Below are 55,580 nucleotides of genomic sequence, written 5' to 3'. Positions count from 1 at the left end.
TGTCGTCCGTGTGCCGCCAGGCCGCGCGGTACAGCCCGGTGATCCGGTCGCGGGACTCCTCGGCGGTGGCCCACATGTCGTCATTGGGCTCGGCGGCCCGGGTGTACCACCAGACCGGGGGCTCCTGTCCGGCGAAGTACGGCCGGTCGAAGGTGTCGCCGAAGTACGCCAGCTCCACCCCCGACGCGTGCTTGACCAGCCCCAGCAGATTGGTGCCGGTGGGGGTGAGGGGACGGCGGGCGTCGTACTCGGAGAGCCCCTCCAGCTTCCACAGCAGGGCGTCCCTGGCGTCCTGGAGGTAGCGGAGCAGCTCGGCCTTGGCCCGCTCGTCCCCGGCCCGGTGGTCTCTCGCCTGCGGTGCGGTCATATCAGCGAGTCTGGCACCCGGCACTGACAGCGGCACCGGCACCGGCGCTGACGGCCGACCGTGCTCCCGCCCCGATCGGGGCCGGGGCCGGTCACCAGGGCCGGGCGCCGAAGGCGGCGGGGGAGGCGACGGGAGAGGGCTCGGTGGCGGGCTTGTCCTCGCGGTCCACCTCGCACCAGATGCTCTTGCCGCCGCCCTCGCGCTGCCAGCCCCAGCGGTCGGCCAGCCCGTCGACCAGTTCCAGGCCGCGCCCGCCGGTCTCCTCGCCGGTGGCCTGGCGCGGACTGGGCGGACGGGCACTGGTGTCGGCCACCTCCACCCGTACCGTCCCCGCCTTGCCGGCCACCGGGCCCGCACCGGACAGCATCCGCAGCACGGCCGGACACCCGGTGTGCACCACGGCGTTGGTGACGAGCTCCGAGACGATGAGCACCAGCGTGTCCGCCAGCGTCTCGTCGTCCCCTATCCCCGAGCCGGTCAGCAGCGACCGCGCCCACGAGCGGGCGCGTCCCACCTCCGCGGGATCGGGACCGATCTCCAACTGAACCTGAAGCACCTGCACCGCTCACACCACCCGAATCGGCGGACACTTCGCCTCATGTCTCACAGCGACCACAGCCTCAACAGTCGTCGTCACCGAACGTGATTCTCCGTGCCGCACAGCATGGTTGACGTACAGTCACCGCAACAAGCGCTACGGGCATATTCCAGCGCGAAGGAGTACGCGTACCGCATACTGTGCGACCCCCCGGCCGGGCAGTCGAACGGTGGGGTCTACGCCGCTGCCGGTGAACCGTCCACATCCCCCGCAGCGTACCGGAGTGCAATCGCGACTCCGGCGTGTGACCGGCGCCCCCCTGCGCCGAACCGATGCGCCCCTGTCGGCGTCCACGCTCCGTGAGCGCCGGTCGTGCGCCGGGCATGATCGAGCCACGGCAGGCGGTCAGTGGTCGGCCGCACCCGGGTCCTCGGTGACGAAGTAGCGGGCGAAGGCCGCGACCGCCTCCTCCTCGTCCACCAGACCGCTGCGATCCACATCCAGGCTCTCCGCCGCCAGCGCCGCCGCGTGCGCGTCGACGCCGAGCGCCCGCAGCGCGCGCTCCACCTCCCCGGTGGTGGCCCGGCGGTCGTCGTCCTGGTCGGCGACGAGCAGCAGCCCGCGCACGAACGGGCGGGCGATCTCGGCGAAGCGCTCGGGGTTGTCGCGCAGCCGCTTCACCGCGCCGTGCACGAACTCCTGCCGGCTGACCCGCTGGTCGCCGTCCACGTCGGCGATCCCGGCCACGCCCTGCCAGAAGGCCTCGGCGCCGTTCGCCAGTGACTGCCCGGCGTCGGACCGGTAGCGCTTGCCGAACTCCTCAAGGACCCGGCTCGCCGCGGTCGAGAAGTCCTCGCGGGAGATATAGCCGTTGCCGTCCTGGTCGAAGGCGTCGAAGCGGGAGGCGATCCGGCGCTGGTAGAGCTGCTCTGCGTCCATGCCGGGAGGGTACCCGCGAGGCGCGCCGCGTCACCCGGCCGGCCGGTCACCTGCCAACTGCCGCCCGCCGCCGGGACGCACGGCCTTCAGGCGGAGAGCTGCTCGTCGTTGTCGTCGCGGGTGGCGGCGGGCACGTCCGGGTAGACGGCGAACAGCCGCCGCACCCCGAGGGCGCTCATCACCCGGTTGACGTGGGAGCCCTCCACCGCGCCCCGGGCGGGCAGTATCAGCCGCAGCCGCCCCCGGCAGGAGTGCAGCAGGCGGCGGGAGGCGATCAGCACCCCGACCCCGCTGGAGTCGCAGAACAGCACCTCGGACAGGTCCAGGACGACATCGTGGCGACCGTCGGCCACCGCCTCGTGCACCCGCCTGCGTACCACCGGCGAGGAGACCAGGTCGAGTTCTCCCTGGATGCTGAGCACCGTCCAGGAACCGTGCTCGGCCTCGTCCACCGTGAGCGTCACACCCCTCACCCTTCGCCGATCCGCCAGGACACCCCGCAGGGACCCCCGCGAGAGAACCGGAAGCACCAGTTCCTTATCGGCGGCTGCTGCCCGGTCGTCCTCCCATGAAACACGATGGTGCCGCAGTGACGTTTCCCTCTACCACTCCCGGGCCGCCCGGGGGCGCACTTGCGGCAAAGAAAGGCGCGTTGCCGGGGGTGCGCACTACATTCGAGAGGAACGGCCGAGAGGAACGGCGGCAACGGCGGCATTCGATGAGGGCCGGCAGCGCGTCCGGGCTCGGGAGGGCTCCCCATGGCGAAGGACACACCACCGCGCTGGGACCGCAGGATGCAGCAGCGGCTGTCGCGCGGCGAGGCGGCCGCGCTGGGCGAGTTGTACGACCGCTTCGCCTCCCTGGTGCACAGCACGGCCTACCGGGTGCTGGACGACGAGGAGGCCGCGGACCGGGTCACCCGGGAGGTCTTCGGCTACGTCTGGGAGAACCCGGACGCCTATGAGCCGCGCCGCGACGGCTCCATGCGCTCCTGGATCGCCAAGCTCAGCCGGCGGCAGGCCGTGCACCGCCTGCGCCAGGCGGAGACCCGGGCGCAGTTGGAGCGGGGCGGGGGCGGCGCCGAGGACGCCGAGGAGGTGGAGCGGAAGGTGCGGCGGGCGGCGGTGTCGGCCCGGGCGGACTTCATCGTGCGGTCCATGCCCACCCCGCTGCGGCTCGCGCTGGAGTCGGCGTACCTCCAGCGCCGGGACTACCGGCAGACCGCGGCCGAGCTGGGCGTGACGGAGGACGAGGCCCGGCGCCGGCTGCGGCTCGGGCTCCAGCTGCTCGCCACCGCCAACACCGGCCCGCTGGACGGGCGGGCGCTGTGAGCGGCGGTTTCGAGGACGAGCGGGGCGGGGCCGGCGGCGCCCCGCGCATCCCGGGGCCGCGCTGGGCGGCCGACGACCACGGCGTACTGCCGCCGGAGGGCGAGCCCGCACCGGAGACCGAGGCGGTGCCGGCCGCTCCCCTGGTCCTGACGCACAGTGTGCTCCAGTCGCTGCTGGGGGCCTGGGCGCTGTCCGTCTGCTCGGCCGAGGAGACCGACGCGGTCGAGGAGCACCTCACCGCGTGCGCGCCCTGCGCCGAGGAGGCGCTGCGGCTGCGGGACGCGGTCGGGCTGCTCCACCACGAGGTGGCGCTCGACCTGGATCCGCTGCTGCGCTCACGGGTGCTGGAGAACTGCCTCGGCCGCCGCCCGCCGACCATACCGGTGCCCGACTGGGCCGGTCCGTACGACGCGGAGACCGCGCGGCTGGACGCGCTGCTGCGGGACCTCGGCGAGGGCGAGTGGCACGCGCCGGTGGAGCTGCGGTGGTTCGACGGCCTCCGCCCGGCCAGCCGGCCCACCACGGTCGCCGGGGTGATCGGGCATCTGACGGCGGTGGACGGGCTGGTGGCCTCGGCGCTCGGGCTGGACCGCGGCCCCGGGCCGAGACCGGGGCCGGGGCAGGGGCCGGGCGCCGGTACGCCGCTGGAGCGGACCGAGGCGCTCTGGTCGCGCTGGCCGGAGGACGGGCCGCCGCCCACCCGGGCGGTCCGCGGGCCCTGGCGGGAGCAGGTCCACACCCTGCTGCGCACGGTCTCCTTCGCCGGCCGGGGCGCCCCGGAACTGGCCGTCTCCTACGGCGGCTTCACCCTGCCGCTGAAGGACTCGCTGCTGGACCGGGCGTTCGAGTGCTGGGTGCACGCCGAGGACATCGCGTTGGCGGTGGACTACCGCTATGCCCCGCCGAGCGGCGCCCATCTGCACGACATGATCGACCTGGCCGCCCGGATGCTGCCGACGGCGCTGGCCGAGCGGCGCCGGGCCGGTCTCGCGGCACCGGGCGCGCTGGCCGAGGCGGGGGCGCCGGGCCGCACGCTCCATCTGGAGATCGAGGGCGCGGGCGGCGGTGACTGGTACATCGCCCTGGACTCGCCCGCCGCCCTCGGCACCCCGGACCGCAAGATCGCCCAGGTGGCACTGGACGGGGTGGAGTTCTGCCGGCTGGTGGCCGGCCATGTCGAACCGGAGGAGGCCGCCGCGGGCCAGGACGGCGACCGGGCCGCCATCCGGGACACCCTGCTGGCGGCGGCCTCGCTCAGCCGGATGTGACGCCGCCGGTCCCGGATGCCGTACGCGGGAGGTCAGGCGAAGACGACCGTGCGGCGGCCCCGTATCCGTACGAAGGACTACGCGAAGACGACCGTGCGGCGGCCGTTGAGCAGGATGCGGTGCTCGGCGTGCCACTTCACGGCGCGGGCGAGCGCCTGGCACTCCACGTCGCGGCCGATGCCGACCAGCTGGTCGGGGGTGACCTCGTGGCCGACCCGCTCGACCTCCTGCTCGATGATCGGGCCCTCGTCGAGGTCGGCGGTGACGTAGTGCGCGGTGGCGCCGATCAGCTTCACCCCGCGGGCGTGCGCCTGGTGGTAGGGCTTGGCGCCCTTGAAGCTCGGCAGGAAGGAGTGGTGGATGTTGATGATCTTTCCGCTGAGCTGCTTGCACAGGTCGTCGGAGATGACCTGCATATAGCGGGCCAGGACGACCAGCTCCACGTTCTCGGCGCGCACCAGCTCCAGCAGCCGCGCCTCGGCCTCGGCCTTGTTCTCCTTGGTCACCGGGATGTGGTGGAAGGGGATGCCGTAGGAGGCGGCCAGCTTGGCGAAGTCGGTGTGGTTGGAGACCACGGCCACGATGTCGACCGGCAGCGCCCCGATCCGGGTGCGGAACAGCAGGTCGTTGAGGCAGTGGCCGAACTTCGACACCATCAGCACGACCCGCATGCGCTCGTCGGCGCGGTGGATCTCCCAGTCCATGGCGAAGGAGTCGCCGACCGCGGCGAAGCTCGCCCGCAGCTTGTCCACGGTGACCGGGGACTCGGCCGAGAAGTGGACCCGCATGAAGAACAGGCCGGTGTCCCGGTCGCCGAACTGCTGACTGTCCTCGATGTTGCAGCCGGTGATGAAGAGATAGCTGGAGACGGCGTGCACGATGCCCTGTTTGTCCGGGCAGGAGAGCGTGAGGACGTACTGGTCGGTCATCCCGGCAGGATGCCATATCGGGGCCGGTCGGACCGACGGCCGTCCGGTGGCCGGACCCGGCGCGACCTCGTACGGGGACGGCCTGGCCGTTGGGTTCGCGGGCGGCCGGCTCAGGCGGCGCGGGTGAGGGCGCGCAGGGCGTCCAGGGAGCCGGGCGGCTGGTCGGGGTCCTCGCCGTCGCCGGCCGCCAGGCGTATATGGGCCTCGCGGGCGGCCCGTACCGCCTCCGGCCAGCCGGAGTGCTCCAGATACGCGGAGACCGGGGCGTCGGCGCCGACCTGGTGCATGATCCGCAGCACCCGCAGCACCGCGACGTCCACCAGGGCGGCCTCGCCGGAGTCGCGGAAGATCGTGCCGACGTACTTCTCGGCGGACCAGTTGTCCAGCCAGGTGTCCTCGACCAGCCGGTACACGGCGTCGGTGACATCCCCGTAGCCCTCCCGGCCCGCCAGCCAGCAATCGTGGTGGAAGACGGGGTCGGAGAGCATGTGCAGCGCCGAGCGCACGTTCGCGCGCCAGCGCCACCACGGCAGGTCGGTGAGCGGCATGCCGCCCATGGTGGAGGAGCGACGGCCGCCACGGGAAGGGTTCACGGAAGCTGACACGTTTCGATCGTACGTTCCCCTTCCGGGCGGACGGACGGCTCAGGGCGTTCACCTCGCCGTCATCCTCCGTTGCGCGCGTCACACTCCCGCGTTACGGATGAGGCGGAAGTGTGCGTGTCCATGACCGGTTACGGCAGGCGACTCTCCCCCCTCCGCTTTCCCTTCCGACTCTCCTCCGCACCGCTGTGGAAGACGGCCGTGGCGCTCGCCTCGGCCTGTCTGCTGACCCCCCTGACCACCGGCTGCGGGGCGCTGCCCGGAGTCGGGGACGCCGACGGCGCCGTGACGGTGATGACCTGGGCACCCGCGGACACCTCGGCGACCAACATGCCCGGGATGCCGGCCATGGCGCAGGCCTACGCCCGCTGGGTCAACTCCCGCGGCGGCCTGGGCGGCCGCGAGCTGCGGGTGCTCACCTGCAACGAGGGCAACGACCCGGCCCGGGCCGCCGACTGCGCCCGCCGCGCGGTGGACGAGGGCGCGGTGGCCGTGGTCGGCTCGTACAGCCGCAACAGCCGGGCCGCGCTGCCGCCGCTGGAGGCCGCCGGCATCCCGTACATCGGCGGCTACGGCGTCACCGACGACGAGTTCTCCAGCCCGGTGTCGTACCCGGTCAACGGCGGCCAGTCGGCGCTGCTGGCCGGCAACGGCATCCAGCTCGCGGGCGTCTGCGAACGGGTCTCCCTGGTCCGCCCGGACTCGGTCTCCGACAGCGTGCTCTCCGCCCTGCTCAACTCCGGCCTGGCGGAGGGCGACCGGCGCACCGCCGCGGACATCCCGGCCGCGGTGGACGCCGGCGAGTACACCGAGGCCGCCCTCGCCTCGCGCTCCCGGGCCGGGACCTCGGGCGGCTGTGTGACCGCGGCGCTCGGCGAGCGCACCGCGCACTTCTTCGACTCCTTCCGCCGGCTGCCGCCCGACGGCCGCCGGGTGCGGGTGGCCTCGGTGCTCGGCAGCGTCGACCAGCCGCTGATCGACCGCACCGGCGGCGCCCGGGGGCCCTTCGAGGGCGCCTATGTCACCGGCTGGTACCCGGAGTCGGGGGACCCGCGCTGGGGCAGGATGCGGGACGTGATCCGGGCGCACGCCTTCGACGACGACCGCATCGACCCGGCCGACACCGGGGTGCAGACCACCTGGATCGCGTACACCGTGCTGTCCCAGGCCGTCGCCTCGCTGGGCGAGGACGCCCCGGTCACCTCCGAGGCGCTGCTCGCCGCGTTCACCCGAGGGGTACGGGTGGACACCGGCGGGCTCACCCCCGAACTGCGCTGGCGCTACCAGGACATGCTGGGCGAGCCCGACTTCCCCCGGATGGTCAACCGCCAGGTGACCTTCCAGGTGGTGCGCGACGGCCGGCTCGTGGCCCAGCGCAAGGGCTTCGTGGACGTGGCCGGGACCATGCGCAAGGCCAGTCTGTAGCCCTCGGTGGCGGTGGCCGCCGGGGCGGTGCGGATGCGGCAGGGCCCCCGCAGCGACTACAGCTGCTCGGGCTGGTGGGGGGTGAGTCCGTACTTCCCGGCGATGCCGTTCCAGAGCGGGGCGGCCTTCCGCTTGGCGGCGGTGGCCTCGCCGCTGGCCTTGTTGGCCTGGGCGGTCGCCCCGGTCGAGCGAGCCTCGCCGCCCTTGCAGATCTTGCGGCCCTTGGCCTGGTCGGCCCAGGTCGCGTAGTGGTCGTCGGCCCGCGCGGAGGCCTGCCAGGCCTCGGTGAGCGCCGAGGTCAGCTCGGCGTGGCCGGGGAGCTTGTCCACAGAGAGCTGCTGGAGCTTGGTCACCAGCCCCCGGCGCTGCCCGGCGGCGCCCCGCAGATCGGTGGCGGCCTGGTCCAGGCCGTCGCAGCGCTTGATGCTCTCCACCGAGCGGATCACCGCCGCGCGGCTGTCGTTGCTCTCCGCGAGCAGCTTGTCCAGCGCCTCGGCCTGCTTCTTCGCCGGGTCCTCGGGCGCCGGGGAGGAGCCCTTGCCGCCGTCCGGGGTGGGCGAGCCGGCGGCGACCGTCCCGGTGCCGGGCGAGGCGTCGCCCCCGGGCTCCTCGCCGCCGCTGAGCAGCGCCCCCGCGCCCAGCCCGAGCACGGCGCAGCCGACCACCACGGCGGCGATCAGCGGCACCTTGGACGAACGCTGCGGCCGTGAATCCCCGTAGCTGTCCTTGTCCCCGCCTCCGCCGCCGTAGACCGGCGGTACGGGGGCGCCGGGACCCCGGCCGCCGCCCACGCCGGTGGGCGGCTCCTGCTGGTAGCGGGGGATGTGCTGGGTCGCCCCGGCCGCGCCGGCCGCCTGGGCCTCGCTGCGGAACAGGTTGTCGAACTCCGCCGGGGTACGGCGCTCCTCACCCGGGCCCGTCGTCCCGTACGGCTGCCCGGGCACCGGCGGCAGGTACTGGGTGGCGTCGGAGTCCCCGGCGGCCTGGGGCGGCGGCGGGGCGCCGGGCCCCTCTGCCGGGACGGCGCCGAGGAAGCGGGTGGACTCGCCCGCGTGCTCGGCCGGCAGCGCGCCCGGGCCGGAGCCCTGGGGCCCGCCGGAGGCGACCGGCGGCAGGTACTGGGTGGCGTCCGCGTCACCGCCGGCCGGCCGCTGCGGGGCCCCGGACGGCGCGGCCTCCGGCGGCAGCGGCTGCGCGCCGTTGGACGGCGGCTCCGACTGGGCGGGCGGGTAGCCGTAGCCCTGCGGGGGCTGCGGCGGCTGCTGACCGTACGGGGACGGGGGGCTCTGCGGCGGCTGCTGACCGTACGGGGACGGGGCGGCGGCCGGAGGCTGCGGGTAGCCGTAGCCCTGCTGGGCCGCCGGGGGCGGATAGCCGTACCCCTGCGGCTGCTGGGGCGGGTAGCCGTAGCCCTGGGCCGGCTGCGCGGGCGGATAGCCGTAGCCCTGCGCGGGCTGCTGACCGTACGAGGACGGGGGGCCCTGCGGCGGCTGCTGACCGTACGAGGACGAGGGGTGACCGTAGGGCGGCTGCGGGTCGCCGCCGGCCGCCCAGGGCTGCCCGCCCGCCGGGCCGCCCTGCCGACCGCCCTGCGGGCCGTCCTGCCGGTCGCCGGGCACCCAGGGCTCGCTGCCGTCGCCGGGCAGCACGACACCCTCGTGCGCGGGGCGGGCCGCCGGGTGGTGCGGCTCGGGGCCCTGTCCACTGTGCGTCGTCACCGGGACTCCTGTGTTTCGGCCTGTCGTCAACCTACGGAAGCGTCGCCTCACGCTACCGGGTGGTGACGACAGGGCGCACACCTGTCTGGTCACGGTGGCCACGGCCCCGCACGGCGCCCGGCCCACCGGGCACCGTACGGCTCGTCAGGCGGCCTGCGGCTCCAGCAGGGCGCCGAACTCCCGTACCGCGGGCTCGTTCCCGTACGGCTCCAGGCGTTGCCGCAGGTCGTCCAGGTACTCGGCGCCGCGCGAGGAGCGCAGGGTGCCCAGGAGTTCGGCGGCCCGGGTGCCGGTGGCGCAGGCGGCCTCGATCTCGCGCTGCTGCACCTGCGCGGAGGCCAGCAGCACCAGGCCGATCGCCCGGCGCCGCGCCTTGGTCTCGGGCAGGGCGGCCAGCGCCTCGTTCGCCGCCCGCTCGGCCTCCTCCGAGCGGCCCAGATCCCGCCAGCAGTGGGCCAGTTCGTCGGAGAGGTAGGCGTGGTCGAAGTGGGCGATCCACTCCGGATCGTCGCCCGACTCCGGGTCGGCCCGGTCCAGCGCGGCCACCGCCCTGGACGCCGTGTCCCGGCAGGTGCGGGCGTCCCCGAGCAGCGCGTGCCCGCGGGCCTCGGCGGCCAGGAACATCGCCTCCGCGCGCGGGGTGACGCGCCCGCGCGCCCCCTCCTGCGCCGCCCGGGCCAACTGGGCGATCTCCCGCGGGTTCCCGAGCTCGGCGGCGAGGTGGCTCATCGAGGCGGCCAGCACATAGCCGCCGTAGGCGCGGTCGTCGGCGGCCTGCGCCAGCCGCAGCGCCTGGATGTAGTAGCGCTGGGCGAGCCCGGGCTGCCCGGTGTCCACCGCCATGTACCCGGCCAGCTCGGTCAGCCGGGCGACGGCCGCGAAGAGCCGTCTGCCGACCGTGTCCCGGTAGGAGCCGGACAGCAGCCCGGACACCACGCTGTTGAGGTAGTGCGCCACCACCGGGCGGACATGCCCGCTGCCGAACCGGTGGTCCAGCTCGACCAGCGCGTTCGTCATCGCCCGCACCGCCGCCACGTCCGCCTCACCGACCCGGGACCCGGCCTGCCGCGCCACCTGGGCGTCCGCCGCCGTGATCAGCCAGTCCCGACTGGGCTCCACCAGCGCCGAGGCGGCGACCGTCGAGCCGGACAGGAAGTCCCGCCGCCCCACATCGCTCCGCCACAACTCGGTGACCTGCTCGATCGCGCCGAGCACGGTCGGCGAGAACTGGAGCCCCACTCCGGAGGCGAGGTTCTTGCCGCCTGCCATGCCGATCTCGTCGATGGTGACGGTCCGGCCGAGCTTTCGCCCCAGCGCCTCCGCGATCAGCCCCGGCGCCCGGCCGCGCGGCTGCTGGCCGCGCAGCCAGCGCGCCACCGAGGTCTTGTCGTAGCGCAGGTCGATCCCGCGCTCGGCGCCGACCATGTTGACCCGGCGGGCGAGCCCGGCGTTGGAGCACCCCGCCTCCTGGATGAGCGCCTGCAGCCGTTCGTTGGGCTGACGGGCGACTAGCGGTCTCGCTGCCATTGACTACCCCCTGCTGCCCCGGCGGTCGGTCCGTCGGATCTCCGCGGATGTCGTGTGTGCCGATATGCCGGCGATGGATGTCCGTGAATGAATGCCCGGGCGGTCTGCGAAGAATGCGGTTGTTGGTGACGGATGCGCGGGATGTGTACGGGAACATGCGGGCCGTTGACGGGTGACGGGTACACGGACCCCGTCGGCGCCACGGCACTTGCTACCCCGTCGAGCGGCCCGGCGCCCGCGCGCGCCCCCGCCCGTGCACCGATGCGCCGTGGGCGGGGCATCGGTGCGCGGACGCGCTCCCCTCCCTCCCTTCCCGCGCCCGGCCCCCCGCGGGCCGCACACCGCCCGGCCGCCGCCGCCCCACCCCGTAACCCCCTCCCACGAGGGAAGTTGAGACATCCGTGGAAGAGGTGGAGGAGACCGTGGAAGAGACCATCGGAGTCACGGAGGCCGCGCGCATCCCCCAGCAGCGCGGCGAGCAACTGCTGGACTGCGCCGTGCGGTACGCGGAAGAGCGCCACTGGGACGTGCTGCCGGGCACCTGGCTGGAGGTGGCCGACGGCCGGGAGCTCTGCTCGTGCGCGGACGCCGCCTGCCCGCAGCCCGGCGCCCACCCGGCCCGGCCGGACTGGGCGAACCAGGCGACCGGCAGCGCGACGGCGGCGCGGCGGCTGTGGGGCAAGCAGCCCCGCGCGTCGATCCTGCTGCCCACCGGCCGCACCTTCGACGCGCTGGACGTGCCGGAGTCGGCGGGCTTCCTGGCCCTGGCGCGGATGGAGCGGATGGACCTCACCCTCGGACCGGTCACCCGCACCCCGGACCGCCGGATGGTCTTCCTCGTACTGCCCGGCGGCGCGCCCAAGGTCCCCGACCTGGTGCGCAAACTCGGCTGGTCCCCCGCCGGTCTCGACCTGATCGCCCGCGGCGAGAGCTCCTACGTCGCCGCGCCGCCCACCCGCATCGGCGGCCCCGGCGCGGTGCAGTGGGTGCGCCGCCCCACCCAGGCCAACCGCTGGCTGCCCGACGCCGAGGAGCTGATCAGCCCTCTCGCGTACGCCATCTCGCGCGAACGGGCGGACAGGTCGGCATAGCCGACGCCACCGCGGCCGGAACGCTCCACGCCGTAGCCGCTCACGCGTTGCCCCACCTCCGCGTGCGTACGACAGGGGGAGCCCCGCACAGCCCCGACCAGCGACGACCATCCGGAGGGCAGCTCCTGCCCGGTCACTGTGCTTGGGTTGACCGTCGTTCCTGGTCTGGCAAGGAGATGCGCTGTGCCCCTGGTGTCTGTCGTGATGCCCGTGTACAACTCGGCGGCCACCCTTGGCGCGGCCGTCCGGTCGGTGCTCACCCAGACCCACGGCGACCTGGAGCTGCTGGTCACCGACGACCGGTCATCCGACGGCTCCATGGACCTGCTCCGCGCGTTCGCCGAGCAGGACGAACGCGTCCTGCCGGAGTCGGCACCCGAACGGGGCGGTGCGGGCCGGGCCCGCAACCTCGCGATCCAGCGGGCCCGCGGGGACTACATCGCCTTCCTCGACTCCGACGACATGTGGTTGCCGGAGAAGACCGAGAGGCAACTGGCCTTCGCCGCGGACGGCGATGCGCCGTTGACGTTCACCTCGTACTTCAAGATGGACGCCGACCACACCGGCGAGAGCACCGACTGGGCTCCGAACGGGCGGGTGATCCGGGCGCGGGAGCGCGTGGACTACCGCGCGATGCTGGTCCGGGACCACATCGGTGCACTCACCGCCATGTATGACCGCGACATCCTGGGCACGAGGTTGATGCCGGAGATGCGCAAGCGCCAGGACTACGCCCTCTGGCTGTCGATCATGCGGGACGGCGCCGACGCCCGGGGCCTGGCCGAGCCGCTGGCGGTGTACCGAGCCCACCAGGCAGGGTCGCTCTCCTCCGACAAGTTGTCGCTGGTGCAGTACAACTGGGCTCTGTACCGCGAGCACGAGCATCTGTCGGTCGCGCGATCGACGCGGGCGCTGGCCGGCGCCGTGTGGCAGTCGCTGCGCAACTCGCGCATCTGACACCCGCGGGCCCGGGACGCCCGGTCGCCTGCGCGGCGGCCGTGGCCGTCTACTGACGGGTGTCGTCACGCGCCTTGGCTCTCCTGGTGCTCGTCGCCGTGCAGGATCGCCGCCCTGGCTGCCCAAGCCAGGATGCTCTGCCCCCGCAGGGACAGCCCGAGCCGGTTCCAGTGGAAGATCACGTGGTAGCTGAGCACCTGCCGCAGCCCACGGTCGAGTGTCCCGTTCTGGACGCCCTCGGCGAGCACTCGGCCGGTGCTGCGGAAGGCGGCGGCCCACTCGGCGACGGGCTCCAGCGGGCCCCCGGAACGCAGCAGTGCATCACTGTCGGCGAGAAGCAGGGAGCGGATCTCCTGGGCTCGGGCGTTGAGACGTTCCGGCGGAACGCCGCTGACGGCCGAGCGGTGTTCCGTCGTGATGACGCGGTCCCAGACATCGCCCTGCTCGTACCACTCCAGCCGGGCGGCGCGCATCATGATCGTGCAGAGGAGGACGGACAGTTCCCTGGGCCCGATGGTGAGGCCGCCGTGCCGGCGCAACCGCTGGATCTCTCTGCTGTCGGCGACGAACAGGGCGTGCGCGGCCGTCATGCTGGTCGCCCCGCCGAACGCCGGCGTCTCCGGTTCGTAGATGCCGGGCCACCAGCGCTGGAGGTGTCCGTCGGAGACCAGGCGGTCAAGGCCGTCTCCGACTGCCGACCTGGTGCCGACCGTGGGCCGGACCCGGAGGCGCAGACGCCAGCAGGGGTGCTTTCTGGTGTACCACCAGCCGTCGATCGCGCCGGCGGCCTCCGCCTCGCACAGGATGGGCAGGACGTGTGTGGTGAAGGTGGTGTCGGCGTTCGGCCAGTCGGTGAACTGGAGGTACGTCTGGCACCACTCGGTGGTGACTGCGTGACGGGTCAGGGCTTCCCGGCCGGCCTGGTCGTAGACCGCGACCGCATCGGAGAGGACCACGGAGTCCATCCGGTACTGCTGCGCCGCGTCGGCGAGCGGAAGACCGGTGAGGACGGCGAGGACGGCGAGCCGCGTCGGGCACGGCTCGGCTGCCTGAGTCAGTCGATCAGCAGACATGCGTCCCATCCCGTGCTCGGCGCCTGCTGAGAGGCGAAGGTGGTGAGGGCGAGCCCGGTGCCGGCGACGCCGTTGATCAAGCCGGGGGCCGAGGGAAAGCTGGGCTTGCCGACCGCGGTGAGGGCGTTGCCAAGACGTTCCGGAAGGGTGTGCAGCCGTGGGTCGAGCGCGTCTGCGGCGGCGCGGTAAGCGGTCTGGTAGATGCCCGCCCATCCGTGGCAGAGGCCGTTGTCGGTGACCTGGGCGAGCTGCGCGGGATCCGTCAGAGCCCGGTACAGCGCGTCCTCGTAGAACCTCTGGAGCGTGGAGGAGCGCAGGGCGATCCCGGCGAGCTGGCCGGCCCGAGCGATGCCCGTGGTGCCGTAGCACCAGCTCGGCCGGGCGGGTGCATCGTGGTGGAGGTGGCCGTGGTCGAGGTCGCGTCGTGAGATGTGCTCGGGCCACCACGGGCCGGAGTCACCGTGCTGGCACCAGGCGTCAAGGTGGGCGCAGATGGTGATCATCGCGTCCTGGTGGCCGTTGACGGCGATACCGCGCCGCAGGGCCTGGGCCAGGAGGAGAAGCGGGCCGGTGATGCCGTGCGCGGCGCCGAAGTTGCCGTGCCCGCCGGGGAAGTCGGGGGACTCGCCGCGCGCCGGGTCGTGGCGGGCCCACCAGCCGGGAAGACCGCGCCCGTCAGCGGTGAGTGGCTGGGTCAGGGCGACGACGTACCGCAGGACTCTCTCCAGCGCTGGGCCCTTGGGCTCGGTACGCAGGAGGTAGGCGCCGATCCCCGTGAGGCCGTAGAAGAGGTCGTACTCCGCGAAGGTCGGCAGGTCACCTCTGTCGATGCGGGCAAGCGCGGCGTCCACGCGACGGTGGGCGAGGTCGGTGATGTGCTGGTGCAGGGTGGTGCGTGCCGATGCGTACAGATGCCGGCAGGCCGGGGGGACAGTGCTGAGGAGAAAGCCGACGGCCGGGGCGCCGAGGAACAGGCCCGTCTGGTCGGCCGCGCTGATGGGCCCGGAGGCCGCGCTCGTGATCCACCGGTGGGCGGAGCGCCAGGAGCCGCCGTACCGGCTCGCCGTCTCGATGTGCAGCAGGCTGATACCGGCGGCGCCGTCGGCGAGCGACTGTACGGTCCAGGGCTCCTCCGGGGGCGGAGGTGGAGGTTCCGTCAGGTAGGCCGTGTACTGCTCCACGATCGCCGCAGCGGTGGCGGCCGGCGTGCTCATCGGGCCGCCATCCGGTGCTGGAGGGCTGCCGTTCGTACGAGCCGGATCGTGGTCTCCTCCAGGCGCGGGTCGACGCCCAGGGCCCGGACGTGGTGCTGGTGCAGCAGCGACCGGGCGACATCGAGCGGATCACGCTCACCGGCCAGGCTGTTCCGATAGGCGCCCACGGCGGTCGCGCGACCCCGCCATGCTTCCGCGACCAGAGAGCCGCCGGGGAGGGCCGCGAGCGCGAAGGCACCGTTCGGCGAGGCGAGTTCGAGCACCTGGCTGCGCAAGGTCCGATTCAACCGCCCGGTGCCCTGGGGCAGGTTGCGCACCAGCCACTCTTCGGCCGCTGCGGTGTCCGGCGCCAGAGGGGTGACAAGGTGCAAGGCGCCGGCGGCGACGAGGGCCTGGGGGGCGAAGACGTCGGTGCGCTCTGCGAGCTGGATCTGCGCGAGGGCGGCGGCGGAGTCCGCGGCGAACACCTGGTGCGCGGCGTCCATGGCCGCCCCGTCGCCGAAGCGCCCGGTCTGCGGCTGATAGGGAGCCAGGACGAGCCCGGACGCAAGACCCATCCTGTGCAGGCTGTCCGCCCAGCTACGGACATGCTGTGCGCCGACCCCATGCGTATCCGGCGGCAGGTGCAGTATGAGGGCGAGGTGCTGGTCGGCGTCCGGCCGGGCCATCTCCCGGTGCCGGGTGAACCACCAGGTCGGCGGCTCCTCTCCGAACGCGGCGAGCAGGTGGGGAAGGTGGTGGCTCAGGATCTCGTCGTAGCGGCGCGGATGGGCGTGGAGCTGCGCATGGAGGACGCCGCCGCCCGGGAAGTGCCTGCCGGTGGCCGCCGTCGTGGCCGGGCGCGGCCGGGGCACGAAGGGCGCGTCCGGCTCGGAACGGCCCAGGGAGAGCCAGATCTCGTGGGCCCGCCCGATCCAGCCGTGGGCGTCTGCGTCCGGGACTTCGCGCAGCTCCACGCGCCGGGCGTGGTCGAGGTGTGCGCGCAGGACCCGGAGGTGGACCGGGTGGGTGAGGTCGAGGGGAAGGCGCTGGTCGTACTCGATGACGGCGGCCCGCATCGGGACCCGCAGCCGCTCACGCCAAGCGGTGAAGGCGTCCTCCCACTCCTGCCGCGGGGCTTTGCGGCCGGGCAGGTCTTCGGCCGTCAGCAGCCATCGGGCCTGCGTGAGGATGGTGCGGCGGTAGCGGACCCGGGGAAGGAACGGAAGCCGGGAGCCGGCGCCGAAGTCGAACGGCTTGTAGGCGGCGTACCGCCCGTTGGCCACCTCGGCGAGGAACCGGGCCAGCGGCGGGGTCTGGGTCCCGCCTTCCAGGGCGTGCAGGACCCGCACGTCGATGCGCCGGTCGGTGGAGAGCTGCACGAGCTGGAAACTGCGTGAGTCCGCGGTGACGGCGACGTCCGCGAGCCGGATGGTCGTCTCGTCGCTCTCCTGGTGACCGGACAACTCGATGACGTGCGGCAGCAGCCGCGGTGTGCGGGTGACGTTCTCGTTGCGGTGCCGGCGCGGCGGGAACACGAGCTGCGCCGTGAGGCCGTCCGGCGCCCCGCGGTAGCTGGCGGCGAGGGCGTCCTGGTGCTCGGGCGGCAGGACGTGGGCGAACCGGCCCGCCATGCTGCTGCCGGGGCGGGGAGCCGCGGTGAGCAGGAGGTCGAAGGAGCCGTTGGACAGCACCCGGGTGCTGGGGGCGTGGACCTCGAAGGCGGCCTCCATGCGGGGCACGAACAGCCGCTCGTCCGCTCCGGCGGCCTTCTCCAAGGCGTTGACCATGTCGTCCGTCAACCGAAGTTCGTCACGGCCGTCGAGGAGGACCTGCTGCATCAGCGCGAGCAGTAGTTCGTCGCGTTCGGTACGCACCTTCAGGGCAGCGCCGCGTTCGGAGCCGATGTAACCGGCGGGCAGCCCGAGACCACTGTCGGAGACGAGGTCCATCACCGGCACCAGGGCGCCGACGCCGTACCGGGCCCGGAACCGGCGGTGGTAGTCGCGCCAGCGCTGGTAGCCGTACGGCTCCGCGGTGGTCCGGTAAAGGGCCGAGGCAGCTGCCTGCGCTTCCGCGATCACAGCCTGCGGGAGCTGGATCTCGCAGTCGAGGGCGGTGTCAATGAGCAGTGGTGTCGGCGTGACGGGGGTGAGGGCGCGCATGCGCGCGGCGATGGCGCTCACGCTGGTGTCGGAGAGCGCCGGCTGGTGGGCGGACAGCTCGTCGCGCAGGGCGTACAGGTCGTGGACCAGGTCCCGCACCTCGGAGATGCCGTCCGCGCCGTGCCGGTCCAGCTCGTGGCACAGGTGCTGGAAGGCGTCCACCGTGGTCATGGGTGCCCACAGGCTGGTGATGAGGAACTGCTGCTCGACCAGGCCGGTGAGCAGCACGTCGATCTGCTCCGGGGTGGCCTGCGGGAATCTGTCGCGCAGGTGGCCGTGCAGGTCGCCGAAGGGGATCGGGGCGCGGGCCGCGGCCATCGCGGCGGCCACCGGCCGGGTGTTGCGGACGGACACTTCGACCGGGGCCATGAGGACCGCGTGGGCGTCGGAAGGCGGGCCTGGCGCCACGAGCCGATCACCGCGGACGTGGGAGGCGTTGTTGGCAGCGAGCGGAAGCCGCTTCAGTAACGCGGGGGTGCGCTGGAGCCGGAGAACCATATCGGTGATCCATTCGGCGTCCGGCCGGATCAGCGTGCGGTGCTTGTCGCGCCACCGCGCGGTCGCCTCAGGCCCGACCGTCACCGGGGCGGTACCGGCGAACAGGCCCAATGGGGTCGGCCGGTGCTGCCACCGCAGGAGGTAGGAGACCGTCGATACGGCGGTGCGGTGCACGTGGCGGGGCTCGGTCTGCCGGCCCTGGACGACTGCCTTGATGGCGTCGGACAGGACGGGGGTGGCCGGCTCCAGCGCGTTGCGGAACTCCTCGCCCTGCCAGATCCGGGTCAGCCATCCGCGGGTGAGGACCACATCGTCCAGGTCGAGGGTGTGGGGGATGTCTGCCGGCCCGCGGTTGGTGGTGGCGCGCAGCATCGCAACGCCCTGCCACGTGTAGTCGGCGACTGGTCGGGAAGCCATGGTGCCCTCCGTCTGGCGGGGCGGGTGAGGGGCCAATGGGCCGGACGAAGCACTTCGCCCGACCCACCAGCGGGGAACGGCCTGGATCAGGCCGGGTCGTCCGTGAAGGAGTTGCAGGCGGAGGAGCCGGTCGCGCAGGTGCTGCCGCAGCCGTCACCCGTGGTGCACATGAGCTTGCCGTACGGGTGCTCGGCGACGACGACCTTCACGTCCAGGGGCGCGAAGTCGTCGTCCAGGCCCGTCAGCGGGGCGGGTGGAGCCAGATTGGCACTCGTCATGGTGATGCCCTTCCTCTTGTCCGGATGGTGCGGGACGACCTGGCTCCCTGCGTTACGCCGAGGGCCAGGAGAGCGAGATCCGGCTGTGGACCTTGTCGATGATTCGGTCCGCCGGAATCTGGTCATCGGGGGTGTCGGCCGAATGGACCCGGACGACCGGGCTGGGGCCGCCGCGCCGGTGGGTCTCCCAGTCGCGCAGCACGTCGGCGACCTTGTCGGCGAACTGCTGCGCGTTCGGGCCGAGGGCGTGCACCCCGTATTCGACGCGCTTGTTGTCCTCGGTGCGGCGGGTGACGAGGTAGGCGAAGGTGTCGTCCTCGACGGCGGCGAGGGAGAACCGCTTGTTCACGGGGGCGACCAGCCCCGTGTCCAGGTCTTCATCGACCGCCATCGTGCAGAAGCCGGGCAGGCTGATCGCCATCGCCATCTGGAGGGTGTCGAGGAGTTCCCGGAGGCCGATGACGACGCCGGTCCACAGCTCGTGGCGCGGGAACGTGACCGCGTTGTCCAGCCGATGCGGGTCGGCCGGCATACCGTCATCGAACTTCAGCCCGATCTCCGGGGTGCCGTTGACCAGAAGGAGTTCTTCGCGGTGGGCCGTGGAGCCCTGCATCGGTACGAAGCCGCAGAGCCACGCCGACACACTCTCCAGGTAGGGGCCGTGCTCACCCATGACCTGGGTGAAGGCGACCGACCGGGTCAGACCGCGCATCCGCAGCGGCACCACGAGACGGCCGCCCTGCTTGAGCTGCGCGATCCACGCGGGGGCGATGTCCCAGGCCCCGGCGGTCACCAGGACGACATCGACCTCCTCGACGGGAAGGGGTTCGGCCGCGTCGGCGGTGAGAACGCGGACCTTGTCGTAGCCGTGCTCCTCCAGGAGCCGGGCCGCGCGGTCGGTGACGGCGGGGTCGATGTCCACGGTGATGACTTCACCGTCGGGGCCGACGAGTTCGGCGAGGTAGGCCGCGTTCAGACCCCCTGAGCCGATCTCCAGCACCCGCATCCCGGGCTTCACCTGGGCCTGCTCCAGCATCATGGCCTGGATCTGCGGGGCGGAGACGGAGCTGAGCTGCACACCGTGCTCGTCGGTCTTGGTGATCACTGCGGCGTACGTGTCGTACGCCTTGTCGAGCGGGGTGTCGGGGATGAACGCGTGACGGGGCACCTTGCGCATCACGGCTTCGACCTCCGGGATGGTGATGCTGCCGTCCGCGCGCAGCTCGTCCACCACCTTGTTCCGCAGGCGGGTCGCCTCGTCGGGCTCGACGGTCGTGTTGGTCATGAAGCTCCTTCGGTCGTACGTGTTCGGGGGGCGGTGCGCCGGCACAGGGTGCCGGTGGGCCGGGAGGGTATCGGCGGGCGTGGTTCCGCTCTCGCCGGCGCTCGCATGGGTCGGCGGTGTCGGGCTGGACGGCGTGAGGAGGTACGTGCGCCGGTGGAGGGCCCGGTGGTCCAGGACCGCCGAGCGGCCGTCTAGGTGCCTGACAAAAGGTCGTCCAAGTTGACGACCTCGTAGTCCCGCAGCTCGCGTACGAGCTGGGAGGCGAGGAACCAGCCGATCAGGGGGTGGTTGTAGGGGAGGGGAGTGTCCGTTCCGGCGAGAGGCCGGATGCCATCGGAGGTGCACTGGTACGGGGTGCCGATGACGCCGTAGAGCGGGTACCGCGTGGCCAGTAAGGCGACGTGCCCTTTGCTTCTGAGTCGAGGGCAGCGCTGGACCGCCATCCGGGCGTGCGGCAGGCAGACCGGGGGCTGCGCAGTCCTTACCGGCCCGGTGCAGCCGTCACGGTCGTCGGCCGTCTCCACGAAGAGGACGCCGTCGCCGCGCTTCACCGGGGCCGTGCACACCTGGCAGCGCAGGAGCGCCATCGTGGTGCGTTGGCGAAGGGGGTGCACCAGCCGCCACCTCGGGGTGCCGGTGGGCCGTCCGCCGACGTCGAGTGACATGGAGTATCGGGCCCACAGGACGCCGCGCGGGTCTCGGTCGGGCGGCTCCTCGTTCACGTATCCGAGCTGCGGGCGGCGGTCCGGACCGATGCCCACGCGCAGGTTGAGGAGGTAGTCCGCTTCTTCGCCTTCACGGGCGGTGATGTACGGGATGGTCAGGTCGGCCGGGAGGATCGTCATGCGGCGGCCCCCACGGGGATCAACAGGGGGCGCCGGGACCCGGTGCGTCGGGGTGGTCATGCGTACCCCCGCGCGGGTGCGGGGATCTCGAAGCAGCACCAGGTCCTGGTCCCGTCAGGGCTCACGCCGCACACCGTGGACAGCGCGCTGACGATGAACATCCCGCGGCCGTTCTCGTCCAGGTCGTCGGCCTTGCCGATGCGGGCCTGTCGGGTGGAGCCATCGTCCACCTCGATCGCCAGCACGTCGGCGGCGAGCAGGAACCGGAACACGACCCGCTCTCCCGTTCCGTGCCTCAGCGCGTTGGTGACGAGTTCGCTGATCGCGGTCTGCGCGTCATCGACCAGGCATTGCAGACCCCAGTCGCACAGCCTGGCCGCGCCGATCCTTCGGAGGTGGCCGACCCATCGGCCCTCGTGCGGGGCGACGGGTCGTCCTGCGAGTTCCGGATCGCGCCGCAGGTTCAGGGTGAAGTCGTCCCGCACTACCTCAGGGCCGGCGGTCACGTTCTCGACGGTTCCGACGATCATCCGGTCACCACGCTCTCGGTGGGCACCGGCACGCGGAAGCCGTCGTGCATGGCGAACCAGCCGAGCTCGGCCTCGTGGGCGTCCAGGTCCGGGCTGGTGGTGGCCCGGGGCAGCGCCACGACGCCGTCCGCGACCTCCTGTCCGAGCCACAGGCGCGTGTCGGTCGTGTTGTCGGAACCCGTCCCCATGCGGGATCGGCAGGCGGTGTTCTGGGCGGTCATCAGCGGCCCCGGCTTCGTCGGAGTGGGTGGGTGGGGTAGTGGGGATCGCCCCGGAGAGGCGGGAAGGCGATCCCCGCCGAACCGGCGTACCGGTCCGCACGGGGGCAGGCGTCACCATGGGTCACCAATGATCATGACCTGATGTACAGTCACATCCGCTGCGAGCAGCTTGCTCCTTTTTCGCCTTTGCGCGCAACCCATTCATGGGTAATCCAAAAAAGATGGAACAGGTGTGCGCGTGGCCACCGATGACGCGGGCGTGCCAGACTGCGCCCATGACGCAGAAGAGAGCGACACCGTCAATCAAGAGGCGACGCGTGGGCGCCCAACTGCGCCAATGGCGAGAAGCGGCTGGCATGCCGTCACTTGATGTCGCGCGAGCCATGGGTTGGAGCCAGGCCCGGTACTCCCGCGTAGAACGCGGCTACTACCGCATCAGCCATGACGAGGTGCAGAAGCTGACGACGGCGATCGGCGTTGACGACCCCGAAGGAGTCGAAGAGGTCGCCCGTGTCGCCGAGGAGCCGACAGGCACGGGCTGGTGGGCCTCATACGCCAACGGTGGTCGCGTCAGCGAGCAGTACCTTGACTTCGTCGAGTTGGAGGCGGAGGCCAAGACCATCCGCATCATGCACCCCAAGGTCATCGCGGGACTCGTGCAGTCACCCGGCTACGTCAGGGAGATGCATTCGAGCGCTCGATCCAATGATCCGGAGTCGTTGATCGCCATCCGCTTGGCTCGGCAGGAGGTACTCAGTCGGGCCAAGTTCCATGGCATCGTCCCCGAATCCGCCTTCCACGCACGGTTCCAGTCCGGCCCCGGGATCATGAAGGACCAGCTCCGCAAGCTGATCGACGCTTCCACCATGGAGAACGTCACCATCCAGATCCTGCCGCTCACCGCGCACCCGGCGTACGGATCGAACGGAGCGATGACGATCCTGACGTTCCGCCACCCGTGGACGCCTGTCGCGTCCATCGACAACCCGATGGGCGGGACACACACCGTGGACCCGGATCAGGTTGCCTACCTGGAAGCGGAGTTCGAGGACATCGCTTCCGCCTCACTTTCCGTGGACGAATCCCGGGAAATCCTCAACCAGTATCTGGAAGGACTGCACCAGTGACCACCAACAGCGGACGCTCCCTCACGGCACCACAGCTTGAGGAGGCCGTCTGGAAGAAGTCCTCCTACAGCGGAAACTCCAACGGGCAGTGCGTCGAGGTCGCCGCCCTCGCGGCCACGCCGTTCGCCGGCATGCGGGCCATCCGGGACTCGAAGGACCCGGGCGGCCCCGCGCTGCTCTTCTCCGGTCCCGCAGTCGCAGGGTTCCTTGCGGACGTTCGGGACGGCCGGTTCGACATCTGACCCGCTCTGCGCACGCGCCGAGGCCCGGTTCCCCATCCCGTATCCGGGGGAACCGGGCCTTGGCGTACTTCCGTGCCCTCGACGGACAGGGGCAGTACACCCCGGAAGATCGGTCCGCGCCGCCGCCCACGCCCCCGCCCGGCCGGCTGACCAGCCAGAGGCCGGGGGGCCGCTGCGTAGGGTGTCCCCGTACGACACCGCGGGCCTCGGTGGACTCCGAAAGCCCAGGTGACACGGGGACTACGGAAGGGCAGTGACCATGCCGGGCCGGACGACGAACGAGAAGACGATGGCGGGTGGGGCGCCGCCCGCGGTCCGGGTCGAGGGGCTGTTCAAGCGCTTCGGCGAGCAGATAGCCGTCGGCGGGGTCGATCTGACGCTGCCCGCCGGGCGGTTCATCGGGCTCGTCGGGCCCAACGGCGCCGGCAAGACCACCACCCTCTCCATGGTGACCGGACTGCTCCGGCCCGACCAGGGAGTGGTGGAGGTGGCGGGCCACGACGTATGGCGCGATCCGGCCGCCGTGAAGTCGCGGATCGGGGTGCTGCCCGAGGGACTGCGGCTCTTCGAGCGGCTGTCCGGGCGCGAACTGCTCGGCTACACCGGCCGGTTGCGCGGGCTGCCCGGCGCGGAGACGGACAAGCGCGCCACCCAGCTGCTGGACGTACTGGACCTGGCCGGCTCCCAGCACAAGCTGGTCGTGGACTACTCGACCGGTATGCGCAAGAAGATCGGGCTGGCGGCGGCGCTGCTGCACAACCCCGAGGTGCTGTTCCTGGACGAGCCGTTCGAGGGCGTGGACCCGGTCTCCGCGCAGACCATCCGCGGGGTGCTGGAGCGGTACACCTCCTCCGGCGCCACCGTGGTCTTCTCCAGCCATGTGATGGAGCTGGTGGAGTCGCTGTGCGACTGGGTCGCGGTGATGGCCGCCGGCCGGGTACGGGCCCAGGGCCCGCTGGCCGAGGTCCGCGGTGACGCCCCCTCGCTGCAGAGCGCCTTCCTGGAACTGGTCGGCGCCCGCGCCGGCGACACCGCCGACTCCCTGGACTGGCTGGGCGGCGGTACCCGGACGGGCGCCGGGGACGGGGACGGTGCGGGGGCGGGCGCGGGGCCGGAGGCCGGCGGTACGGCACCGGGCGGCGGTACGGGCACGGGCGCGGGCGGCGAGGGCGGTCCGGCGGCCGGCGGCGGGGGTGCGCGGTGACGCGGACCGAGTCGCCCATGGGGTCCTCCGGCAGCCCCCTCACCGTGCGGCACGGGGGGACGTCCGCCGTGTCCGCGCCGCCCGGCACCGGCGCCCTCACCGGGACCTTCGTCCGGCTGAAGCTCTCGCTGCTCCGCAACGGCCTGCGGCAGTCCTCGGGGCGTACCGCGGCCTATGTCACCTCCGCCGTACTGGTGCTGCTCTTCGCCGCGGGCCAGCTGCTCGGGCTGGTGCTGCTGCGCGGCAGTGAGCACGCGGCCGCCGTGGTGGTCCTGCTGACGGCGCTCATCGCCATCGGCTGGGCGGTGCTGCCGCTGTTCTTCCCGGGCGGGGACGAGACGCTGGACCCGACCCGGCTGGTGATGCTGCCGCTGCGCTCCGGGCCGCTGGTGCGGGCGCTGCTGGTGGCCTCGCTGGCCGGCATCGGCCCGCTGTTCACGCTCTGCCTGGTGGTGGGGGCGGCGATCGCCCTGGCGCACGGGGCGGCCGGGGTGGTGGCGGCGGTGCTCGCCGTACCGCTGGCGCTGCTGGTGTGTGTGGCGGCGGCCCGGGCGGTGGCCGCGGGCAACGTTCGGCTGCTCACCTCCCGCCGGGGCCGCGACCTGGCGGTGCTCAGCGGGCTGCTGATCGCGGTGGGCGCCCAGTTCGTCAACTTCGGCGTGCAGCGGCTGACCCGGCCCGGTGGGCTGGACGACCTGGAGCCGCTGGCCGAGGTGGTGCGCTGGCTGCCGCCGGCGTCCGCGCTCGGCGCGGTGGACTCGGCGAGCGGCGGGGCGTACGGCACGGCGGCGGCGCAGCTGCTGCTGACCGCGGTGGTGCTCGGCGCGCTGCTGGTGGCCTGGCGGCGCAGCCTGGAGAAGCTGATGAGCGCGCCGGACGGCTCGACCCTGGCGGCGGTGTCCGCCCCGACGGCGGGCGCCCGGCGCGGCCGGGTCGCGGGCGGCGACGGGACCGCCCCGGAGTCCCGCTGGTGGCCGGCCGGGCGCACCGGCACGGTGATGCGGCGCTCGCTCCAGTACATGGTGCGCGACCCGAAGACCAAGGCGCAGCTGATCAGCTGGCTGGCCGTGGGGCTGATCGTGCCCCTGTTCAACGCCCTCCAGGGCACGGGCTCGATCTACTTCGCCTGCTTCGCGGCCGGCATGCTCGGCACGCAGATGTACAACCAGTTCGGGCAGGACGGTGACGCGTTCTGGATGGTCGCCGGGACCATCTCCTCCTCCCGGGACGCGCATGTGGAGCTGCGCGCCCGGGCGTACGCGCTGCTGCTGATCGCCATCCCGTTCACCGCGGTGGTCAACGTGGGCACCGCGGCGATCCTGGGCGACTGGCGGTCGCTGCCGGACGCGGTCGGGCTGTCGCTCGCCCTGCTCGGCGCGATGCTCGGCACCGGGGCGATCGCCTCCTACCGGCTGCCGTACACCATCCCGCAGGGCAGCGGCTTCAAGGCCGCGGCGCCCGGACAGGCCGGGATCATCTGGGGGTCGGTCTTCGGCGGGATGCTCGGCGGCGCGCTGCTGTGCGCCCCCGTGATCGCGTTGACCGTCTGGGTCAACGTCTCCGACGCGGCGGCCGGTTCGCCCGCCCGCCTCGCGGTCCTGCTGCTGGGCACCGGCTACGGCCTGCTCCTCGGCTGGGCAGGCCTCCGCCTCGCCGCCCCCCGCACGGCGGCCCGGCTGCCGGAGATCCTGGCGGCGGTCAGCAAGGGGTAGCCGTTGGAAGGGGAGGGCGGTGGCCGCGCGCGTGCCACCGCCCTCCCCCTCCCCGCTCAGGTCGCCGGTGTGGCGGCTCGGAGTACGGAGTCGAGGAAGGGTTCGACGGCCGCGCGCCAGCCCTCCGGCCGCTCGTGGGGGATCAGATGGCCGGCGTCCGCCACCTCGGCGTACGTCCCGCGCGGTAGCACCCGGACCATCTCCTGCGCCTCGGCCCGGCCCAGCTCGCCGTCGATGCCGCGGACCACCAGGGCCGGGCAGCGGACCAGGGCCAGGGAGTCCCAGTGCGCGTCATGCGCCCAGCCGTCCCGGGTGGCGAGCATCCGGGTGCGGGAGAACATCGGCCGCCAGCCGTCCGGCCCCTCCGCCATCACCTCGGCGAACCAGGTGCCGCGGGCCGGGCTGGGCCGCTCCAGCCAGGGGTCGTCCTCGCCGAACCACTTCCGTACGTCGGCGAGGGTGGCGAAGGGCAGCGGCCAGGTGCGGAACCAGTCCTCCCACTCCCGCTGGGACGCGGCGCCCCGGGCCGAGGCCCGCATATCGCAGACGACCACCGCGCGGACCAGGTCGGGCCGCTCGGCGGCGAGCTGCCAGGCGGTCAGCCCACCCATGGCGTGCCCGATCACCACCGCGGGCCCGAGCCCCAGCTGCTCGATGGCGGCCGCGGCGTCCGCGATGTACGCCTCCCGGGTATACGGGCCGTCGGCGGGCTTGTCGCTCTGCCCGTGGCCGCGCTGGTCCAGGGCGACCGCCCGGTGCCGTTCGGTCAGCCAGCGGGCGGTGCCGGCCCAGTGCGAGGCCCGGCCCATCAGCCCGTGCAGCAGGAGGACGCCCGGGACCTCGGCCGGAGCCGGGGCGGGCGAGGACGTGCCGGCGGGCGCCGTGTCCTTGGGCAGGTCGGCGTACTCCCAGGCCGCCAGCCGTAAACCATCGGCTGCGGTCAGGTCGATGCGGCGCACCATGGGCTCTGACACCCCCTTCTGTGACGTGCCCCCGAAGCGTATCGAACTTGTATTCGAAAACGGGTTACGCGCCGGGAACACCGCTCGTTCGAGTGACCCCGCTCAAGGATTGACGGCCGCCGCCGAGGGGAGATCTCCAACGGGAGGCGGACCGCTCGGGGAAAAACGGTCCGACGGGATTGACCCTGAGAGCTCGGGGCTCCGGGTCAGCACAGGGGAGGCGGGACCCCGGCGTCGCTCGACGCCGGGGTCTCCCGCTGTCCGGGCCCGCGATCGAGGCAGGCCCCGGTCTGGGACCGGCTCGCGACCCCGGCCTCAGGTCCGCCCGGCGACCGGCGGCGGCGCCGGATCGGGGCCGCGCAGGGCCCTGGGCGCACATACGGCAGCTGGCGCGTCATCTGGTGGCCCTCCCGCGCGGTCATATGCCGGTAGCTGTAGCCAAGACTGGCACGGGCAGCCGGCATGGGGGGCGCTTTTCGGCTCCGGGGGCGCACAAGAGCGCATCCCAGCGGCCCGGGCGTGCGCCCATGCGCCCGCCTGTGGCGCGGGGCGGCGGGGGACGTCAGCAGCGTGGAAAGGGCAGCTGGGGTCGGTGGCCGCCTGGGGCGCAGCTGCGGCTGGGGCGCCCGGGCACGCCAGGGGGCCGCCGGGGCGCGGGGTGCGCGGCGTAGAGCGCTCGACGGTGAGCGGCCTGCTGAGGCGCACACGCCGTCGCCGCGCCCGTACATGAGACAGGAGGCCCGTACATGAGACAGGAGGCCGGCCGACCCGGGTCAGGGCGCAACCGACCGGGCCTCCGTAAGGCTCGGCCGACCGGGCCCCCGGGTCAGGGCGCGGCCGACCGGAGTCCCCGGTCAGAGCGCGGCCGACTTCGGGCCCCCGGTCAGAGCGCGGCCGACTTCGGGTCCCTGGTCAGGGCACGGCCGACTTCAGGTCCCCGGTCAGAGCGCGGCCGACTTCGGTCCCCGGTCGCGGCGCGGCCGACTTCGGGCCCCTGGTCAGAGCGCGGCCGACTTCGGGCCCCCGGTCGGGGCCCGGCCGGCTTCAGGCCCCGGTCGGGGCGCGGCCGACTTCGGGCCCCCGGTCGGGGCGCGGCCGACTTCAGGTCCCCGGTCGGGGCGCGGCCGGCCTCAGGCCCCGGTCGCGGCGCGGGCAGCTCCCCCTAGCGCTTGGCGACGAAGACGTGGGAGGCGACGTCGGCGGCGAGCTCGGCGGCCTCGCCGCTGCTGCCGACCAGCACGCCGCCGGCGGACTCCGTCACGCTCACCACCGAGCCGGGCTGCACGCCCGCGCGGCGGAGGGTGTACATCAGCTGGGCGTCGGTCTGGATGGGCTCGCCGATGCGGCGGACCACCACCGTCTTGCCCTCGGTGCCGGCGTCGAGGTCGGCCAGCGAGACCATGCCCTCGTCGAGGAACGCCTCCGCCTCGGACTCCTCGCCCAGCTCCTCCAGGCCCGGGATGGGGTTGCCGTAGGGCGACTCGGTCGGGTGGCGCAGCAGCTCCAGCACCCGCCGCTCGACGGCCTCGCTCATCACGTGCTCCCAGCGGCACGCCTCGGCGTGCACCTGCTCCCATTCCAGGCCGATCACGTCGACCAGCAGGCACTCGGCGAGCCGGTGCTTGCGCATGACCCGGGTGGCGAGGCGGCGGCCCTCCTCGGTCAGCTCCAGGTGGCGGTCGCCGGCGACGGTGACCAGACCGTCGCGCTCCATGCGGGCGACCGTCTGGCTGACGGTGGGTCCGCTCTGGTCGAGCCGCTCGGCGATGCGCGCCCGCATGGGCACCACGCCCTCCTCTTCCAGTTCGAGGATGGTGCGGAGGTACATCTCCGTGGTGTCGATCAGTCCGGACATACGTGCCCCTCTGAGGAAGTCGTGCGCTGGCGGCCCTGGCTCCAATTCTTGCGCATCGCTCGGACAACCGTGCCCGGGAGCCGCAGGAAGCCGGTCGCACGGGCCTGGACCGGGCAGTTGACAGGGGAAAGGTCCAGACCGCAACGTGATCCGCGACACGGTCCGCGACGCGGAAAGCACGGAGGGAAGGGGGTCCGGCGCGATGGGTGTGGGTGGCGAGGGCAAGGAGACCGACGGCGGCGGAGGGCTGCCCGGGCGGTTCTTCGACGCGGCGATCGAGCTGCTGGGGCGGGTACGGGACGAGGAGGCGGCGAACGTGGCTACCGCCGGTGAGGCGGTCGCCTCGGCCGTGGCGGGCGGTGGGCGGATCTTCGCCTTCGGTGCCGGGCACTCCTCGCTGGCCGCCCAGGACGTGGTGTACCGGGCCGGCGGGCTGGCCGTGGTCAATCTGCTCGCGGTGCCCGGCGCGGTCGGTGTGGACGTGATGCCGGCGACCCTGGGCTCGGCGCTGGAGCGGGTGGACGGGCTGGCCGGCGCGGTGCTGGACTCCTCCCCCGCCACCGCCGGGGACGTGCTGTTCGTGGTCTCCCTGTCCGGGCGCAACGCGCTGCCGGTGGAGATGGCGATGAACGCGCGGGCCCTCGGGCTGACCGTGATCGGGGTGACCTCGGTGGCCTACGCCGAGGAGACCAGGTCCCGCCATGTCTCCGGCTCCTTCCTCCGCGACCACTGCGACATCGTGCTGGACTCCAAGATCGCGGTCGGGGACGCGGAGCTGACCCATGAGCGGGTGGCCGCGCCGTTCGCCCCGGCCTCCACGGTGGTGACCAGCGCCCTGATGCAGGCCGTGATGGCGGCGGCCACCGAACGCCTGGTGGCCCGGGGCATCGAGCCGCCGCTGCTGCGCTCGGGCAACGTGGACGGCGGCCATGAGTGGAACGGCCGGGTGATGAGCGAGTACGCGGACCGGATCTTCTTCCGGAACTGACGCGACCGGTCAGTCCAGGGTGCGGGCCAGGTCGACCGCGGCGGCGACCCGGGCGGCCACGCTCTGCGCGTACTCCGCGTCGGGCCGTTCGAACGCCGGACGGCCCGCCCCACGCAGAAAGGTGAGCACCCCGAGCGTGCGGCCCCGGCTGCGCAGCACCGTGGCCAGGCCGTGCACCGCGTCCGCGGGCCAGCGCCGTTCGGCCGCCCAGCCCTCGGCCGCCGCGCCCGCGCTGGTACGGACCGCCCCGCGCCGCTCCACCGCCTGGCGGGCCGGGTGCCCGGCCGCGTACCGCACCGGCAGCCGCCCGTCGTCCGGCGCCCGGCCGACCGGCCCGGGTCCACCCGCCGGGGAGGCGGCGGCCCGCCGGAAGTGGTCGCCGTCGCACAGGTCGAGCAGCACATGGTCCGCGTACCCGGCGAGGGCGAAGTCGAGGTGGGTGGCCGCGGCCTCCATCGGGTCCTCGCACTCGGCCGCCGCGGCGTCGGCCCGCCGCAGCTGGCTGGCCCGGAAGCGCGAGCGGTCGGCCTCCTGGCGGGCCTGCCGGTCCTCGGTGACGTCCTGGAACAGCCAGGCCACCCCCAGCGGCACCGGCTGCTCGGCGAGCGGGGAGGCCAGCCGCAGGAAGCCGCAGCTCCAGCAACGGCGGCGCTCCCCCTCCGCGGTGCGCAGGGTCACCCACAGCTCGGTCCGCCCGCCCGGCGCGCCCTCGGCCAGCACATGGGTGAGCGCGGCCTCCAGCTCCTCCGCCCCGCCGGTGACCACATCGCCGAGCGGGCGGCCGAGCAGGGTGGTGCGGCCGATCCCGAGAGCGCGGGCGGCGTGCGCGTTGACCACGGTGGGCCGCAGATCGACGTCGACCAGGACCACCCCCCAGGGCGCGTCGTCGAACATCGCCTCGCTCAGCGCGATGGACCGCTCCAGGTCGATCTGGGCGTGCACCTCGCTGAAGGCGCAGTACAGCCCGGTCGGCACCCCGTCCGGGCCGCGCACCCCGGCGGTCTGGGTGCGCACCAGGACCCGGCCGCCGTCCTTGCGCAGCAGCGCGAACTCGTGCACCTGGCGGCCCGGGGCGGCCATCGCGGCGGTGAGCCGGGTGTCCAGGTCGGCGGCGTCGGCGGCGCGCACCGCCCAGCCGGTGAACCCGAGCCGGCCCACCGCCTCCGCGGCGCTCCAGCCGAGGATCCGCTCGGCCTCGCGGTTCCAGTGGGTGACCCGCCCCTCGGCGTCGAACGCGCACAGCGCCGCGTCCATCCCGTCGAGCAGCGCCGCCAGCAGCCGGGCGCCCGACGCCTCGGCGGCCGGTCCGGCGCCGGACGGTGGGCGGCCACCGCTCGGCCCCGCGCCGCCGCTCGCCGCCTCGGCGGCCTCCGCTCCGGCGGCCGGAGTGCGCTCCGGCTCATCCGGCGCAGGCGCGCTGGCGGTCTCACTCCTGGACGAACTCATGCCCGGCACCCCCTGCGGGACGTGACCCGCGCCGCCGCCCCGTGGCTTCCCCGTTGCCCCGTCGATGCCCGTCATTCAACTCGAACGTGACCCAGAGCACACCCCTTTCCCGGAAAACGGACCATGCCAAAAAATCGGTTGTCGCGCGGCGGAGCGGTTCCTAGGCTGTGGTGCACACGAGAAAGGAGGTGATCCGGAAGTGGTTTCTTTTCGGATGCGTGAGGTGACTGCGGGCTAACGCCTGCCGTCGCACTCTGTGCACATGTCGGCAGGCCTCCTGCCGCAATACCAAGCAGTCACCGACCCGCGGGTCCGCCGGCACATCCGGCCGGCCTCTCCTCCGGGAGAGAGCAGGACCCGCGGGTTTCTGCGTGGGCGGGCCAAGGCCCGCGGATTCCCCGGGCCCCAGCGGCTGGTGTGCCCCGGTGGCCTGTGTGCCCCGGTGGCCGGTGTGCCTCCCTCCCCCCGGTGGCCGGGCGCGGTTGAGTACGTAGGTGAGTACGGGCGCTGATCCCCTCGTACGGGCCGGATGGCGAAGATCATCGCCATGAACACCGCACAGACCGCCCCCCGTCCGGCCTCCGCCCCCACCGTCCCCGCCAAGACCACCGCCACACGGGTCTTCGCCGGGGTGGGGCTGGTGTTGCTGCTCCCCGCCGTCTGCGTCCAGATGCTCACCGTGCTGCTCCAGGCCTTCACCGGGGCGCTGGACCCGCTGCTGGCCGGTGGCGGCGCTCTGCCCTTCTCGGGCCTCACCGGCCTGGCGGCGCTCTGCTTCGCGGAGCACACGGTGACGCCCCGGGTCCGCCGCCGGATGGTGCTCGCCCAGTGGGCGCTGCTGGTGGTCGGCTGCCTGTCGAGCTGGATCGTCCTGTTCTGAAGGCCGTACGTCAGGGGGAGAGCCGCTCCACCCGCCAGGTCCCCTCTCCGCCCGGGCTCCCATCCCCCTCCTCGTGGACGTACCGCAGCCGGTCGTGCAGCCGGTTCTCGTGGCCCTGCCAGAACTCCACCGCCCGCGGGGTGACCCGGAAGCCGCCCCAGTCCGGCGGCACCGGGACCTGCTCGCCCTCCGGGTGGCGCGCGGCCAACTCCTCGTAGCGGGAGAGCAGTTCGGTGCGGGAGCCGATCACCGAGGACTGGGCGCTGGCCCAGGCGCCGAGCTGGGAGCCGTGCGGGCGGGTGCGGAAGTACGCGGCGGTCTCGTCCCGGCCGACCCGGGCGGCGGTGCCGGTGACGATGACCTGGCGGGCCACCGGGTGCCAGGGGAAGAGGAGGGCGATCGACGGGTTGGCGGCCAGCTCGCCGCCCTTGCGGGAGCCGTAGTTGGTGTAGAAGACGAAGCCCCGCTCGTCGTAGTGCTTGAGCAGCACCGTCCGGGAGGAGGGGTGGCCGTCGGGGGTCGCGGTGGAGACCACCATGGCGTTCGGCTCGTGGATCGCCGGGCTCTGGGCCGCGTCCTCGAACCAGCGGGCGAACTGGCTCATCGGGTCGGCTGCGAGGTCCTGCTCGGCGAGTTCGGCGGTGCGGTACTGCTCGCGCATCTCGGCGGGGTCCAGGGCGGCGTCGCGGGCTTCGGTCACGGGGCCCATCCTGCCGCAGCGAGGCGGCCGAGCGGACGGGCAGGCCCATTCTGCCCATCGGCGGCGACGGTCAATCCCCGCCGCGAAATCCGCACAGTGTGCCGGATGTCACGCTTCCCCGCATCGGCGGAAGCGGACAGACTCATGGGCTGGGACGTTGTCGCATCCCCCCATTCCCCGCCGCGGGCCGCACGGGACGGCCACCGCCTGGCAGGGGTGTCCCGGGGCCGTGCGACCCGTGCCCACCCCGCCGTAGCACCTGGCCGTCCACCACACGAGGAGCCGCCTGATGTCCGACTTCGTACCCGGACTCGAAGGAGTCGTCGCGTTCGAGACGGAGATCGCCGAACCGGACAAGGAGGGCGGCGCGCTGCGGTACCGCGGCGTCGACATCGAGGACCTGGTCGGCCATGTCTCCTTCGGCAACGTGTGGGGGCTGCTGGTGGACGGGGCGTTCAACCCCGGTCTGCCGCCCGCCGAGCCGTTCCCGATCCCGGTGCACTCCGGGGATATCCGCGTCGACGTGCAGTCCGCGCTGGCGATGCTCGCCCCGGTGTGGGGCTTGAAGCCGCTGCTGGACATCAGCGAGGAGCAGGCCCGCGACGACCTGGCCCGCGCGGCCGTGATGGCGCTGTCCTACGTGGCGCAGTCCGCGCGCGGGCAGGGGCTGCCGATGGTCCCGCAGAGCGAGATCGACAAGGCGCAGTCGGTGGTCGAGCGGTTCATGATCCGCTGGCGCGGCGAGCCCGACCCCAAGCACGTCAAGGCCGTGGACGCGTACTGGACCTCGGCGGCGGAGCACGGGCTGAACGCCTCCACGTTCACCGCCCGGGTGATCGCCTCGACCGGCGCGGACGTGGCCGCGGCGCTGTCCGGCGCGGTGGGCGCGATGTCCGGCCCGCTGCACGGCGGGGCGCCATCCCGGGTGCTGGGCATGATCGAGGAGATCGAGCGCGAGGGCGACGCCGGGGCGTGGGTGCGCCGGGCGCTGGACCGCGGTGAGCGGCTGATGGGCTTCGGCCACCGCGTCTACCGCGCCGAGGACCCGCGTGCCCGGGTGCTGCGCCGTACCGCCCGCGAGCTGGGCGCGCCGCGCTTCGAGGTGGCGGAGGCGCTGGAGAAGGCCGCGCTGGAGGAGCTGCACAACCGCCGCCCGGACCGGGTGCTGGCGACGAACGTGGAGTTCTGGGCGGCGATCATGCTGGACTTCGCGGAGGTCCCGGCGCACATGTTCACCTCGATGTTCACCTGCGCCCGCACCGCGGGCTGGAGCGCGCACATCCTGGAGCAGAAGCGCACCGGCCGCCTGGTCCGCCCCTCCGCCCGCTACACCGGCCCGAGCGCCCGCAGCCCCCAGGACATCCCGGGGTACGCGGAGATCGGCGACTGACGGCCGCCGCCTGAGGGGCCTGAGTACGTGAGTACGTGGAGGGGGCGCCGCCCGTGGCGGGCGGTGCCCCCACTTCGTCCGTGGATTCAGACCCGGATCAGCTTGACGCGCTTGCCGCAGAGCTTGGCCATGTCGTCCACATCGGATGTGAGCATGGCGACCGGGGCCCTCTGCCGCAGGGCCATCTCAGCGACCGTGGCGTCGATGGCGTACTTGTGGCCGTGCAGGCCGGCGTCCTTGAGTAGCCGCGCGGCCGCCCGCGCGGATCTCTCGGTGACGGGCTCCACCACCACGCGGGAGAGGATCCAGTGCAGCTTGGGCTCATTCACCCGGGCGTGCGCGACCTCCACGATGGTGTTGGCGCCCACCACGAACTCCGTGCCCTGTACGTCGAACTCCTCCAGCATCGCGTTGACCTCCCGGTCCCTGCCCAGCAGCCAGGCGGAAAGGCCCTCGGAATCCAGGACGAGGTTCTCGACCCGAGGGATCACGCGGCCCTCACCTCGGGAGCGGTCTCCGCGTTCTCGTCGGCGAACGCCGCCTCGATCCGGGCCCGGGCCGCCGCACGCTCCTCGTCGGTGAAGGCGCCGTGCTCTTCCTGGTACTCCCGGAAGCCCTCGGCCCGCAGTTCATGCCGCACCCGCCGGGCCACCGCCTCCGCCACGTAGGCGGACACGTTGTCGGTGAGCTTCTTGACCTCCTCCAGGTACTCGGTGGGGATGGTCACCGTGACGCGCGTCGTCTCAGCCATGCGATCAGCATACCGCCCACCTGCATACCCAGGGTATGCATTAACGTTTCAGCGCCTCCTCCACGATCCGTCCCCACTCCGCGACCACCCGCTCCCGGCGGGCCGTGTCGTCGGTGAGGAGGTTGGCGAGGCCCAGGCCTCGGGCCATGTCCAGCAGGCCCTGGACGGTCTCGCGGACGCCGGAGCGGGACTCGTCGGCGCCGAGGAGGTCCACGGCGATGCGGTGGGTCTCGCGGCCGACGCGGGCCTCCAGCTCGGTGACCCGGTCGCGGAGCTGCGGCTCGTCGGAGGCGGCGACCCAGAGGTGCAGGGCGGCGCGGAAGAGGGGGCCGGTGTAGAGGTCGACCAGGGCGGCGACGGTCTCGGGGCGGGTGCGCACCGGGAGGGTGCGCAGGGCGTGCGAGCGCTGCTCGGCGACGTACTCCACGGCCGCGGTGAACAGGTCCTCCCGGGTGGGGAAGTGGTGCTGGGCGGCACCCCGGGAGACCCCGGCCCGCTCGGCGACCACCGCGACCGTGGAGCCCGCCCAGCCGCGTTCGGCCAGGCAGGACACGGCCGCTTCGAGGAGCCGCTGCCGGGTGGCCCGGCTGCGGTCCTGCTTCGGGCCTCTGGCCGGGTCGGTCACCACACCCATGTCACCACGCCCATGCCGACCCCCATGCCGACCCCCATGTCACAACACCCATACAGGGTCCCGTCGTTCGAGGAACGCTGTCATGCCCTCGCGGGCCTCCGCCGAGGCGAAGAGCGAGGCCGAGCGCTGCACGAGGTCCTCCGCGTCGCGCTCGAACATCTCCAGCACCCTAGCCGTGACCAGCCGCTTGGCCTCCGCCAGCCCTCGCGGCGAGGCCCGGCGCATCCCGTCCAGGATGGCGGTGAGGGCCTTGTCGGCGTCGTCGGGGGCGAGGGTGACCAGGCCGATACGGGCCGCCTCGGCCGCGTCGAACCGCTCCCCGGTGAGGTAGTAGCGGGCGGCGGCGCGCGGCTCCAGCCGGGGCAGCAGGGTGAGCGAGATGACCGAGGGCGCCACCCCGATCCGTACCTCGGACAGCGCGAAGTCCGCCTCGGGCCCGGCCACCGCCACATCGCAGGCGGCCAGCAGCCCGAGCCCACCCGCCCGGACATGCCCGGTCACCCGGGCCACCACCGGCTTGGGCAGCTCCACGATCTGCCGCAGCAGCGAGACGAAGGTGTACGGGTTGGGTGGGGCCTTGAGGTCGGCGCCCGCGCTGAAGGTGTTGCCGGTGTGGGTCAGCACCACCGCCCGCACCTCCCGGTCCTTGCCGCACTCGGCCAGTGCGGTCGACAGCTCGGCGACCAGCGCCGCGGAGAGCGCGTTGCGGCTGGCCGGTGCGTCCAGGGCCAGGGTGGTGACACCGCGCTCGTGCGCGGTGGTGACATGACCGCTCATGTGTACTCCCGCTCCCTCGGTTCGCGTCTCGGGGTCGTCCCGGACGCCGCCCCGGCCCGCCGCCGGTGAACGCGGTGGCGCGCCGGGATCCTCTTGTACGGAGCGACCTGCCCCGCGAGGGAGGCGATGATGTCTGGTCGGCCGCCCGGGGTGTCAGGTCGTGTCGGCGGATGTGTGCTCGCACCATTCCAGGGACTGGCCGTGCGGGCCGGTGCGGGCCAGTGGCCGCCCGTTCAGCGCGAGGGTGAAGAGCAGCCGGTCGGAGGCGGGTGGGAGAAGGCGGTCCACGGCGGGCAGGACCCCCGGCGCCTCGTTGGAGATCCACGGGCAGCCCAGCGACCGCATGGTGGCGGCGAAGGCCTCGCGCTCCTCGGTCGGCAGATAGGCGAGGACCGCGCTGTGCAGGACCACCGGGGTGGCGCCCGCCGGGGCGGCGCCGACCAGTTCGCGGACCGTCTCGTTGAGGTCGCCCCGGACCAGCGTCGGCGGCTCGGCGCGCGCGATGCCCACCGCCGCCCGCAGCCGGTCCAGCCGCTGCCGCTGCTCGGGCCAGACCAGGCACTCCAGCCAGCGCACATCCCCCGGGTCGGCCACGTCCAGCGGGTTGAGGTCGATCCCGGCCCGCCAGGCGACCTCCGGCAGGCGGTCGGGCAGCGGGACGGCACCGGTCGTCCCGCACTCCAGCACCACCGGGCTGTCCGCCGCGCCGAACGCCGCCCCTCCGTCGTAGCGGTAGCGGTAGCGGTCGGGGTAGAGGCAGAGCCCGGCCGAGGCCCCGACCTCGATCAGCGCCAGCGGCCGGTCCAGCCGGGCCAGTACCGGGAGCAGTACGGCGCACCGGCCCGACTCGTTGGTCTGGGTCCGCCGCTCCCGCATGGTGTCCCGGACCTCCGGCCAGTGGCCCACGATCCACTCGCGGAAGGCCGGGTATTCGCCGACGACCGGTCCGCCCAGGAAGCGCACCGCGCCCAGCAGCAGGTTGGGCTGCCGCTTGGCCGGGGGCAGTTCGTCGATCAGCGCCAGCAGTCCGGGATCGCCGGCGACCGCCTCGGCCAGCAGCTCGTACGTCGGGGAGTGCCCCCGCGCCTCCGTCCCGGCGAACCTCCGGTACCGCTCCGCCGTGTCCACCATCGAGCCCCCTTTTCGCTGGTCGGGCGACCAGACTAAGCAGCCCGCGCAGATGATCGGGACGACCTGTGATCAGTACGACTTGGGCAGGCCCAGGGTCTGGTGGGAGACGTAGTTGAGGATCATCTCCCGGCTGACCGGGGCGATCCGCGCCACCCGGGACGCCGTGATCAGCTCGGCCAGCCCGAACTCACGCGTCAGCCCGTTGCCACCGAGGGTGTGCACGGCCTGGTCCACCGCCCGTACACAGGCCTCCCCGGCCGCGTACTTGGCCATGTTGGCCGCCTCGCCCGCGCCGAGGTCGTCGCCCGCGTCATAGAGGTGGGCCGCCTTCTGCATCATCAGCCGGGCCAGCTCCAGCTCGATATGGGCCTGGGCCAGCGGATGGGCGATCGCCTGGTGGGCGCCGATCGGGGTCTTCCAGACCTGGCGCTCCTTGGCGTAGCCGACGGCCTTGGCGAGCGCGTGACGCCCCATGCCGACGGCGAACGCGGCGGTCATGATCCGTTCCGGGTTGAGCCCGGCGAAGAGCTGGAGCAGCCCCGCGTCCTCGTCCCCCACCAGGGCGTCCGCGGGGAGCCGGACGTCGTCCAGCACCAGCTCGAACTGGCGCTCATGGGCGCGGAGTTCCATGTCGATGGCGCGGCGCTGGAAACCCTCGGCGTCCCGGGGGACGACAAAGAGGCAGGGCTTGAGCTTCCCCGTGCGGGCGTCCTCGGTGCGGCCGACGATCAGGGTGGACTCGGCGATGTCCACGCCCGAGACGAACACCTTGCGCCCGGTGAGCAGCCAGCCGCCGCCGTCCGGATCGCGCCGGGCGGTGGTGGTGATCCGGTGCGAGTTGGACCCGGCGTCCGGCTCGGTGATGCCGAAGGCCATGGTCCGGCTGCCGTCCGCCAGCCCCGGCAGCCAGCGGGCCTTCTGCTCCTCGGTGCCGAACCGGGCGATCACCGTGCCGCAGATCGCGGGCGAGACGATCATCATGAGGAGAGGGCAACCCGCCGCGCCCAGCTCCTCCAGTACGAGGGAGAGTTCGGCCATGCCGCCGCCCCCGCCGCCGTACTCCTCGGGCAGGTTGACGCCCAGATAGCCGAGCTTCCCGGCCTCCGCCCAGACGGCGTCCCGCTCCTCCGCCGCATGGGTGCGGCCGTGCCGGGCGCCGAACGCGGCGACGGCGGCCCGTAGCGCGGACTGCTCCTCGGTCTCCACCACAGCGTTACTGCTACTCACGGTTGGGCCTCCTCCTGGACGACGGCGAGCAGGGCGCCGACCTCGACCTGGCGGCCGGGGGCGGTGTGGAGCGCGGTGAGCGTGCCGGAGGCGGGAGCAATGACGCGGTGCTCCATCTTCATGGCCTCCAGCCAGACGAGCGGCTGCCCGGCCACCACCCGGTCACCGAGGGCGAGTTCCGCCACCCGGGTGACGGTGCCGGGCATGGGCGCGAGCAGCGAGCCGGGCGCGGTGTGCTCGGCGGGGTCGGTGAAGCGGGGGCGGGGGGTGAGGCGGTACGCGGTGGTGGCGGTGTCCACGTGGACCTGACCGTCGGCGGCCTCCGTGACCCGGTACGGGCGGGTGACGCCGCCCACCTCCAGCCGGACCAGCCCGGGGGCGACGGCGACGGCTCGGACCTCCGGGTGGGAGTCGACGGCATACGAGCCGTCCCGGGTGTGCCGGTAGCGGACCTCATGGTCGCCGTAGTGGGCGGACTGCGGCTGGGAGGGCAGGTTGCGGAAGGCGCCGAAGCGACCGGTACGGGACGAGGCGGCGGCCAGCGCGGCGGCGACCGCCGCGTACTCCTCCCCGGGGGCCGGGGCCGTCAGCTCGGCCAGATGGCGGCCGTAGAAGCCGGTGTCCATGGCCCCGGCCGCGAACTCCGGGTGGCGCAGGGAGCGGACCAGCAGCTCGCGGTTGGTCACCGGGCCGTGGACGCGGGCCCGTTCCAGGGCGGCGGCCAGTCGCCGTACCGCCTCGGCGCGGGTGGGCGCGGAGGCGACGACCTTGGCGAGCAGGGCGTCGTAGTGGACGGTGACGGTGTCCCCGTCCGCGTACCCGGCATCGACCCGCACGCCGTCCGGGGTCGGGACCTGGAGGCGGTGCAGTACGCCGGTGCCGGGGGCGAAGTCGCGGGCCGGGTCCTCGGCGTAGAGCCGGGCCTCCACCGCGTGCCCCCGGGGGGCGGGCGGCGCGGGCGGGAGGGCGGCGCCCTCGGCGCAGGCCAGTTGGAGGGCGACCAGGTCGATGCCGAACACCGCCTCGGTGACCGGGTGTTCGACCTGGAGCCGGGTGTTCATCTCCAGGAAGTACGCCTGGCCGCCCGCGACCAGGAACTCCACCGTCCCCGCCCCGGTGTAGCCGACGGCCCGGGCGGCCGCGACCGCCGCGTCCTCCAGGGTGGCCCGCAGCTCCTCGTCCAACCCGGGCGCGGGCGCTTCCTCGATCACCTTCTGGTGGCGGCGCTGGAGCGAGCAGTCCCGGGTGCCGAGGGTCCACACCGTGCCGTGCGCGTCGGCGAGGACCTGCACCTCCACATGGCGGCCGCGCTCCAGATACGGCTCGGCGAACACCTCGCCGTCCCCGAAGGCCGCCCGGGCCTCGGCCCTGGCCGCCGCCAACTCGACTGCCAGGTAGCCCAGTTCCCGTACCACCCGCATACCGCGCCCACCGCCGCCGGCCGCCGCCTTCAGCAGCAGCGGAAGGTCGGCCCCGGTGACGGCGGCCGGGTCCAGCGGGGCGAGCAGCGGCACCCCGGCGGCGGCCATCAGCTCCTTGGCCCGGGTCTTGGAGGCCATCGCCTCGATCGCCTTGGGCGGCGGGCCCACCCAGACCAGGCCCGCGTCCAGCACCGCGCGGGCGAAGTCGGCGTTCTCGGAGAGGAAGCCGTACCCGGGGTGGACCGCGTCCGCCCCGGCGGCCAGCGCGGCGGCCACCACCAGGTCGGCGCGGAGGTAGGTGTCGGCGGGCGCGGCCCCCGGCAACCGCACCGCCGCGTCCGCCTCCCGTACGTGCAGGGCTCCGGCGTCCGGGTCGGAGTGCACGGCGACGGTGGAGATGCCCAGCTCACGGCAGGTGCGGAAGACCCGGCGGGCGATCTCGCCCCGGTTGGCGACCAGCAGACTGGAGATCAAGGGATTCATCGGATCCATGAGATTCATCGGATCCATGGGATTCATCGAATCCACAGAGTTCACGGGATTCATGGGATTCATGGGATTCACGGGTCCCCTCACATCCGGAAGACGCCGAAGCCGCCGCGCACGCCCTGGTACGGGGCGGTGTGCACGGCCGACAGGCACAGGCCGAGGACGGTGCGGGTGTCGCGCGGGTCGATGACCCCGTCGTCGTACAGCCGCCCGGACAGGAACATCGGCAGTGACTCCGCCTCCACCTGCTGCTCCACCATGGCGCGCAGCGCCGCGTCGCCCTCGTCGTCATAGGGCTGCCCCTTGGCGGCGGCGGAGGCGCGGGCCACGATCGAGAGCACCCCGGCGAGCTGCTGGGGGCCCATCACGGCCGACTTGGCGCTGGGCCAGGCGAACAGGAAGCGCGGGTCGTAGGCGCGGCCGCACATGCCGTAGTGCCCGGCCCCGTAGGAGGCGCCGACCAGCACCGACAGATGCGGGACCGTGGAGTTGGCCACCGCGTTGATCATCATCGAGCCGTGTTTGACGATGCCGCCCTGCTCGTACTCCCGGCCCACCATGTAGCCGGTGGTGTTGTGCAGGAACAGCAGCGGGATGTCCCGCTGGTTGGCGAGCTGGATGAACTGCGCGGCCTTCTGCGACTCCTGGCTGAACAGCACCCCCTGGGCGTTGGCGAGCACCCCGACCGGATACCCGTGCAGCGCGGCCCACCCGGTCACCAGGCTGGTCCCGTACAGCGGCTTGAACTCGTCGAAGTCGGAGCCGTCCACGATCCGGGCGATCACCTCGCGCGGGTCGAAGGGGGTGCGCAGATCGCCGGGGACGATGCCGAGCAGCTCCTCCGGGTCGTACTTGGGCGGCTCGGCAGGCGGAGGATCGGCGTACGCCTTGCGGTGGTCGAGCCGGGCCACGATCCGCCGGGCCTGGCGGATGGCGTCATGCTCGTCCACCGCGTAGTGGTCGGCCAGCCCGCTGGTCCGGGCGTGCATCCGCGCCCCGCCCAGCGACTCGTCGTCGCTCTCCTCCCCGGTGGCCATCTTCACCAGCGGCGGCCCGCCGAGGAACACCTTGGAGCGCCCGTCGATCATCACCGTGTGGTCCGACATCCCGGGGACATACGCGCCGCCCGCCGTCGAGTTGCCGAAGACCACCGCGATGGTGGGGATCCCGGCCGCCGACAGCCGGGTGATGTCCCGGAACAGCGCCCCACCGGGGATGAAGATCTCCTTCTGGGACGGCAGATCGGCGCCCCCGGACTCCACCAGCGCGATACACGGCAGCCGGTTGGCGCGGGCGATCTCGTTGGCCCGCAGCGCCTTCTTCAGCGTCCACGGGTTGGACGAACCTCCGCGTACCGTCGGGTCGTTGGCGGTGATCAGGCACTCCACGCCCTCGACGACCCCGATCCCGGTGACCATCGAGCCGCCCACCGGGTAGTCGCTGCCCCAGGCGGCGAGCGGGGACAGCTCCAGGAACGGCGCGTCCGGGTCCAGCAGCAGCTCGATCCGCTCCCGGGCGAGCAGCTTGCCGCGCGAGCGGTGCCGGGCGGTGTACTTCTCGCCGCCGCCCGCGAGCGCCTTGGCGTGCTCGGCGTCCAGGGCGGCCAGCTTCTCCAGCATGGCGTCCCGGTTGGCGGTGAACTCCTCGGTGGCCGGGTCGAGTCGGGAGCCGATCACGGTCACAGCAGGGCCTCCGGTATGTCGAGGTGGCGGGCGCGCAGCCATTCGCCGAGCGCCTTGGCCTGCGGGTCGAACCGGGCCTGGGCGGCGACGCCCTCGCCGAGCAGCCCGGCCACGGTGAAGTTCAGCGCCCGCAGGTTCGGCAGCAGATGCCGACGTACGGGCACGTCGGCCGTCTCCGGCAGCAGTTCGCGGAAGCGGTCGACGGTGAGCGCGTGGGCCAGCCACCGCCAGCCCTCCTCGTCCCGGGCCCACACCCCCACATTGGCGTCCCCGCCCTTGTCCCCGCTGCGGGCCCCGGCCACCACCCCGAGCGGCGCCCGCCGCACCGGCCCGGGTGGCAACGGCGGCGGCAACTCCGGTACGGGGACGGGCTCCGGCTCCCGTACGTCCGGCGGGTCCGGCACGATGACCCGCTCCCCGTCCGGCAGCACCGCCGTATGCGCGACCGCGCCCCGGTCCGCGTACCCCGCCTCGAACACCCCGTACGGGGCGCCCTTCCCCGGCGGGGCGGTCAGGTGGAAGCCCGGGTAGCTGGCGAGGGCCAGTTCCACCGCCGCCCCGCTGACCGCCCGGCCCACCCGCTCCGGGTCCTGGTCGCGGACGACGAGCCGGAGCAGGGCGCTGGCGGTCTCCTCGGTGGCGGCGTCGGGGCGATCGGTGCGGGCCAGCTCCCAGCGCACCTCCGCCGCCCTGCCGATCGCCTGGGTCATCTGCTCCCGCACCAATTCCGCCTTGGCCTCCACCTCCAGCCCCGTGAGGACGAAGACGACCTCGTTGCGCCAGCCGCCGAGCCGGGTGGTGCCGGTCTTGAGCCGGGGCGGTGGGGCCTCGCCCCGTACCCCGGAGATCCGCACCCGGTCCGGGCCGTCCTGCGCCAGCCGTACGGAGTCCAGCCGCAGGGTCACATCCGGCCCGGGGTAGCGGGCGCCCGCCGTCTCGTACAGCAGCTGGGCGGTGACCGTGCCGATGTCCACCAGCCCGCCGGTGCCCGGGTGCTTGGTGATCACGGAGCTGCCGTCCGCGTCGATCTCGGCGAGGGGGAAGCCCGGGCGGCGGAGGTCGTGTCCGTCCCCGGCCTCGGCGAAGAAGGCGTAGTTGCCGCCGGTGGCCTGGGTGCCGCACTCCAGTACATGCCCGGCGGCGACCGCGCCCGCGAGCCGGTCGTACTCCTTCGGGCCCCAGTCGAACCACCAGGCGGCGGGTCCGCTGACCAGCGCCGCGTCGGTGATCCGCCCGGTGACCACCACATCCGCCCCGGCCCGCAGACAGGCGGTGACCCCGGCGCCGCCGAGGTAGGCGTTGGCGGTCAGCGCCCCTTCGGGCGGGGTGAGGCGGTCGCCTTCCACATGGGCGATACGGATCCCCGGCAGCCCCAGCCGTTCGGCGAGAGCGCGCAGGGCGGCGGCGAGGCCCGCCGGGTTCAGCCCGCCCGCGTTGGCGACGATCCTGACCCCCCGGTCGTGGGCCAGCCCCAGCCCCTCCTCCATCTGCCGCAGAAAGGTCTTGGCGTATCCGAGGGAGGGGTCCTTGAGGCTGTCCCGGCCGAGGATCAGCAGGGTCAGCTCGGCGAGGTAGTCCCCGGTGAGGACGTCCAGCTCGCCGCCGGTCAGCATCTCCCGGACGGCGTCGAACCGGTCGCCGTAGAAGCCGGAGGCGTTGCCGATCCGCAGCGGGGCCCTCATGCGGATGCCTCGGCCCTGGTGGCGGGCCGCCCTCGCCCCGGTGGTCCGGCGAAGGCCTGGGCGATGTCCAGCCAGTGGTCGGCGTCGGCACCCTCGGCGCGCAGGGCCAGGTCGGCGCGGTGGGCCCGCTGGGTGGCGAGCAGGCAGAAGTCGAGCGCGGGGCCGGTGATCTTCTGGGGCGCGTCCTCGGGCCCGTACGCCCAGAGGGTGCCGTCCGGGGCGGTCAGCTCCACCCGGAACGGGGCGGCCGGCGGGCGCAGGCCCCGTACCGCGTAGGCGTAGTCCCGGGCCCGCACGCCGATCCAGGCGACATGCCGCAGCCGCGCCGTGGGCTTCCGTACGACGCCCAGCGCATCCGCCACGTCCTGCCCGTGCGCCCAGGTCTCCATCAGCCGCGCGGTCGCCAGCGAGGTGACCGACATCGGCGGGCCGTACCAGGGGATGCGTGTCCCGGCCGGGGAGGCCCGTAGGACGTCCTGCAACCGCTCGCGCCCCTCCCGCCAGCGGGCCAGCAGCTCCCCCGGCTCCAACACGGCCCCCGCCTCCGCCCCCTCGTCCACAAAGCTCTCCGGTGCCTCCGCCGCCCTGGCCACATGACCCGCGAAGGCGTCCGGGTCGGTGGCGGCGAGCAGCGCGGCACTGTCGGTCCAGGTCAGATGGGCGATCTGGTGGGCGACGGTCCAGCCGGGTGCGGGGGTGGCCGCGCTCCAGGCGTCCGGCCGAGCGTCCGGTGGGGCGGCCGCCACCAGGCGGTCCAGCTCCTCGCTCTCCTCACGCAGGTCGTCGAGGACCGGTGCGGCGTCGGACACGGTGCGCTCCCTCCGGGACGGCACGGGCACGCCACGGCCGCCCGGCGGTCAGGGCGTGGGAGCCCGGCCGTCGGCACGGCGGTGCGTGTCCCGGAGCATGGCAGCGCCCGGAGAAACAATCAAGCGTGCTTGCTTTACTTCTGGCCACTCGCGGACTCGGTGGGCCCGGCCGCCAACCGCGCCTGGGAGCGCACCGCACCGATGCTGGCCGCGATGACCAGCGCGATCGCGCACGCCTCCAGGAGGTGGAGCCCCTGCCCCAGCACCAGAAGTCCCGCGATCGCCGCGATGGCCGGTTCCAGGCTCATCAGCACCGCGAAGGTGGGCGCGGGCAGCCGACGCAGCGCCAGCAGCTCCAGCGTGTACGGCAGCACCGACGACATCAGCGCGACCGCCAGGCCCAGGGCGATGGTCGACGGCACCACCAACCTGGCCCCCGCCTCCCACACCCCGAACGGCAGACTGATCACCGCGCCCACGGCCATGGCCAGCGCCAGCCCGTCGGCCTGCGGGAAGCGCCGCCCCGTGCGGGCGCTGAACACGATGTACGCGGCCCACATCACGCCCGCGCCGAGGGCGAACGCGGCCCCGGCCGGGTCCAGCCGGTCGAACCCGCCGCCACTGAGCAGCGCCACCCCGCCCAGCGCCAGGGCGGCCCAGACCAGGTTCACCAGCCGCCGGGACGCCACCACGGACAGCACCAGCGGGCCGAGCACCTCCAGGGTGACGGCCGGGCCGAGCGGGATGCGGTCCACCGCCTGGTAGAAGAGCATGTTCATCCCGGCGAGCGCGACACCGAAGGCGACCACCGTCCCCCAGTCGGCGCGCCCGTACCCGCGCAGCCGGGGGCGGCAGACCACCAGCAGCACCACGGCCGCGAGCAGCAGCCGCAGCGTGACCACGCCCAGCGCCCCGGCGCGCGGCATCAGCATCACCGCGATCGCCGCGCCGAACTGCACCGAGAACCCGCCCGCGACGACGAGCGCCACCGGCCCGAGCCGCCGCCCCGCCCCCTTCCGCACCCTGGCTCGCTCCGGGTGCGCAGCGACGCCCTCCGGCAGCGCCACGGCGGACGCGTCCGCGGACAGTCCGGCGGCGGCTTCGCTTCGGGCGGCGGCGTCGTTCACCGGGGGCCTCGGGCTTTCTGTGCGGGTGGGGGGAGAACGGGAGCAAGTCCATTGAAGTGGACCAGTCAGCGCAACATACTGCACCGCCCTTCTCGCACTCCAGCGCCTTTCCCCGCGGTCCACCATCCGGGACGCCGCGCCCCCTCTTCCACGGTACGGGCACGGCACGGACAGCAGCGCGCCACGCCCCCGGCGACGGGAGCGCGGCGCGCTGTCGTCCCGGCCCGGCCGGGGAACCGCTACTTCCTCTTCTTGCGACTCTCCCGCACGGTGACGAGAACGAGGATCAGGAGTCCCACCACGATCATCCCGATGGTGATCGGCGGGTTGTCCGTGATCGCCGCTGCCAGGTTCCGCATCTCCACCACTCCCCTGCTCGTATCGCTGCCGTGGTCCGCCCCCCACGGGAGACGGTCGTCCGTGCCGTCACGCCGGTGGGTGCGGAGGAGCGGCGCGCCCCTCCCCACCCGCAGCACGCACACGGCGGTAAAGGGGAATCAGCGGCCGGGGAGCAGCGGATAACTCTGCGTGATGTACACCCAACGCACGATCCCGAGGAACAGGGACGCCGTCGGGGGCGCCAGCCACCAGCGGGTCAGCGACCTCCTCAGCACCGCTACGGACGACAGGAGCAGGGTTACCGTTCCTGCCACGACGGTCAGGAAGCAGGTGGCCTCGATTGCCGTCAGGGCGCTCTCGTCCCAAGGCCCCTGCGGCTCGGTCACCAGGGCGGCATAGGTGAGCCAGGCGGACAGCAGATTGAGGAGGAGGAGCGGCACGCCCCAGGGGCCGCGCAGTTCACGAATCACTTCAGGGCATTCCTCGCTTCGTCCAGGTTCCGGTCGAACCCTCGCCCGTACCCCTGAGCCTGTTCGCTTTGCCAGTAAGGGCCCCCGTTGTAGCGGGATGCCAGCTCCTTGTAGTGGTCCCGGGTCATCTCTTCCGACGGCACTCCGGCGAAGCCGGACTCCTCCTTCAGCATGGCCAGGTACTCGGAGGCGATGAAGATGTTCTGTCCCGGGTCCTGCAGGGCGGCCTCGATGGTGTCCCGCTGCCCCTCGGTGAGCCGGGCCGGATCGTATCCCAGCACCTCCGCTGCACGTCTTACCTGGATGGCGATGGGCCCGAAGGACGTCTCGTCCGGGTTTCCACTCAGCCGGTCGATCGGCAGAGCTTCGGGGGCGACGGGGAGCCACCCGTCCCGAGCGAGCCCGCGGACGCTGTCGACGCCATCGTCCATCCAGCCCCACTGTCCGCCCACCTCCTGCCAGGCGATGCCCGCGACCATGTCGGCCGGGAGCCCTGACCGCTCTGCCGCGGCCTGGATGATCCCCTTGTTCGCGGCGATCCACTCCCGGCGTTCTTGCGCGTCCCGCGGCACGGCCCAGTAGGCGTCCGTCGCCTCGGGCAGTGCGGTGAGCCGCAGGCGGATGTCCTGGAGGGATGCGGACACATCCTGCGTGCCTGTCGGCAGGGAGAAATCAGCCTTCGGCCCACTCCCCGACAGGCTGGTCAGCAGGTCCGAGCGGGCTTCGAACGCCTCGGAGCGCAGCGCGGGCATGGCGGCGAGCAGATCCTTGGCGTCCACGAAGCCACTGCCGCGGAAGTCGGGCAGCGCCTTGTACGCCTGGTCGAGTGCCGCGGTGCACGTGTCACGGGCCCGGGCCTCGGTTGACTTGGCGAGGCCGTAGTTGGCGCCGGCATTGTCATGCGCGCGGTTGGCATCATCCCTGATGTCATCGATGTCGACGGCGAGTTCGGCCGCCCAGTCGAGGAAGCCCGTGGTGCCGCGCAGGTCCTCCCATTGCCGCATTGCCCCGGCCTTCTGCGCGGTCGGGGTGACGGCGTCGGCGACCTGTGCGATGAGCCCGGCGAGGGTCTCTTCGTCTGCCTTGCCATTCACGTAATGCGCCTTGGCCACCCTCAGCGCGGAGGCATAGTGCATCAGCGCGCTCTGCGCCTTGTCGTAGCCGTCGGCCAGGTGGCTCACCAGATCACGGGCCTCGCGCATCCGGTTGTCATAGCGCTTGCGCCCTTCGCCGATCCAGTCCCGGTCCTCCGCCGCACGCCGCAACCCCGGCTTGACCTCCAGGAGCAGGTCGCGCAGCCTGCGGAACTCCAAGGCGTTCCGCTCGACAAGCGGAGGGTTGCAATCCTCCAGGAAGGCGACTTCGTCGCGGTAGGTGTGGGCCACGTCCTCACCTGTCTTCCGGAGAGACGTACAGACCCGTGTCCAAGACGGCGTTCAGCAGGCCCCCGGCGACATCGCCGTCGCATGTCGCGTAGGTGCCGTTCGCCTTCCGCAGCCGGGTGGAGAGAGCTGCCAGCAGCGCAGTCGTGTCCTGGTACTGATCGTTGGCGAATCGAGCGAACGTGTCGACCTTCGCAGCTACATCGGGATGTGAACGAGGACTCCGCGCCGTCGTGCACAAATCCCCGTCAGGCCGACCCTCGTACAACAACCCGGCCATCTCGACCAGCACGTTCGCATTGCCGTTGAGCGAGACATGGTCGACCCCGACGCGGTCGCCGCTGCCCTCGCCGCCTTCCGGCCCGGTCGCCGTCTGGTTGATCTGCATCGGCGCTGCTGTGCGCTTCGCGGCCTCGGCCTTCAGCTGTTCCCACTCGTCCCACGGCATGCGTGTCAGCCCCCCCGATTCCTCGCCCTGTGTGTCCGTCCTGAGCACGGGCGAAGGGTGGTATCGGTTCCAGCCTGCCTGCTTTCGTGCCCAGAATCACAGGCATGGTGACAGGGAGCTATGGCGTCCCCGGGGGGAGCCCCTCCGCCAGCAGTTCCGCCAGGTGGCGGGCGCGGACGCCGGCGAGTTGGTGCAGTTGGGTGCGGCAGGAGTAGCCGTCGGCGAGGAGGGCGGTGTGGGGGGTGGCGGCGCGGAGGGCGGGGAGGAGTTGGTCCTCGGCGCAGGCGACGGAGACCTCGTAGTGGCCGGGCTCGAAGCCGAAGTTGCCGGCCAGGCCGCAGCAGCCGCCGGCGAGGGTGCCGGTGAGGCCGGCGCGGGCGCGGAGGCGGGCTTCGGCGGCGTCGCCGAGGACGGCGTGCTGGTGGCAGTGGGTCTGGCCGGTGACGGGGCGGTCCAGGCGCGGGGGCTGCCAGTCGGGGGCGTACTCCTCCAGGGCCTGGGCGAAGGTGCGGACGCGGGAGGAGAGTTCGGCGGCCCGGGGGTCGTCGGGGAGGAGTTCGGGGAGGTCGGTGCGGAGGGTGGCGGCGCAGCTCGGCTCCAGGACCACGAGGGGGTGTGAGGACGCCTCCATGGTGTCGAGGGTGCGGCGCATCACGCGGCGGGCGCGGTCGAGTTGGCTGGTGGAGAGGTAGGTGAGGCCGCAGCAGACGGGGGCGGCGGGGAGGAGGGGGCGGAGGCCGGCGGATTGGAGGACGGTGACGGCGGCCTGGCCTACGGCGGGGGTGAGGTGGTTGGTGAAGGTGTCGGGATAGAGGAGGACGGGGAGACCCTGCGATGGCCTGGGCCGGCTCGCGTACCAGTGGCGGAAGGTGCGGGGGGCGAGGCGGGGGAGGTCGCGTTCGGGGGTGAGGCCGGCCAGGTGTTTGGCGAGGGACGCCAAGGGGGCGATGGACGCCGCGGCGTTGAGGGGGCGGGCGAAGGGGGCGGCGAGGCGGAGCCATTCGGGGAGGCGGCCGAGGGTGTGGTGGGTGCGGGGGCGGCGGCGGCCGGCGTAGTGGTGGTGCAGGAACTCGGCCTTGTAGGTGGCCATGTCGACGCCGACGGGGCAGTCGCTGCGGCAGCCCTTGCAGGAGAGGCAGAGGTCCAGGGCGTCATGGAGTTCGGAGGAGCGCCAGCCGTCGGGGATCAGTTCGCCGGCCAGCATCTCGTGGAGGAGGCGGGCCCGGCCACGGGTGGAGTGGCGTTCCTCGCCGGTGGCGCGGAAGGAGGGGCACATGACGTCGGGGCCGGTACTGGGGCCTTCGACGCGGCATTTGGCGACGCCGACGCAGCGGCGGACGGCGGTGGCGAAGTCGCCGTTGTCGGCGGGGTAGGAGAAGGCGGTCGGGACGGGGGCCGAGGGCAGGACGGCGAAGCGGAGGTGGGCGTCGAGGGGGGCGGGGGTGGTGAGGACGTCGGGGTTGAGGCCGCCGTCGGGGTCCCAGGCCTGCTTGACGCGGGCGAAGAGGGCGGTGAGCTCGGGGCCGTACATCCGGGGCAGGAGTTCGGCGCGGGCGAGGCCGTCGCCGTGCTCGCCGGAGAGCGAGCCGCCGTGGGAGACGACCAGGTCGGCCAGGGCCTCGGAGAAGGTGCGGAAGCGGGCGATGCCGGCGGCCGACACCAGATCGAAGTCGATGCGGACGTGGACGCAGCCGTCGCCGAAGTGCCCGTACGGGGTGCCGCGCAGCCCGCGGGCGGTCAGTAGGGCGCGGAAGTCCCGCAGATACGCGCCGAGTCGGGCGGGCGGCACCGCGCAGTCCTCCCAGCCGGGCCAGGCCTCCGCCCCGTCGGGGGTACGGGTGGCGGTGCCGGCCGCGTCCTCCCGTACCGCCCACAGGGCGCGCCGGGCGGCCGGGTCGGTGACCACGGTGGCGCGGAGCGCGTCGGCGGCGCGGGTGAGGGTGTCGGCGGCCGCGCGGGCCTCGGCCTCGGTGGCGCCGCCCGTCTCGGCGAACAGCCAGGCCCCGGCGGGCGGGAGGGCGGCGCGGGCGGCCGGGTCGCGGACCAGGTCGGCGGCCATGCCCTCGACGGTGAGGGGGTGGTACGGGAGGAGGCCGGCGGCCGCGTCGGCGGCGGCGGTCTCGTCCGCGTAGCCGAGGACGGCCAGGGCGCGGGCGGCTGGCTCGGGGACCAGGCGGACCTCCGCCTCGGTGAGGACGGCCAGGGTGCCCTCGCTGCCGCAGTAGGCGCGGGCCAGGTCGGTGCCGTTCTCGGGGAGCAGGGCGTCGAGCGCGTAGCCGGAGATACGGCGCGGGAGGCCGGGTGGATAGCCGGTGCGGAGCAGGGCGAGGTGGGAGTCGACGAGGGCGGGGAGGGCGGGTGGCCCGCCGGTCCAGCCTCGGGCGAGGACCGCGCGCTCGCCGCCGTAGCGGACGACGGACAGGCGGGTGACGTTGTCGGCGGTGGTGCCGTACGCGACCGAGTGCGCCCCGCAGGCGTTGTTGCCGATCATTCCGCCGAGGGTGCAGCGGCTGTGGGTGGAGGGGTCGGGGCCGAAGGTCAGGCCGTGGGGGCGGGCCGCCGCGCGGAGGCAGTCCAGGACGGTGCCGGGCTGGACGACGGCGGTGCGGGACTCGGGGTCGACGGCGAGGACGCGGCGCATATGGCGGGTGAAGTCCAGGACGACGCCGGTGCCGGTGGCCTGCCCGGCGATGGAGGTGCCCGCGCCGCGTGGGACGACCGGCACCCCGTGCTCGCGGCATACCGCCAGGGCCGCTGATACGTCGTCGGCGTCGAAGGGGCTGACCACGCCGATCGGGACCCGGCGGTAGTTGGAGGCGTCCATGGTGGTCAGCGCCCGGGCCGCCGCCCCGAAGTCGACCTCGCCGCGCAGGGCGGTGCGCAGGGCATGGGCGAGTGCGCTCGCCTCCGGTCGGGGGCCGGGGGCGCGCCGTCGGTCGGCCGTGGGTTCGGGCATGGGACCAGGATGCCCCGGCATGGTCGCTCAGACGGTGGCGGACAGGGGGATGGCGTAGGGGCCGGCGGCGGCGAGTACGGCACCGGAGAGGGAGGAGGGGGCGGCGGCCAGGGCGCGGATGGGGTGCGGGTGAGGGAGGACGGGGGCGGGGGTGAGGGGGCGGCGGGTGGGCAGGTCATAGAGGCGTACGGCTCCGGGGGCGGCCGTGGACGCGGTGACGGCGACGGGGCGGCCGCCGAGGTGGGTGACGGCCAGGGCCCGGGCCCCGTCGGTCGCGGTGAGCGGGGCGCCGAGGGGGCGGGCGGTGGCCGGGTCCCAGAGGCGTACGGCCTTGTCCCAGCCGGCCGTGACCACGACGGGGTCGCCGTCCAGGAAGGCGAGCGCGGCGGTGTGGACCTCCGCGCCCCGGCCCAGGGGCTCGCCCATCCGGCGCGGGGACTCGCCCGTCCGGCGCGGGGCGGACAGGTCCCACAGCTCCACCGTGCCGCAGTCGTCCGCAGGGTCGTCGGGGGTGGTGGTGACGGCGAAGGGGCGGCCGTCGGGCGCGAGGGCGGTGGCGACGGCGATCGGCGGGCCGCCGTCTCCGAGGACGGCACCCCCGGGGTCGGGGGCGGCCAGGTCCCAGAGCCGGGTGGTCCCGTCGAGGCAGCCGGCCACCAGCAGGGGGCGGCCGTCGGCGCCCTGGGCGGCGGCCAGGGCGCCGGCGGAGGGGCCGGTGTCGGTCAGCGGGTCGCCCAGGGGCCGCCCATCGAGGGCATCCCAGAGGCGGACGGTGCCCTCGTCGCCGCTGGCGGTCGCCACCACGGGCCGGCCGGCCACCCGGGCCAGGGCCACCGATCCGGTGCCGCCGTCGTCGGCGAAGGGGAGGCCGAGGGGTTCACCGGTGCCGGTGTGCCACACCCGTACGGCGCCCCGCTCGGTGGCGGCGACGGCGAGCGGCGCACCGTCGGCCGCGACCGCCAGGGCCCGTACGGGGGTCGGGGCTCCGAGCTCCTCACCGGTGCGGGCGGAGGCGGCGGGCCAGTGGTCGACCGGGAGGCCGGGCGCCAGGCCCGGTGTCCGGTACGGCTGTTGGGGCGGAGGCGTCATGGACACGGTGATCAGCCTAGGAGGAGCCGGAGCGGCGGGAGCAGGCGGGCCGGGGGCTCCTGGGAACACGGGCCGAGGGCGGCCTTCGCGCGCAGGGGCTGAGAGCGGTCTCAGGGCGGGCTGTGCAGGTCGTGTTCTCAGTCCGTAAGAATGCGCACACCAGCTTTCCAAAGTGATCGTCAATTCTCCTATAGTGACCAAGAATTCTCAGGATCAGGAATCGACGGCTCCAGAACTCATCCACCCCACGCCGACCACCGCCCGCCCGACGCCCGACACCCGCTGAGGACTGACGATTTGCGCCCCTCCATCCGGCCGGTAGTGCCGGCCCTGCTGATATCGGCGGCCGTCACCGGCCTCCTGTGCGTGGGGGCGGTGGCCGTCGCTCCCGACTCCGTGCGGGCACCGCTCGCCTGGGGGTCGATCGCGGCCGCCGTCCTGTTGACCGCCGCCGTCACCACCGCCGCCTCCGCGCTGGACGCGCTGAAGCGGATGCGCGCACGGGACGCCGCCCGTTCCGCCGAGGCCGACCGCCGCACCGCCGAGGCGGCCAGGATCGCCGCCGACGCCCGGGCCGACGCCCAGCGGACGCGTGCCGAGGCCGACCGGGCGGTGACCGACGCCCGTGACTACGCCGAGCGCGCGGTGGCCGTGGCCCACACCGGGGCCGAGCAGACCGCCGAGGCGGCCCGGCTGGAGGCGGACCGCACCGTCACCGCCGTCCGGATCGAGGCGGACCAGCTGGTGGCCGCCACCCGCGCCGAGGCCGAACGGACCGTCGCCGAGATACGCGCCGAGGCGGAACGGGCCGTGGCCGAGGTACACGCCGAGGCGGACCGCACGGTCACCGAGGTACGCGCGGAGGCGGCCGAGGCGCGCACCGAGGCCGACCGGATCACCGCCCTCGCCCGGGTGGACGCCGAACGCGCCCTCGCCGACGCCGCCCGGGCCCGTACCCAGGCCGCACGCAGCGAGAGCAACCGGGCCGCCGCCCTCGCCGCCTGCGCCAACGCGGCCGGCCGGATGCAGGCGCTGTCCACCAGCATGCTGGCCGACCTGCGCGAGATGGAGCACCGGCACAGCGACGAGGATGTGCTCACCGACCTGCTCCACCTGGACCACCGCACCGCCCAGGCCGGCCGGCTCGCCGACTCGGTGGCGGTGCTCACGGGCGCGCGTTCGGGCCGCCGCTGGGCGAAGCCGATCGTGATGGAGTCGATCCTGCGCGGCGCCATGGGCCGGATCAGCGGCTACCAGCGGGTCCGGCTGCACAACACCAGTGACGCCGCGATCGCCGGGCACGCCGCCGAGGGCGTGATGCACGCGCTCGCCGAACTGCTCGACAACGCCGCCACCTTCTCGCCGCCCACCGCCGAGGTGCATGTCTATGTGGAGGACGTACCGGCCGGACTGGTCGTCACCATCGAGGACAGCGGCCTGGTGATGAGCGACGTTCAGCTGCGCCGCGCCGAACAGGCGGTCACCGCCGACCACGACGGGCTGACCGGGCTGTCCGGCACCCGGCTCGGCCTCGCCGTCGTCGGCCGGCTGGCCCGCAAGCACGGGCTGGCCGTCTCCTTCCGCCCCTCGGCGCGCGGCGGCACCGGAGTGGTGGTGCGCGTCCCGCACGAGCTGGTCAGCCGCGCGTCGGCCCCGGTGCGGGGAGCCGGCGCGGCCCGGACGCGTACGGCGACGGCGGCGGTACAGGGCCGGGAGGCGGTACAGGGCCGGGAGGCGGCGGGCGCGCCTGCCCCGTCCCGTACGGCCACCCCGTCCCGTACCACCGCCCCCTCCCCCACCACCGCCGGGCTCCCTACGCGTGTGGCCCGCCCGGCCCCGGCCCCCGCCGCCACGGAGGAGACCCCGGCCACCGCGGAGCACTCGACCACCGAGGACGCCGCCCCCGAGACCGCTCCCGAGCCCGCGACCGATACCCCTCCCGCCACCCTCCCCAAGCGGCGGCGCGGCGAGACCCTGGCGGCCGCCCACCCCGGCGGGACCCCCGACTCCGCCGAACCCTCCCACGCCCCGGCCGCCCCGGCCCGGGGCGCGGCACGGCCGGCCGGCCCGGCCGCAGCCCGTTTCAGCAGCTTCCGCGAAGCGGTACGCAGCAACACCACGGAAGGCAACCCCCGATGACCACCGGCCCCCACGGCACCACGCCCGCCCTCACCGGCACCACCGACGAGAAGCTCGACTGGCTGCTGGAGAACCTGCTGAGCCGCACCCCGGGAGCCCGCCACGCGCTGGTGCTCTCCCGGGACGGGCTCAAGCTGTGCCGCACCCCCGAGCTCTCCATCGACCAGGCCGACCAGCTCGCCGCCATCTCGGCCGGCATCCAGAGCCTGTCGCACGGCGCGTCGATGGAGTTCGGCGACGGCAGCGGCGGGGTCCGTTCCGCGATGGCCGAGTTCTACGGCGGCATCCTGCTGATCGTGGAGGCGGGCGAGGGCGCCCATCTCGCGGTGGTGGCCGCCGAGGACTCCGACGTGGGCCTGGTCGGGCACAACATGAGCGAGCTCGTCGAGCAGCTCGGCGAGCACCTGCACGCCGAGCCCCGGCAGCCGTGAGCCCGCGCCGCACGGGCCCGGGGCCCCTCAGCCACCGCGACGAGTCACCGGACCGGCTCTACACGGTGACCGGGGGCCGCACCCGCTCCGGCCCGGACACCCCGTTCGACCTGGTCACCCTGGTCGTCACGGAGTCCGAGCCGGCGCCGGGCATGCAGTCCGAGCACGCGGCGATCCTGCGGCTGTGCCGGCGGCCCACGGCGATGGTGGAGGTGGCCGCCGAGCTGGGGCTGCCGGTGGGCATCACCCGCATCCTGCTGTCCGACCTGCTCGACACCGGCCGGATCAGCGCCCGCCACCCCCGTACACAGGCCGGCGGCCCCGGCGGCTACCGCCTTCCCGACCCCGACATCCTGGAGCAGGTGCTCGTTGGACTCCGCAACCTCTGACGCGACGCCGGACCCGGGCCAGGGGCCCTCCGTCGCCGGGTCCCGCCCCCAGCTCGCCACCACCGCCGACAACGGGCTGAAGATCGTGGTCGTCGGCGGCTTCGGCGTGGGCAAGACCACCCTGGTCCGCTCGGTGAGCGAGATCCGCCCGCTCAACACCGAGGAGACCATGACCCGGGCGGGCGAGGAGGTGGACGACACCAGCGCGGTCGGCACCAAGACGGCCACCACGGTCGCCTTTGACTTCGGCCGGATCACCCTGGACGCGCACAATGTGCTCTACCTCTTCGGGGCACCCGGGCAGGAACGTTTCTGGTTCCTCTGGGACCGGCTGTTCTCCGGCACCCTCGGCGCGGTGGTACTGGTGGACACCCGGCGGATCGCCGACTCCTGGTACGCGATCGACCGGCTGGAGCACCACGGCACCCCGTTCATCGTGGCCTGCAACGACTTCGGCGGCCCCGCGCACACCGAGGCCGAGATCCGCGAGGCGCTCGACCTCGG

Annotated in this window: 53 protein-coding genes (2 of these 53 running past the window's edge); 16 read left to right on the top strand and 37 right to left on the bottom strand. The window is 73.6% G+C overall.

Going from position 1 to position 55,580, the window contains the following annotated elements:
* From ABZ945_RS01060 to ABZ945_RS01045, 4 genes are all read right to left on the bottom strand, one after another.
* Nucleotides 1-367: the 5' portion of a DinB family protein gene (locus ABZ945_RS01060; protein ID WP_361261858.1), read on the bottom strand. 266 nt of this gene lie to the left of the window's left edge; the window shows 367 of its 633 coding nt (coding positions 1-367); it begins with the start codon at nucleotides 365-367; its stop codon lies off the left edge, out of view.
* 91 nt (nucleotides 368-458) lie between these two features.
* The gene (locus tag ABZ945_RS01055; protein ID WP_361261856.1) at nucleotides 459-929 is read right to left on the bottom strand and encodes an ATP-binding protein; all 471 of its coding nucleotides are present in this window, start codon (nucleotides 927-929) and stop codon (nucleotides 459-461) included.
* Nucleotides 930-1,310: 381 nt separating this feature from the next.
* The gene (locus ABZ945_RS01050) at nucleotides 1,311-1,844 is read right to left on the bottom strand and encodes an EF-hand domain-containing protein (protein WP_361261853.1); all 534 of its coding nucleotides are present in this window, start codon (nucleotides 1,842-1,844) and stop codon (nucleotides 1,311-1,313) included.
* Nucleotides 1,845-1,930: 86 nt separating this feature from the next.
* Nucleotides 1,931-2,308: an STAS domain-containing protein gene (locus ABZ945_RS01045; protein ID WP_361261850.1), complete on the bottom strand. Its 378-nt coding sequence runs from the start codon at nucleotides 2,306-2,308 to the stop codon at nucleotides 1,931-1,933.
* A gap of 294 nt (nucleotides 2,309-2,602) precedes the next feature.
* On the opposite strand from ABZ945_RS01045, the gene ABZ945_RS01040 reads away from it, so the two are divergent.
* The gene (locus ABZ945_RS01040; protein WP_361261847.1) at nucleotides 2,603-3,175 is read left to right on the top strand and encodes a sigma-70 family RNA polymerase sigma factor; all 573 of its coding nucleotides are present in this window, start codon (nucleotides 2,603-2,605) and stop codon (nucleotides 3,173-3,175) included.
* On the top strand, nucleotides 3,172-4,443 hold the full coding sequence (locus tag ABZ945_RS01035; protein WP_361261844.1) for a maleylpyruvate isomerase N-terminal domain-containing protein: 1,272 nt from the start codon (nucleotides 3,172-3,174) through the stop codon (nucleotides 4,441-4,443). The genes ABZ945_RS01040 and ABZ945_RS01035 overlap by 4 nt, the downstream gene beginning before the upstream one ends.
* 77 nt (nucleotides 4,444-4,520) lie before the next feature.
* On the opposite strand, the gene purU is transcribed toward ABZ945_RS01035, so the two are convergent.
* Both purU and ABZ945_RS01025 read right to left on the bottom strand, forming a co-directional pair.
* Nucleotides 4,521-5,372 carry a formyltetrahydrofolate deformylase gene (gene purU / locus ABZ945_RS01030; RefSeq protein ID WP_361261841.1) on the bottom strand — a complete coding sequence of 284 codons (852 nt, stop codon included), beginning with the start codon at nucleotides 5,370-5,372 and terminating at the stop codon, nucleotides 4,521-4,523.
* Between the two features lie 110 nt (nucleotides 5,373-5,482).
* On the bottom strand, nucleotides 5,483-5,929 hold the full coding sequence (locus ABZ945_RS01025; RefSeq protein WP_361262876.1) for a hypothetical protein: 447 nt from the start codon (nucleotides 5,927-5,929) through the stop codon (nucleotides 5,483-5,485).
* Nucleotides 5,930-6,097: 168 nt separating this feature from the next.
* On the opposite strand from ABZ945_RS01025, the gene ABZ945_RS01020 reads away from it, so the two are divergent.
* Nucleotides 6,098-7,399: an ABC transporter substrate-binding protein gene (locus ABZ945_RS01020; protein WP_361262873.1), complete on the top strand. Its 1,302-nt coding sequence runs from the start codon at nucleotides 6,098-6,100 to the stop codon at nucleotides 7,397-7,399.
* 56 nt (nucleotides 7,400-7,455) lie between these two features.
* Here the strand turns inward: ABZ945_RS01020 and ABZ945_RS01015 are convergent, their stop codons facing one another.
* Together ABZ945_RS01015 and ABZ945_RS01010 are read right to left on the bottom strand one after the other, a co-directional pair.
* Nucleotides 7,456-9,117 carry a hypothetical protein gene (locus tag ABZ945_RS01015; protein ID WP_361261838.1) on the bottom strand — a complete coding sequence of 554 codons (1,662 nt, stop codon included), beginning with the start codon at nucleotides 9,115-9,117 and terminating at the stop codon, nucleotides 7,456-7,458.
* 144 nt (nucleotides 9,118-9,261) lie between these two features.
* Nucleotides 9,262-10,644, bottom strand: a complete 1,383-nt coding sequence (locus tag ABZ945_RS01010) for a transcriptional regulator (RefSeq protein WP_361261835.1) — start codon at nucleotides 10,642-10,644, stop codon at nucleotides 9,262-9,264.
* A gap of 422 nt (nucleotides 10,645-11,066) precedes the next feature.
* Here ABZ945_RS01010 and ABZ945_RS01005 point away from each other — a divergent pair, with 422 nt between their 5' ends.
* Complete coding sequence (locus ABZ945_RS01005) at nucleotides 11,067-11,735, top strand: bifunctional DNA primase/polymerase (protein ID WP_361261832.1); 669 nt, start codon at nucleotides 11,067-11,069, stop codon at nucleotides 11,733-11,735.
* A gap of 183 nt (nucleotides 11,736-11,918) precedes the next feature.
* Complete coding sequence (locus ABZ945_RS01000) at nucleotides 11,919-12,692, top strand: glycosyltransferase family 2 protein (RefSeq protein ID WP_361261830.1); 774 nt, start codon at nucleotides 11,919-11,921, stop codon at nucleotides 12,690-12,692.
* 65 nt (nucleotides 12,693-12,757) lie between these two features.
* Here the strand turns inward: ABZ945_RS01000 and ABZ945_RS00995 are convergent, their stop codons facing one another.
* From ABZ945_RS00995 to ABZ945_RS00960, 8 genes are all read right to left on the bottom strand, one after another.
* Entirely contained in the window at nucleotides 12,758-13,765 is a 1,008-nt protein-coding gene (locus tag ABZ945_RS00995) for a thiopeptide-type bacteriocin biosynthesis protein (protein ID WP_361261827.1), read from the bottom strand.
* Nucleotides 13,747-14,979 carry a lanthionine synthetase C family protein gene (locus tag ABZ945_RS00990; RefSeq protein ID WP_361261824.1) on the bottom strand — a complete coding sequence of 411 codons (1,233 nt, stop codon included), beginning with the start codon at nucleotides 14,977-14,979 and terminating at the stop codon, nucleotides 13,747-13,749. Before ABZ945_RS00990 ends, ABZ945_RS00995 begins: the two co-directional genes overlap by 19 nt.
* Nucleotides 14,976-18,038, bottom strand: coding sequence for a lantibiotic dehydratase (locus ABZ945_RS00985; RefSeq protein ID WP_361261821.1), 3,063 nt, complete (start codon nucleotides 18,036-18,038; stop codon nucleotides 14,976-14,978). The genes ABZ945_RS00990 and ABZ945_RS00985 overlap by 4 nt, the downstream gene beginning before the upstream one ends.
* 86 nt (nucleotides 18,039-18,124) lie before the next feature.
* Nucleotides 18,125-18,316 carry an FxLD family lanthipeptide gene (locus ABZ945_RS00980; RefSeq protein ID WP_361261818.1) on the bottom strand — a complete coding sequence of 64 codons (192 nt, stop codon included), beginning with the start codon at nucleotides 18,314-18,316 and terminating at the stop codon, nucleotides 18,125-18,127.
* Between the two features lie 52 nt (nucleotides 18,317-18,368).
* On the bottom strand, nucleotides 18,369-19,601 hold the full coding sequence (gene fxlM, locus ABZ945_RS00975) for a methyltransferase, FxLD system (RefSeq protein ID WP_361261815.1): 1,233 nt from the start codon (nucleotides 19,599-19,601) through the stop codon (nucleotides 18,369-18,371).
* A gap of 191 nt (nucleotides 19,602-19,792) precedes the next feature.
* Nucleotides 19,793-20,446: a hypothetical protein gene (locus ABZ945_RS00970; protein WP_361261812.1), complete on the bottom strand. Its 654-nt coding sequence runs from the start codon at nucleotides 20,444-20,446 to the stop codon at nucleotides 19,793-19,795.
* Nucleotides 20,447-20,502: 56 nt separating this feature from the next.
* Nucleotides 20,503-20,976, bottom strand: a complete 474-nt coding sequence (locus tag ABZ945_RS00965) for an ATP-binding protein (RefSeq protein ID WP_361261808.1) — start codon at nucleotides 20,974-20,976, stop codon at nucleotides 20,503-20,505.
* On the bottom strand, nucleotides 20,973-21,164 hold the full coding sequence (locus tag ABZ945_RS00960; protein WP_361261805.1) for a hypothetical protein: 192 nt from the start codon (nucleotides 21,162-21,164) through the stop codon (nucleotides 20,973-20,975). Before ABZ945_RS00960 ends, ABZ945_RS00965 begins: the two co-directional genes overlap by 4 nt.
* A gap of 308 nt (nucleotides 21,165-21,472) precedes the next feature.
* Here ABZ945_RS00960 and ABZ945_RS00955 point away from each other — a divergent pair, with 308 nt between their 5' ends.
* The 4 genes from ABZ945_RS00955 (at nucleotide 21,473) to ABZ945_RS00940 (ending at nucleotide 25,482) form a co-directional block, all read left to right on the top strand.
* On the top strand, nucleotides 21,473-22,324 hold the full coding sequence (locus ABZ945_RS00955) for a helix-turn-helix transcriptional regulator (RefSeq protein ID WP_361261801.1): 852 nt from the start codon (nucleotides 21,473-21,475) through the stop codon (nucleotides 22,322-22,324).
* Nucleotides 22,321-22,566 (top strand): DUF397 domain-containing protein, encoded by a 246-nt coding sequence (locus ABZ945_RS00950; RefSeq protein ID WP_361261798.1) that lies wholly within the window; start codon nucleotides 22,321-22,323, stop codon nucleotides 22,564-22,566. Before ABZ945_RS00955 ends, ABZ945_RS00950 begins: the two co-directional genes overlap by 4 nt.
* A gap of 259 nt (nucleotides 22,567-22,825) precedes the next feature.
* Entirely contained in the window at nucleotides 22,826-23,770 is a 945-nt protein-coding gene (locus tag ABZ945_RS00945) for an ABC transporter ATP-binding protein (RefSeq protein ID WP_361262870.1), read from the top strand.
* Between the two features lie 17 nt (nucleotides 23,771-23,787).
* Complete coding sequence (locus tag ABZ945_RS00940; RefSeq protein WP_361262867.1) at nucleotides 23,788-25,482, top strand: transporter; 1,695 nt, start codon at nucleotides 23,788-23,790, stop codon at nucleotides 25,480-25,482.
* A gap of 56 nt (nucleotides 25,483-25,538) precedes the next feature.
* Here ABZ945_RS00940 and ABZ945_RS00935 read toward each other — a convergent pair whose 3' ends face one another.
* Entirely contained in the window at nucleotides 25,539-26,444 is a 906-nt protein-coding gene (locus tag ABZ945_RS00935; protein ID WP_361261794.1) for an alpha/beta hydrolase, read from the bottom strand.
* A gap of 1,162 nt (nucleotides 26,445-27,606) precedes the next feature.
* Nucleotides 27,607-28,299, bottom strand: coding sequence for a metal-dependent transcriptional regulator (locus tag ABZ945_RS00930; protein WP_361261791.1), 693 nt, complete (start codon nucleotides 28,297-28,299; stop codon nucleotides 27,607-27,609).
* Between the two features lie 202 nt (nucleotides 28,300-28,501).
* Between ABZ945_RS00930 and ABZ945_RS00925 the strand changes: the two genes are divergently transcribed.
* Nucleotides 28,502-29,287, top strand: coding sequence for an SIS domain-containing protein (locus ABZ945_RS00925; RefSeq protein WP_361261788.1), 786 nt, complete (start codon nucleotides 28,502-28,504; stop codon nucleotides 29,285-29,287).
* A gap of 9 nt (nucleotides 29,288-29,296) precedes the next feature.
* On the opposite strand, the gene ABZ945_RS00920 is transcribed toward ABZ945_RS00925, so the two are convergent.
* On the bottom strand, nucleotides 29,297-30,733 hold the full coding sequence (locus ABZ945_RS00920) for a PAS domain-containing protein (protein WP_361261785.1): 1,437 nt from the start codon (nucleotides 30,731-30,733) through the stop codon (nucleotides 29,297-29,299).
* 547 nt (nucleotides 30,734-31,280) lie between these two features.
* Between ABZ945_RS00920 and ABZ945_RS00915 the strand changes: the two genes are divergently transcribed.
* Complete coding sequence (locus ABZ945_RS00915; RefSeq protein WP_361261782.1) at nucleotides 31,281-31,613, top strand: hypothetical protein; 333 nt, start codon at nucleotides 31,281-31,283, stop codon at nucleotides 31,611-31,613.
* A gap of 10 nt (nucleotides 31,614-31,623) precedes the next feature.
* On the opposite strand, the gene pdxH is transcribed toward ABZ945_RS00915, so the two are convergent.
* Entirely contained in the window at nucleotides 31,624-32,322 is a 699-nt protein-coding gene (pdxH, locus tag ABZ945_RS00910; protein ID WP_361261779.1) for a pyridoxamine 5'-phosphate oxidase, read from the bottom strand.
* 280 nt (nucleotides 32,323-32,602) lie between these two features.
* Between pdxH and ABZ945_RS00905 the strand changes: the two genes are divergently transcribed.
* On the top strand, nucleotides 32,603-33,703 hold the full coding sequence (locus ABZ945_RS00905) for a citrate synthase 2 (protein ID WP_361261776.1): 1,101 nt from the start codon (nucleotides 32,603-32,605) through the stop codon (nucleotides 33,701-33,703).
* A gap of 86 nt (nucleotides 33,704-33,789) precedes the next feature.
* Here ABZ945_RS00905 and ABZ945_RS00900 read toward each other — a convergent pair whose 3' ends face one another.
* The 17 genes from ABZ945_RS00900 to ABZ945_RS00820 all read right to left on the bottom strand — a co-directional run bounded on the left by ABZ945_RS00900 (nucleotide 33,790) and on the right by ABZ945_RS00820 (nucleotide 52,117).
* Complete coding sequence (locus ABZ945_RS00900) at nucleotides 33,790-34,194, bottom strand: DNA-binding protein (RefSeq protein WP_361261773.1); 405 nt, start codon at nucleotides 34,192-34,194, stop codon at nucleotides 33,790-33,792.
* Complete coding sequence (locus ABZ945_RS00895; RefSeq protein WP_361261770.1) at nucleotides 34,191-34,454, bottom strand: type II toxin-antitoxin system CcdA family antitoxin; 264 nt, start codon at nucleotides 34,452-34,454, stop codon at nucleotides 34,191-34,193. Before ABZ945_RS00895 ends, ABZ945_RS00900 begins: the two co-directional genes overlap by 4 nt.
* A gap of 40 nt (nucleotides 34,455-34,494) precedes the next feature.
* A complete protein-coding gene (locus ABZ945_RS00890; protein ID WP_361261767.1) occupies nucleotides 34,495-35,088 on the bottom strand; it encodes a TetR/AcrR family transcriptional regulator in 594 nt (197 codons plus the stop codon).
* 39 nt (nucleotides 35,089-35,127) lie between these two features.
* Complete coding sequence (locus ABZ945_RS00885) at nucleotides 35,128-35,865, bottom strand: enoyl-CoA hydratase family protein (protein ID WP_361261764.1); 738 nt, start codon at nucleotides 35,863-35,865, stop codon at nucleotides 35,128-35,130.
* A gap of 153 nt (nucleotides 35,866-36,018) precedes the next feature.
* Entirely contained in the window at nucleotides 36,019-36,996 is a 978-nt protein-coding gene (locus ABZ945_RS00880; protein ID WP_361261761.1) for a DUF2332 domain-containing protein, read from the bottom strand.
* A 69-nt stretch (nucleotides 36,997-37,065) separates the two neighbouring features.
* Nucleotides 37,066-38,223, bottom strand: a complete 1,158-nt coding sequence (locus ABZ945_RS00875) for an acyl-CoA dehydrogenase family protein (protein ID WP_361261758.1) — start codon at nucleotides 38,221-38,223, stop codon at nucleotides 37,066-37,068.
* Complete coding sequence (locus ABZ945_RS00870; RefSeq protein WP_361261754.1) at nucleotides 38,220-40,127, bottom strand: biotin carboxylase N-terminal domain-containing protein; 1,908 nt, start codon at nucleotides 40,125-40,127, stop codon at nucleotides 38,220-38,222. Before ABZ945_RS00870 ends, ABZ945_RS00875 begins: the two co-directional genes overlap by 4 nt.
* Before the next feature lie 89 nt (nucleotides 40,128-40,216).
* Nucleotides 40,217-41,815 (bottom strand): carboxyl transferase domain-containing protein, encoded by a 1,599-nt coding sequence (locus tag ABZ945_RS00865; RefSeq protein ID WP_361261751.1) that lies wholly within the window; start codon nucleotides 41,813-41,815, stop codon nucleotides 40,217-40,219.
* A complete protein-coding gene (locus ABZ945_RS00860; protein ID WP_361261748.1) occupies nucleotides 41,812-43,497 on the bottom strand; it encodes an acyclic terpene utilization AtuA family protein in 1,686 nt (561 codons plus the stop codon). Before ABZ945_RS00860 ends, ABZ945_RS00865 begins: the two co-directional genes overlap by 4 nt.
* A complete protein-coding gene (locus ABZ945_RS00855) occupies nucleotides 43,494-44,306 on the bottom strand; it encodes a TIGR03084 family metal-binding protein (RefSeq protein ID WP_361261745.1) in 813 nt (270 codons plus the stop codon). The genes ABZ945_RS00860 and ABZ945_RS00855 overlap by 4 nt, the downstream gene beginning before the upstream one ends.
* 134 nt (nucleotides 44,307-44,440) lie before the next feature.
* On the bottom strand, nucleotides 44,441-45,328 hold the full coding sequence (locus ABZ945_RS00850; protein ID WP_361262864.1) for an EamA family transporter: 888 nt from the start codon (nucleotides 45,326-45,328) through the stop codon (nucleotides 44,441-44,443).
* Nucleotides 45,329-45,672: 344 nt separating this feature from the next.
* The gene (locus tag ABZ945_RS00845; RefSeq protein WP_361261743.1) at nucleotides 45,673-45,909 is read right to left on the bottom strand and encodes a hypothetical protein; all 237 of its coding nucleotides are present in this window, start codon (nucleotides 45,907-45,909) and stop codon (nucleotides 45,673-45,675) included.
* A 21-nt stretch (nucleotides 45,910-45,930) separates the two neighbouring features.
* A complete protein-coding gene (locus ABZ945_RS00840) occupies nucleotides 45,931-46,242 on the bottom strand; it encodes a hypothetical protein (RefSeq protein WP_361261740.1) in 312 nt (103 codons plus the stop codon).
* Nucleotides 46,239-47,627, bottom strand: coding sequence for a hypothetical protein (locus tag ABZ945_RS00835; RefSeq protein ID WP_361261737.1), 1,389 nt, complete (start codon nucleotides 47,625-47,627; stop codon nucleotides 46,239-46,241). The genes ABZ945_RS00840 and ABZ945_RS00835 overlap by 4 nt, the downstream gene beginning before the upstream one ends.
* Before the next feature lie 4 nt (nucleotides 47,628-47,631).
* Nucleotides 47,632-48,120, bottom strand: a complete 489-nt coding sequence (locus ABZ945_RS00830) for a hypothetical protein (RefSeq protein ID WP_361261734.1) — start codon at nucleotides 48,118-48,120, stop codon at nucleotides 47,632-47,634.
* A gap of 70 nt (nucleotides 48,121-48,190) precedes the next feature.
* Nucleotides 48,191-51,028: an FAD-binding and (Fe-S)-binding domain-containing protein gene (locus tag ABZ945_RS00825; protein ID WP_361261731.1), complete on the bottom strand. Its 2,838-nt coding sequence runs from the start codon at nucleotides 51,026-51,028 to the stop codon at nucleotides 48,191-48,193.
* Between the two features lie 27 nt (nucleotides 51,029-51,055).
* A complete protein-coding gene (locus ABZ945_RS00820; protein WP_361262862.1) occupies nucleotides 51,056-52,117 on the bottom strand; it encodes a hypothetical protein in 1,062 nt (353 codons plus the stop codon).
* A gap of 297 nt (nucleotides 52,118-52,414) precedes the next feature.
* Here ABZ945_RS00820 and ABZ945_RS00815 point away from each other — a divergent pair, with 297 nt between their 5' ends.
* From ABZ945_RS00815 to ABZ945_RS00800, 4 genes are all read left to right on the top strand, one after another.
* Entirely contained in the window at nucleotides 52,415-54,256 is a 1,842-nt protein-coding gene (locus ABZ945_RS00815; protein WP_361261728.1) for an ATP-binding protein, read from the top strand.
* On the top strand, nucleotides 54,253-54,687 hold the full coding sequence (locus ABZ945_RS00810; RefSeq protein WP_248634879.1) for a roadblock/LC7 domain-containing protein: 435 nt from the start codon (nucleotides 54,253-54,255) through the stop codon (nucleotides 54,685-54,687). The genes ABZ945_RS00815 and ABZ945_RS00810 overlap by 4 nt, the downstream gene beginning before the upstream one ends.
* Nucleotides 54,684-55,076: a DUF742 domain-containing protein gene (locus ABZ945_RS00805; RefSeq protein ID WP_361261724.1), complete on the top strand. Its 393-nt coding sequence runs from the start codon at nucleotides 54,684-54,686 to the stop codon at nucleotides 55,074-55,076. The genes ABZ945_RS00810 and ABZ945_RS00805 overlap by 4 nt, the downstream gene beginning before the upstream one ends.
* 76 nt (nucleotides 55,077-55,152) lie before the next feature.
* Nucleotides 55,153-55,580, top strand: the 5' portion of a protein-coding gene (locus tag ABZ945_RS00800) for an ATP/GTP-binding protein (protein ID WP_282576894.1). Its footprint extends 136 nt past the window's final position; only the first 428 of its 564 coding nucleotides appear in the window; the start codon lies at nucleotides 55,153-55,155; its stop codon lies off the right edge, out of view.

The sequence above is a fragment of the Streptomyces sp. NPDC046887 genome (assembly GCF_040644755.1).
In the GTDB taxonomy this organism is placed as follows: Bacteria; Actinomycetota; Actinomycetes; order Streptomycetales; family Streptomycetaceae; genus Streptomyces; species Streptomyces lichenis.
The sequence above is the reverse complement of the archived record's forward strand: the minus strand, read 5'-3'. Positions and strand labels throughout refer to the sequence as shown.

Excerpts from the sequence above, each read along its gene's own strand:
- ABZ945_RS01050 (WP_361261853.1), bottom strand. The coding sequence starts at position 1,844 with ATGGACGCAGAGCAGCTCTACCAGCGCCGGATCGCCTCCCGCTTCGAC.
- ABZ945_RS01040 (WP_361261847.1), top strand. The coding sequence starts at position 2,603 with ATGGCGAAGGACACACCACCGCGCTGGGACCGCAGGATGCAGCAGCGG.
- purU (WP_361261841.1), bottom strand. The coding sequence starts at position 5,372 with ATGACCGACCAGTACGTCCTCACGCTCTCCTGCCCGGACAAACAGGGC.
- ABZ945_RS01025 (WP_361262876.1), bottom strand. The coding sequence starts at position 5,929 with ATGGGCGGCATGCCGCTCACCGACCTGCCGTGGTGGCGCTGGCGCGCG.
- ABZ945_RS01020 (WP_361262873.1), top strand. The coding sequence starts at position 6,098 with ATGACCGGTTACGGCAGGCGACTCTCCCCCCTCCGCTTTCCCTTCCGA.
- ABZ945_RS01010 (WP_361261835.1), bottom strand. The coding sequence starts at position 10,644 with ATGGCAGCGAGACCGCTAGTCGCCCGTCAGCCCAACGAACGGCTGCAG.
- ABZ945_RS00995 (WP_361261827.1), bottom strand. The coding sequence starts at position 13,765 with ATGTCTGCTGATCGACTGACTCAGGCAGCCGAGCCGTGCCCGACGCGG.
- ABZ945_RS00990 (WP_361261824.1), bottom strand. The coding sequence starts at position 14,979 with ATGAGCACGCCGGCCGCCACCGCTGCGGCGATCGTGGAGCAGTACACG.
- ABZ945_RS00985 (WP_361261821.1), bottom strand. The coding sequence starts at position 18,038 with ATGGCTTCCCGACCAGTCGCCGACTACACGTGGCAGGGCGTTGCGATG.
- ABZ945_RS00980 (WP_361261818.1), bottom strand. The coding sequence starts at position 18,316 with ATGACGAGTGCCAATCTGGCTCCACCCGCCCCGCTGACGGGCCTGGAC.
- fxlM (WP_361261815.1), bottom strand. The coding sequence starts at position 19,601 with ATGACCAACACGACCGTCGAGCCCGACGAGGCGACCCGCCTGCGGAAC.
- ABZ945_RS00970 (WP_361261812.1), bottom strand. The coding sequence starts at position 20,446 with ATGACGATCCTCCCGGCCGACCTGACCATCCCGTACATCACCGCCCGT.
- ABZ945_RS00965 (WP_361261808.1), bottom strand. The coding sequence starts at position 20,976 with ATGATCGTCGGAACCGTCGAGAACGTGACCGCCGGCCCTGAGGTAGTG.
- ABZ945_RS00960 (WP_361261805.1), bottom strand. The coding sequence starts at position 21,164 with ATGGGGACGGGTTCCGACAACACGACCGACACGCGCCTGTGGCTCGGA.
- ABZ945_RS00955 (WP_361261801.1), top strand. The coding sequence starts at position 21,473 with ATGACGCAGAAGAGAGCGACACCGTCAATCAAGAGGCGACGCGTGGGC.
- ABZ945_RS00945 (WP_361262870.1), top strand. The coding sequence starts at position 22,826 with ATGCCGGGCCGGACGACGAACGAGAAGACGATGGCGGGTGGGGCGCCG.
- ABZ945_RS00940 (WP_361262867.1), top strand. The coding sequence starts at position 23,788 with ATGGGGTCCTCCGGCAGCCCCCTCACCGTGCGGCACGGGGGGACGTCC.
- ABZ945_RS00935 (WP_361261794.1), bottom strand. The coding sequence starts at position 26,444 with ATGGTGCGCCGCATCGACCTGACCGCAGCCGATGGTTTACGGCTGGCG.
- ABZ945_RS00930 (WP_361261791.1), bottom strand. The coding sequence starts at position 28,299 with ATGTCCGGACTGATCGACACCACGGAGATGTACCTCCGCACCATCCTC.
- ABZ945_RS00925 (WP_361261788.1), top strand. The coding sequence starts at position 28,502 with ATGGGTGTGGGTGGCGAGGGCAAGGAGACCGACGGCGGCGGAGGGCTG.
- ABZ945_RS00920 (WP_361261785.1), bottom strand. The coding sequence starts at position 30,733 with ATGAGTTCGTCCAGGAGTGAGACCGCCAGCGCGCCTGCGCCGGATGAG.
- ABZ945_RS00915 (WP_361261782.1), top strand. The coding sequence starts at position 31,281 with ATGAACACCGCACAGACCGCCCCCCGTCCGGCCTCCGCCCCCACCGTC.
- pdxH (WP_361261779.1), bottom strand. The coding sequence starts at position 32,322 with ATGGGCCCCGTGACCGAAGCCCGCGACGCCGCCCTGGACCCCGCCGAG.
- ABZ945_RS00905 (WP_361261776.1), top strand. The coding sequence starts at position 32,603 with ATGTCCGACTTCGTACCCGGACTCGAAGGAGTCGTCGCGTTCGAGACG.
- ABZ945_RS00895 (WP_361261770.1), bottom strand. The coding sequence starts at position 34,454 with ATGGCTGAGACGACGCGCGTCACGGTGACCATCCCCACCGAGTACCTG.
- ABZ945_RS00890 (WP_361261767.1), bottom strand. The coding sequence starts at position 35,088 with ATGGGTGTGGTGACCGACCCGGCCAGAGGCCCGAAGCAGGACCGCAGC.
- ABZ945_RS00885 (WP_361261764.1), bottom strand. The coding sequence starts at position 35,865 with ATGAGCGGTCATGTCACCACCGCGCACGAGCGCGGTGTCACCACCCTG.
- ABZ945_RS00880 (WP_361261761.1), bottom strand. The coding sequence starts at position 36,996 with ATGGTGGACACGGCGGAGCGGTACCGGAGGTTCGCCGGGACGGAGGCG.
- ABZ945_RS00870 (WP_361261754.1), bottom strand. The coding sequence starts at position 40,127 with ATGAATCCCTTGATCTCCAGTCTGCTGGTCGCCAACCGGGGCGAGATC.
- ABZ945_RS00860 (WP_361261748.1), bottom strand. The coding sequence starts at position 43,497 with ATGAGGGCCCCGCTGCGGATCGGCAACGCCTCCGGCTTCTACGGCGAC.
- ABZ945_RS00825 (WP_361261731.1), bottom strand. The coding sequence starts at position 51,028 with ATGCCCGAACCCACGGCCGACCGACGGCGCGCCCCCGGCCCCCGACCG.
- ABZ945_RS00820 (WP_361262862.1), bottom strand. The coding sequence starts at position 52,117 with ATGACGCCTCCGCCCCAACAGCCGTACCGGACACCGGGCCTGGCGCCC.
- ABZ945_RS00810 (WP_248634879.1), top strand. The coding sequence starts at position 54,253 with ATGACCACCGGCCCCCACGGCACCACGCCCGCCCTCACCGGCACCACC.